At 62.3% G+C, this 57,671-nt stretch carries 48 protein-coding genes and 1 pseudogene (1 of these 49 only partly in view); 19 read left to right on the top strand and 30 right to left on the bottom strand.

Annotated elements, in window-relative coordinates; genetic code table 11:
* Positions 1-177, top strand: the end of a protein-coding gene (gene ubiV, locus ASE71_RS26140) for a ubiquinone anaerobic biosynthesis protein UbiV (protein WP_034790621.1). Its footprint begins 750 nt before the window's first position; only the last 177 of its 927 coding nucleotides appear in the window; its start codon lies off the left edge, out of view; the stop codon is at positions 175-177.
* Between the two features lie 68 nt (positions 178-245).
* On the opposite strand, the gene ASE71_RS26135 is transcribed toward ubiV, so the two are convergent.
* Positions 246-1,169 (bottom strand): LysR family transcriptional regulator, encoded by a 924-nt coding sequence (locus tag ASE71_RS26135; RefSeq protein ID WP_060521129.1) that lies wholly within the window; start codon positions 1,167-1,169, stop codon positions 246-248.
* 113 nt (positions 1,170-1,282) lie between these two features.
* On the opposite strand from ASE71_RS26135, the gene ilvD reads away from it, so the two are divergent.
* The gene (gene ilvD / locus ASE71_RS26130) at positions 1,283-2,953 is read left to right on the top strand and encodes a dihydroxy-acid dehydratase (RefSeq protein WP_060521128.1); all 1,671 of its coding nucleotides are present in this window, start codon (positions 1,283-1,285) and stop codon (positions 2,951-2,953) included.
* A gap of 77 nt (positions 2,954-3,030) precedes the next feature.
* Here the strand turns inward: ilvD and ASE71_RS26125 are convergent, their stop codons facing one another.
* The gene (locus tag ASE71_RS26125; RefSeq protein ID WP_060521127.1) at positions 3,031-3,642 is read right to left on the bottom strand and encodes an NUDIX domain-containing protein; all 612 of its coding nucleotides are present in this window, start codon (positions 3,640-3,642) and stop codon (positions 3,031-3,033) included.
* Between the two features lie 190 nt (positions 3,643-3,832).
* Complete coding sequence (locus ASE71_RS26120) at positions 3,833-4,819, bottom strand: cyclase family protein (protein WP_060521126.1); 987 nt, start codon at positions 4,817-4,819, stop codon at positions 3,833-3,835.
* A 116-nt stretch (positions 4,820-4,935) separates the two neighbouring features.
* Here ASE71_RS26120 and ASE71_RS26115 point away from each other — a divergent pair, with 116 nt between their 5' ends.
* From ASE71_RS26115 to ASE71_RS26100, 4 genes are all read left to right on the top strand, one after another.
* On the top strand, positions 4,936-5,832 hold the full coding sequence (locus ASE71_RS26115; RefSeq protein WP_060521125.1) for a LysR family transcriptional regulator: 897 nt from the start codon (positions 4,936-4,938) through the stop codon (positions 5,830-5,832).
* A gap of 296 nt (positions 5,833-6,128) precedes the next feature.
* Entirely contained in the window at positions 6,129-7,331 is a 1,203-nt protein-coding gene (locus tag ASE71_RS26110) for an HlyD family secretion protein (protein WP_060521124.1), read from the top strand.
* A 70-nt stretch (positions 7,332-7,401) separates the two neighbouring features.
* Positions 7,402-8,994: a DHA2 family efflux MFS transporter permease subunit gene (locus ASE71_RS26105; protein WP_113544628.1), complete on the top strand. Its 1,593-nt coding sequence runs from the start codon at positions 7,402-7,404 to the stop codon at positions 8,992-8,994.
* Between the two features lie 30 nt (positions 8,995-9,024).
* Positions 9,025-9,486 (top strand): MaoC family dehydratase, encoded by a 462-nt coding sequence (locus tag ASE71_RS26100; RefSeq protein ID WP_060521122.1) that lies wholly within the window; start codon positions 9,025-9,027, stop codon positions 9,484-9,486.
* Positions 9,487-9,649: 163 nt separating this feature from the next.
* Here the strand turns inward: ASE71_RS26100 and ASE71_RS37140 are convergent, their stop codons facing one another.
* Positions 9,650-9,835: a hypothetical protein gene (locus ASE71_RS37140; protein ID WP_234852771.1), complete on the bottom strand. Its 186-nt coding sequence runs from the start codon at positions 9,833-9,835 to the stop codon at positions 9,650-9,652.
* Between ASE71_RS37140 and ASE71_RS26095 the strand changes: the two genes are divergently transcribed.
* From ASE71_RS26095 to ASE71_RS26085, 3 genes are all read left to right on the top strand, one after another.
* Positions 9,836-11,188 carry a sensor histidine kinase gene (locus ASE71_RS26095; protein ID WP_244496941.1) on the top strand — a complete coding sequence of 451 codons (1,353 nt, stop codon included), beginning with the start codon at positions 9,836-9,838 and terminating at the stop codon, positions 11,186-11,188.
* The gene (locus ASE71_RS26090; protein ID WP_060521120.1) at positions 11,185-11,793 is read left to right on the top strand and encodes a response regulator transcription factor; all 609 of its coding nucleotides are present in this window, start codon (positions 11,185-11,187) and stop codon (positions 11,791-11,793) included. Before ASE71_RS26095 ends, ASE71_RS26090 begins: the two co-directional genes overlap by 4 nt.
* An 88-nt stretch (positions 11,794-11,881) precedes the next feature.
* The gene (locus tag ASE71_RS26085) at positions 11,882-12,364 is read left to right on the top strand and encodes a GlcG/HbpS family heme-binding protein (protein ID WP_060521119.1); all 483 of its coding nucleotides are present in this window, start codon (positions 11,882-11,884) and stop codon (positions 12,362-12,364) included.
* Between the two features lie 196 nt (positions 12,365-12,560).
* Here ASE71_RS26085 and ASE71_RS26080 read toward each other — a convergent pair whose 3' ends face one another.
* The 8 genes from ASE71_RS26080 to cyoA form a co-directional block, all read right to left on the bottom strand.
* Entirely contained in the window at positions 12,561-14,765 is a 2,205-nt protein-coding gene (locus tag ASE71_RS26080; protein WP_060521118.1) for a TonB-dependent siderophore receptor, read from the bottom strand.
* A gap of 173 nt (positions 14,766-14,938) precedes the next feature.
* Complete coding sequence (locus tag ASE71_RS26075; protein WP_034790688.1) at positions 14,939-15,823, bottom strand: helix-turn-helix domain-containing protein; 885 nt, start codon at positions 15,821-15,823, stop codon at positions 14,939-14,941.
* Positions 15,824-16,034: 211 nt separating this feature from the next.
* Complete coding sequence (locus tag ASE71_RS26070; RefSeq protein ID WP_162251904.1) at positions 16,035-21,977, bottom strand: putative Ig domain-containing protein; 5,943 nt, start codon at positions 21,975-21,977, stop codon at positions 16,035-16,037.
* Between the two features lie 388 nt (positions 21,978-22,365).
* Complete coding sequence (locus ASE71_RS26065) at positions 22,366-23,124, bottom strand: SURF1 family protein (protein ID WP_060521116.1); 759 nt, start codon at positions 23,122-23,124, stop codon at positions 22,366-22,368.
* 22 nt (positions 23,125-23,146) lie between these two features.
* Positions 23,147-23,551, bottom strand: a complete 405-nt coding sequence (gene cyoD, locus ASE71_RS26060; protein ID WP_034790693.1) for a cytochrome o ubiquinol oxidase subunit IV — start codon at positions 23,549-23,551, stop codon at positions 23,147-23,149.
* Positions 23,548-24,168: a cytochrome o ubiquinol oxidase subunit III gene (gene cyoC / locus ASE71_RS26055; protein ID WP_034790695.1), complete on the bottom strand. Its 621-nt coding sequence runs from the start codon at positions 24,166-24,168 to the stop codon at positions 23,548-23,550. Before cyoC ends, cyoD begins: the two co-directional genes overlap by 4 nt.
* A 4-nt stretch (positions 24,169-24,172) precedes the next feature.
* Positions 24,173-26,176 carry a cytochrome o ubiquinol oxidase subunit I gene (gene cyoB / locus ASE71_RS26050; protein ID WP_060521115.1) on the bottom strand — a complete coding sequence of 668 codons (2,004 nt, stop codon included), beginning with the start codon at positions 26,174-26,176 and terminating at the stop codon, positions 24,173-24,175.
* An 80-nt stretch (positions 26,177-26,256) separates the two neighbouring features.
* On the bottom strand, positions 26,257-27,375 hold the full coding sequence (gene cyoA / locus ASE71_RS26045; RefSeq protein WP_060521114.1) for a ubiquinol oxidase subunit II: 1,119 nt from the start codon (positions 27,373-27,375) through the stop codon (positions 26,257-26,259).
* 294 nt (positions 27,376-27,669) lie between these two features.
* Here cyoA and ASE71_RS26040 point away from each other — a divergent pair, with 294 nt between their 5' ends.
* Complete coding sequence (locus ASE71_RS26040; RefSeq protein ID WP_060521113.1) at positions 27,670-28,995, top strand: MFS transporter; 1,326 nt, start codon at positions 27,670-27,672, stop codon at positions 28,993-28,995.
* Positions 28,996-29,108: 113 nt separating this feature from the next.
* Here ASE71_RS26040 and ASE71_RS26035 read toward each other — a convergent pair whose 3' ends face one another.
* From ASE71_RS26035 to cmoA, 4 genes are all read right to left on the bottom strand, one after another.
* Positions 29,109-30,425 (bottom strand): sensor histidine kinase, encoded by a 1,317-nt coding sequence (locus ASE71_RS26035; protein ID WP_060521112.1) that lies wholly within the window; start codon positions 30,423-30,425, stop codon positions 29,109-29,111.
* A gap of 4 nt (positions 30,426-30,429) precedes the next feature.
* Entirely contained in the window at positions 30,430-31,083 is a 654-nt protein-coding gene (locus ASE71_RS26030; protein WP_060521322.1) for a response regulator transcription factor, read from the bottom strand.
* Positions 31,084-31,220: 137 nt separating this feature from the next.
* Positions 31,221-31,955 (bottom strand): methyltransferase family protein, encoded by a 735-nt coding sequence (locus ASE71_RS26025; RefSeq protein WP_060521111.1) that lies wholly within the window; start codon positions 31,953-31,955, stop codon positions 31,221-31,223.
* Between the two features lie 12 nt (positions 31,956-31,967).
* The gene (gene cmoA, locus ASE71_RS26020; protein ID WP_060521110.1) at positions 31,968-32,735 is read right to left on the bottom strand and encodes a carboxy-S-adenosyl-L-methionine synthase CmoA; all 768 of its coding nucleotides are present in this window, start codon (positions 32,733-32,735) and stop codon (positions 31,968-31,970) included.
* Positions 32,736-32,971: 236 nt separating this feature from the next.
* Here cmoA and ASE71_RS26015 point away from each other — a divergent pair, with 236 nt between their 5' ends.
* Positions 32,972-34,270 carry a S41 family peptidase gene (locus tag ASE71_RS26015; protein WP_060521109.1) on the top strand — a complete coding sequence of 433 codons (1,299 nt, stop codon included), beginning with the start codon at positions 32,972-32,974 and terminating at the stop codon, positions 34,268-34,270.
* A gap of 26 nt (positions 34,271-34,296) precedes the next feature.
* Here the strand turns inward: ASE71_RS26015 and ASE71_RS26010 are convergent, their stop codons facing one another.
* Together ASE71_RS26010 and ASE71_RS26005 are read right to left on the bottom strand one after the other, a co-directional pair.
* Positions 34,297-35,775 (bottom strand): pyridoxal phosphate-dependent decarboxylase family protein, encoded by a 1,479-nt coding sequence (locus ASE71_RS26010; protein ID WP_060521108.1) that lies wholly within the window; start codon positions 35,773-35,775, stop codon positions 34,297-34,299.
* Positions 35,776-35,806: 31 nt separating this feature from the next.
* A complete protein-coding gene (locus ASE71_RS26005) occupies positions 35,807-36,655 on the bottom strand; it encodes a class I SAM-dependent methyltransferase (RefSeq protein ID WP_060521107.1) in 849 nt (282 codons plus the stop codon).
* A gap of 236 nt (positions 36,656-36,891) precedes the next feature.
* Here ASE71_RS26005 and ASE71_RS26000 point away from each other — a divergent pair, with 236 nt between their 5' ends.
* Positions 36,892-38,700, top strand: coding sequence for an ABC transporter ATP-binding protein/permease (locus ASE71_RS26000; RefSeq protein WP_034797910.1), 1,809 nt, complete (start codon positions 36,892-36,894; stop codon positions 38,698-38,700).
* A 133-nt stretch (positions 38,701-38,833) separates the two neighbouring features.
* On the opposite strand, the gene ASE71_RS25995 is transcribed toward ASE71_RS26000, so the two are convergent.
* Positions 38,834-39,661 carry a bifunctional allantoicase/(S)-ureidoglycine aminohydrolase gene (locus ASE71_RS25995; RefSeq protein ID WP_060521106.1) on the bottom strand — a complete coding sequence of 276 codons (828 nt, stop codon included), beginning with the start codon at positions 39,659-39,661 and terminating at the stop codon, positions 38,834-38,836.
* A gap of 69 nt (positions 39,662-39,730) precedes the next feature.
* A complete protein-coding gene (locus tag ASE71_RS25990; RefSeq protein ID WP_060521105.1) occupies positions 39,731-40,417 on the bottom strand; it encodes a GntR family transcriptional regulator in 687 nt (228 codons plus the stop codon).
* Between the two features lie 192 nt (positions 40,418-40,609).
* On the opposite strand from ASE71_RS25990, the gene ASE71_RS25985 reads away from it, so the two are divergent.
* Together ASE71_RS25985 and ASE71_RS25980 are read left to right on the top strand one after the other, a co-directional pair.
* Positions 40,610-41,254, top strand: coding sequence for a flavin reductase family protein (locus tag ASE71_RS25985; RefSeq protein WP_060521104.1), 645 nt, complete (start codon positions 40,610-40,612; stop codon positions 41,252-41,254).
* Positions 41,255-41,257: 3 nt separating this feature from the next.
* The gene (locus tag ASE71_RS25980) at positions 41,258-41,989 is read left to right on the top strand and encodes an aspartate/glutamate racemase family protein (protein ID WP_060521103.1); all 732 of its coding nucleotides are present in this window, start codon (positions 41,258-41,260) and stop codon (positions 41,987-41,989) included.
* 65 nt (positions 41,990-42,054) lie between these two features.
* Here the strand turns inward: ASE71_RS25980 and ASE71_RS25975 are convergent, their stop codons facing one another.
* From ASE71_RS25975 to ASE71_RS25940, 8 genes are all read right to left on the bottom strand, one after another.
* Positions 42,055-42,702, bottom strand: a complete 648-nt coding sequence (locus ASE71_RS25975; protein WP_060521102.1) for a YceH family protein — start codon at positions 42,700-42,702, stop codon at positions 42,055-42,057.
* Between the two features lie 284 nt (positions 42,703-42,986).
* Positions 42,987-43,967, bottom strand: coding sequence for an ABC transporter ATP-binding protein (locus ASE71_RS25970; protein ID WP_234798773.1), 981 nt, complete (start codon positions 43,965-43,967; stop codon positions 42,987-42,989).
* Positions 43,964-44,950 (bottom strand): ABC transporter ATP-binding protein, encoded by a 987-nt coding sequence (locus ASE71_RS25965; protein WP_034797922.1) that lies wholly within the window; start codon positions 44,948-44,950, stop codon positions 43,964-43,966. Before ASE71_RS25965 ends, ASE71_RS25970 begins: the two co-directional genes overlap by 4 nt.
* Complete coding sequence (locus tag ASE71_RS25960) at positions 44,947-46,431, bottom strand: amidohydrolase family protein (protein WP_060521101.1); 1,485 nt, start codon at positions 46,429-46,431, stop codon at positions 44,947-44,949. Before ASE71_RS25960 ends, ASE71_RS25965 begins: the two co-directional genes overlap by 4 nt.
* Positions 46,428-47,621 (bottom strand): amidohydrolase family protein, encoded by a 1,194-nt coding sequence (locus ASE71_RS25955; RefSeq protein WP_060521321.1) that lies wholly within the window; start codon positions 47,619-47,621, stop codon positions 46,428-46,430. The genes ASE71_RS25960 and ASE71_RS25955 overlap by 4 nt, the downstream gene beginning before the upstream one ends.
* A gap of 3 nt (positions 47,622-47,624) precedes the next feature.
* Positions 47,625-48,575 carry an ABC transporter permease gene (locus ASE71_RS25950; protein WP_043621313.1) on the bottom strand — a complete coding sequence of 317 codons (951 nt, stop codon included), beginning with the start codon at positions 48,573-48,575 and terminating at the stop codon, positions 47,625-47,627.
* 10 nt (positions 48,576-48,585) lie between these two features.
* Entirely contained in the window at positions 48,586-49,557 is a 972-nt protein-coding gene (locus tag ASE71_RS25945) for an ABC transporter permease (protein WP_034797927.1), read from the bottom strand.
* A gap of 58 nt (positions 49,558-49,615) precedes the next feature.
* Entirely contained in the window at positions 49,616-51,178 is a 1,563-nt protein-coding gene (locus ASE71_RS25940; RefSeq protein ID WP_060539346.1) for an ABC transporter substrate-binding protein, read from the bottom strand.
* Between the two features lie 663 nt (positions 51,179-51,841).
* Between ASE71_RS25940 and ASE71_RS25935 the strand changes: the two genes are divergently transcribed.
* Positions 51,842-52,417, top strand: a complete 576-nt coding sequence (locus ASE71_RS25935; RefSeq protein WP_060521100.1) for a nucleoside 2-deoxyribosyltransferase — start codon at positions 51,842-51,844, stop codon at positions 52,415-52,417.
* Between the two features lie 32 nt (positions 52,418-52,449).
* On the opposite strand, the gene ASE71_RS25930 is transcribed toward ASE71_RS25935, so the two are convergent.
* Together ASE71_RS25930 and ASE71_RS25925 are read right to left on the bottom strand one after the other, a co-directional pair.
* Complete coding sequence (locus tag ASE71_RS25930; protein ID WP_034798066.1) at positions 52,450-53,142, bottom strand: pentapeptide repeat-containing protein; 693 nt, start codon at positions 53,140-53,142, stop codon at positions 52,450-52,452.
* A gap of 241 nt (positions 53,143-53,383) precedes the next feature.
* Positions 53,384-54,337, bottom strand: coding sequence for a LysR family transcriptional regulator (locus ASE71_RS25925; protein ID WP_244496940.1), 954 nt, complete (start codon positions 54,335-54,337; stop codon positions 53,384-53,386).
* Between the two features lie 40 nt (positions 54,338-54,377).
* Here ASE71_RS25925 and ASE71_RS25920 point away from each other — a divergent pair, with 40 nt between their 5' ends.
* The 4 genes and pseudogenes from ASE71_RS25920 to ASE71_RS37135 form a co-directional block, all read left to right on the top strand.
* On the top strand, positions 54,378-54,995 hold the full coding sequence (locus ASE71_RS25920; RefSeq protein ID WP_060521098.1) for a LysE family transporter: 618 nt from the start codon (positions 54,378-54,380) through the stop codon (positions 54,993-54,995).
* Between the two features lie 102 nt (positions 54,996-55,097).
* Entirely contained in the window at positions 55,098-56,495 is a 1,398-nt protein-coding gene (locus ASE71_RS25915; RefSeq protein ID WP_060521097.1) for a PLP-dependent aminotransferase family protein, read from the top strand.
* A 177-nt stretch (positions 56,496-56,672) separates the two neighbouring features.
* The gene (locus ASE71_RS25910) at positions 56,673-57,080 is read left to right on the top strand and encodes a DUF983 domain-containing protein (RefSeq protein ID WP_060521096.1); all 408 of its coding nucleotides are present in this window, start codon (positions 56,673-56,675) and stop codon (positions 57,078-57,080) included.
* 504 nt (positions 57,081-57,584) lie between these two features.
* Positions 57,585-57,671 (top strand): annotated as a pseudogene (locus tag ASE71_RS37135) (porin); the annotation flags it as partial.

Genomic DNA, 57,671 nt, shown 5'->3' with positions numbered 1-57,671 from the left:
CCGCAGGATTGCGACATGGCGGCCGTGGCCCGCATCTTCGACGATGTCATCGCCGGGCGATGCTCACCACGTGAAGCACAGGCGGATCTTGGCGGCGTTTACCCAAACAGGCCGTTTTCGAATGGTTTCCACCACGGTCAGACAGGAGCGGCATGGATATCCGCCGAAGCAAGTTAGCGAGGTGAGGAGGCGCATACATCGCCTCGCATTTGCGAATTGCGTCCTTCGCAGGATCCACCTGTCGGTTACAGCGCTTGCGCAGGCTGATGAACCGACGCATTGGCGACAGCGAGAAAGTTTGCGCATGCCGCGTTCCGATCATTGGTGCGCCAAAGCAAGCCAGTTTCAACTGTCGGGACGCGCCCGGAAAGCGGCAGATAGGTCACCCCGTCTCGCTGCAGCCTGGTCATGGACTGCGGAACCAGTGCGACACCCATCCCGGAGCCTACCAGTCCGATGATCGTCTGCATCTGTATAGCCTCCTGGAAGACGGAGAAGGCTGAGCGATGCTCGGCGAAGTAGCCCGAAACAAGGTCGTGAAAGATCGGCGCGGACCGCCGTGGAAAGAGGATCAGTGGCGCGGCGAAGAACGCGGCAGGTTGGAGTATCCCCTCGCAGAAGCCGTCGCGCCCTTCGTCTATCCAGGATGACGGGACCGCGGCAATCAGCGGTTCGCGAAGGATCGGGCGATAGCTCAGGGTTTGGCTCAGCGAACTGGATGGCGGAGCGATGACGATGCCGACATCGACTTCGCTCCTTAGCAGGGCATCGATCTGCACGTCGCTTGTCGCTTCGCGCAGAGAGAGCTCGACGTTTGGATAGGCAGCCCGAAAGCGACCGACGGCTGCTGGCAGCAGGCTATAGTCGACAGTACTGACGAAGGACAGGCGCAGGAGCCCCATTTCGCCGCGTGCAAGCTTTCTCGCGATATCAGGCAGCGCTGTCGCCTCTGCCAGAACGCGTCGGGCATGCACAAACCATTGCTCGCCGACGGGCGTGAGTTTCACCTCGCGTTTGGTGCGATCGAAAAGCCGCAATCCGAGTTCTCTTTCCAGCGCCTGGATCGCTTGACTGAGCGGCGGTTGCGTCATGTTGAGGCGTTCGGCGGCGCGGCCGAAATGAAGTTCCTCGGCAACCGCCACGAACTGGCGAATCTGTCTCAGGTCCATGTTGCTCATTAATATGTTCAGAGACCTAAATTGGCGTCAGAAATATATTTCACAACTCTTTTGCGCGCCAGTAGGTTGGTCTCGATTTCGGGAGGCCAATTCGGGAGGCCAAGATGCACAACCAACGATCCAGACAGATTACAGAAGGCGTCGCCCGTTCGCCGAACCGGGCAATGTATTATGCGCTCGGATACAAGAAGGCCGATTTCGCCAAGCCGATGATTGGTATTGCCAATGGCCACTCGACGATCACGCCCTGCAATGCCGGGCTGCAGCCACTCGCGGACGCGGCCGTAACCGCGATCAAGGCTGCTGGAGCTAACCCACAGATATTCGGGACGCCGACGATTTCGGACGGCATGTCCATGGGAACAGAGGGCATGAAATACTCCCTCGTCTCGCGTGAGGTAATTGCTGACTGCGTCGAGACGACGGTGCAGGGTCAATGGATGGACGGCGTTCTGGTGCTCGGCGGCTGCGACAAGAACATGCCGGGCGGCATGATCGGCATTCTCCGCGCCAATGTCCCGGCCATCTATGTCTATGGCGGCACGATAAAGCCCGGTCTCTGGAAGGGGCAGAGCCTCTCGGTCGTTTCGGCATTCGAGGCCGTCGGCGCCTACATGGCAGGCCAGATGAGCGCGGAGGATTTCGAAGGCATAGAGCGAAATGCCTGTCCGACGACCGGATCCTGCGGCGGCATGTACACGGCCAACACGATGAGTTCCTCGTTTGAAGCCCTGGGCATGTCCCTGCTCTACTCGTCGAACATGGCCAATCCCGACCGGGAGAAGATCGACAGCACCGTCGAATCGGCACGCGTCCTGGTGGATGCCGTGAAGAAGGGCATCAGGCCGCGCGACATCGTCACGCGGCAATCGATTGAAAACGCAGTCACACTCGTCATGGCGACGGGTGGCTCGACGAACGCCGTGCTGCACTACCTGGCGATCGCGCATGCGGCTGAGGTCGACTGGACGTTGGAGGATTTCGAGCGCGTGCGTCGCCAGGTTCCGGTGATCTGCGACCTGAAGCCGTCCGGCCGCTACATGGCCGTCGACCTTCACAAGGCCGGTGGCGTGCCGCAGGTACTGAAACTCTTGTTGAACGCGGGCCTGCTCTACGGTGATTGTCTTACGATAACCGGCAGGACAATCGGAGAGGAACTCTCGCACGTGCCGGATAGGCCCACCGCAGAGCAGGAGGTCATCCGGCCGCTCAGTGCACCGCTTTATCGCGAAGGACATCTCGCGATCCTCAATGGCAATCTCGCCGAAGGCGGGGCGGTTGCGAAGATCAGCGGGCTCAAGCGCCCCGTCATGACCGGTCCGGCGCGGGTCTTTGAGGACGAGCAGTCCGCCATGGATGCCATTCTCTCCGACACAATAAGGCCAGGTGATATCCTCGTCCTTCGTTATCTCGGCCCGAAGGGCGGACCGGGCATGCCGGAAATGCTCGCTCCCACATCGGCGATCATCGGGCGCGGTCTCGGCGAGAGCGTCGGCCTTGTCACCGACGGGCGGTTTTCCGGTGGCACATGGGGCATGGTCGTCGGCCATGTCTCCCCGGAAGCGTTCGAAGGCGGAACGATCGCCCTCGTCGAGGATGGTGACCAGATCACAATCGACGCTGGCAAGCGGCTCCTGCAGCTTAACCTGCCGGTAGACGAGATCGCCCGACGGCGGGCGTTGTGGCGCCAGCCTGCGCCGCGTTATCGGCGCGGCGTGCTGGCAAAGTATGCGGCCCTGGTGCGCCCGGCCAGCGAAGGTGCGGTCACCGGCTGACGTCGCGGAGCATTTTCGACAGCCGTCGGAAAACCGGGTTATCGACGCCGACCCAGAGGCGGTTGGACGCCGCAGCCTCAATCTGCAACGCCGCCGACCGGTACTCGGTTGGAGAACAGGTTCAAGGCGGCGTACTGCAGAAGCATGATCGTCTTGCCATCGCGGATGGCGCCAGAGCGGATCATGGCAAGCGCCTCGTCTATGCCAAGTTCGAGAACTGCGATATCCTCGCCTTCGTCTTCGTTACCGCCGCCTTGGGATGTGCGGTCGCCGGGCTGGTACTCGCCAACGAAGAAATGCAGGCGCTCGGTCACCGAGCCTGGGCTCATGAAGGCGTCGAACACCTGTCGCACGTCGCGCACGCGAAAGCCCGTCTCCTCCTCCGTTTCCGCGCGGATGCGCGCTTCCGGTTCGGCGTTGTCGAGCAGTCCCGCTGGCGCCTCGACGAGCAGGTCATCATGGCCGTTGACGAAGGCTGGGTAGCGAAACTGTCGGGTCAGGATCACGGTGCGGCGGACCAGATCGTAGAGCAGGATCGTCGCGCCGTTGCCGCGATCGTAGGTTTCCCGTGACTGCCGCTGCCAGCTCCCGTCGCCGCGCAGAAAGGAAAAGGTGGTTTTCTTCAGGACGTACCAATCATCCGAGAGAATAGTGACGTCTTCCACTTGAATTCGGTGCGCAATGCTCATGCTGCCCTCCATTGATAATGGTTGTGATGCGGTCCAGTAATTTCGTGCACGTTCGTGCAATGTCAAGATTTTTCGTGTACGGACGTCGCCATGCGGCAGGTATATCGGGCGGCGTTTGTTGCGGAAACGGCGAGTGCCGCGGGCGCAATCCCGCGGCACTCGCGTCAGTCGATGGCCTAACGGCATCCGCCTATCGCAACGGGAAGGCGACCGGCCGGATCGGAGCTGCGTCGGCGCCACGGAACTTCAACGACGCACCAACGAAGGCGAACTCGTAGACCCTGTCCTTGGACAGTTGTTCGAGATTGATGAGCTCGATGATCGGAGCGCCTTGCTGCGCGAGCAGGTAGGTGTGAACGGGAATGTAGTTGTTTTCCGTTTCGGCCGGGAAGGCTTCGAAGCTCAGGTTATCTGCGCCCACCACCATGGCGCCGCCGTCCTCGACGAGGAACTTTGCCGCGTCGATGCTGAGGCCGGGAGGGTTGCTCATATAGGCGGACTTGTCTTCGTAGTTCTGCATGCGACCCGTGCGGATCAAGGCGACATCGCCCTCCGCCAGCGTCACGCCCTGGCTTTTCAGCGCGTCTTCGAGATCCTTGCGCGTGATCCGGTAGTTGTCGGGCAGCATCTGCATGCCTTTGGCTGCCGCGACGTCGATCATCACGCCGCGCGCGACGATCGGCGGCAGTTTTTCGGCGCCGGTGACCGTCCAGCCCTGATCTCCAAGGTGGTCGGCGGCCGCATAGCCATTCCAGATCTTGCCGTTCAGGCCGAAGTGATTGAGCGCGTCAATGTGCGTGCCCATATGCGCATACATCGAAACCGCCGAGCCGGTGTAGCTGACATGGGCGTTCATCTCCTTGCCGACTTTCATCGGATCGGAGACCAGAGTGCCATTCGGCGTGTGCGTCATCCACATCTGGTAGGGCGGGTCCCCGGCTGCCTCCCAGCTGGGCATGCCGATGAAATACTCGACCGCGAGGTCGTAGGACTTGCTCCCCTCGATCCGCGACAAAATGGCGGCGCGGGATTCCGGCGTGATGAGGTTGAGGCGCCCGATCTCGTCCTTCGGCCCCCACGGGCTCTTGCCGACCTCCTGCGCGAAGGCCGTGCCGCCAAAGAGGCTGGCGACAAGAGAAGCGATCAAGACACGCTCCAGGACTGCGGTGTTGAACATGATGAACTCCTTCTTCTGGTCTTCCCGCGATATCAGGAAGCTGGGCTCACCTTATTGCTGGCAATGTAGCGAATAATCAGCGATGAATTGAAAATATAATTTACTCTGGAGAAAATATGGATCTGCTGGCCGCCATGCGTTCGTTCCGCCGCGTCATCGAACTTCAGAGCTTCAACAAGGCGGCGGAGGAGCTCGGACAGTCGAACGCGTCGATCAGCAAGCAGGTCCGGCAACTGGAAGAACGGCTCGGGGCCGTGCTCATCGTGCGCACGACCCGGCGCATGAGCCTGTCGGAAAACGGACGCGCCTATTTTTCCGAATGCTGCCGGCTTCTCGACGAGCTCGATCATCTGGAGCGCACCACCTCCGGCGAGGCAGGCGAGATCAACGGCCGGCTCCGGCTCAATGCGCCTCTCTCCTTCGGATTGACCGTGCTTGCGCCGATGCTCGCGCGCTTCATGACACTTCATCCGCAATTGAAGGTCGACATGACGCTCGACGACCACGTGCTCGACGTCGTTTCGGAAGGCTTTGACGTTTCCATCCGGGTGCGTGCGGCTCTGACGGATTCATCGCTGATCGCCCGGCGGCTCGGCGACATTGGCCAAGTCATCTGCGCCGCCCCGGCCTATCTCGCAGACAATGGCACGCCCGCGACCGTTGCCGATCTCAAGAGCCACCATTGCCTCACCTATCGCCTGGCCGACCAGCCCGGCAGCTGGAGGCTGGAAGGGCCTGACGGCGCCGTCATGATCGACCTGCCGGCGCGTTTCGTCGCCGACAACAGCCTGATGCTCAGCGAAATGATACAGGCGGGCATCGGCATTGGCGTGTTGCCCTCCTTCATCGCCACGCCGTTGCTTGCCGAGGGCAAGCTCTGCCAGGTGCTGCCTGGTCACAAGCTCGCCGAACGCGGCATCTACGCGGTCTATCCTACCAATCGGCTGTTGCTGCCGAAGGTGAAGGCCTTCACCGAGTTTCTGGCAAGCGAGATGCGACAGGCCGGGCTTTAAGGGCTCGGCGTGACAATACCTCAGAACCGAGTCGTGAGGTTCACGCGGAATATGCGTCCCGGTAGCCGCATTCAGATAGCTGTCATGTTCGGCCACCTGAAGATGGCGCGGGCGCCGTCGATCCCGAACGCCTCGTAATCATGTTACCTGGGTGACAGCTCAGATTATGGAACGGCCAAACTTTCCAAATTCGTTTGACAGCAATCGGCGGCGCGAATATTTTGGAAAGCATAAAGTTTCCTTATTTGGCCAACCGTTCATTTCGACGCGCGCCGCACCGGTGAAAGGAACCGGAAATGAGCCAGCAGTCATTCAGCATCGAAAATGCCCAACCTATGAAAACGATGGAGGCCGTGCCCGGCGTGGAGGCACAGCGGACGCTGCCTGTCATCCCGACTGTGATCGCCACGAACGCTATCGGAACCCGCAGGCGCCGGCTTCGCAATGTGCTTTTCGCATCCGTTGCCATCGCCGCCGTCGCCGGCGCGACCGATTTCGGTTGGGCCTACTGGACGACGGGTCGCTTCGAGGTGTCGACCGACGACGCCTATGTGAAGGCCGATAGCACGACCATTGCCCCAAAGGTCTCGGGCCATATCGCTGAGGTGCTGGTCACCGACAACCAGCAGGTCAAGGCCGGACAGGTTCTCGCCCGCATCGACGATCGGGACTTCACAGTCAGCCTCGAACAGACCAGGGCCGGCGTCGAAGCCGCCGAGGCCAATATCGCAAACAAGCAATCGGCTCTCATCGCACAGCAATCCGTGATTGATTCGGCCAAGGCGACGGTCGAGGCCGACAAGGCGGATCAGACATTCGCCGAGCAGGACGACAGGCGCTATTCGGAACTCGCAAGGCAAGGCTTCGGTACCCTGCAGAACGCGCAACAGGCCGCCTCACGCATCGCCGCCGCAAGGGCCGCAGTGACGCGCGACACGGCGGCGCTCGCAAGCGCGGTCAAGCAGCTCGATGTAATCAAGGCCGAGGTCGCGCAGGCAAAGGCCGCGCTCGACAGCGCGAAAGCGGCCGAGCATCAGGCCGAGCTCAATCTCTCCTACACCGCGCTCGCAGCACCGATCGACGGCGTGATCGGCAACCGCACCTTGCGCGTCGGTCAATATGTGCAGGCCGGGACACAGCTGATGGCAGTCGTGCCCACGCACGCGGCCTACATCGTTGCCAACTACAAGGAAACACAGCTTGCCGATGTCGTTCCCGGCCAGACCGTGGCGATAGAGGTGGACACCTTCCCGGGCCAGGTCTTCGAGGGCCACGTCGACAGCATCTCGCCGGCAAGCGGCCAGGAATTTGCGCTGCTGCCGCCCGACAATGCGACGGGAAACTTCACCAAGGTGGTGCAGCGCATCCCCGTCAAGATCGTGATCAATCGCGACAGTCCGCTCGACGTGGTGCTGCGGCCCGGCATGTCCGTCTACCCGACGATCGACACCCGAACCGCAGGAACGGCGGTGGCCGCCGTGTCGGCAAGCATAAACTGAAGGACGCTCAGGCGCCGTTCCCAGCTTTAAGGGCTGGCAGGAGGATGCAATGTCCACCACCACGATGCCCATGGTTTCGCCCGGCGTGCGTGAGCCCGCAGCAACGTCGCCCGACAAGGCAAGTACGACGGCCTGGATTTCCGTTCTTGCCGGCCTGATCGGCGCCTTCATGGCGATCCTCAACATCCAGATTACCAACGCCTCGCTGCTCGATATCGAAGGCGGCATCGGTACCGGCGTCGACAACGGCGCCTGGATATCGACCTCGTATCTCATCGGCGAAATCGTCGTGATCCCGCTCACCGACTATTTGAGCCGCGTCTTCTCGTTCCGGCGCTATATGCTGACGAACGCCATCCTGTTTCCGCTGTTTTCGGCGGCCTGTGCGTTTGCCCATGATCTAGGCTCGATGATTGCGCTGCGCGGTCTGCAGGGTTTTGCCGGCGGCGTGCTCATTCCGATGGCCTTCACCATGGTGTTGACCCGCCTGCCCAAAGCGCAGCAGCCGCTCGGCCTGGCGCTGTTTGCGCTCTCGGTCACCTTCGCCCCGGCGATTGGCCCGACGATCGGCGGCTATCTCACCGAGAATTATGGCTGGCAGTCGATCTTCTTCGTCAACGCCCCGCCGAGCCTGGTGATGGTAATTGCGCTCTACTTCACCCTTGAGAAGAAGCCGCTGCAATTGTCCCTGCTCAAGGAGGGCGATTGGGCCGGCATTATTACCATGGCCATCGGCCTTTCGGCGCTACAGACGGTTTTGGAGGAAGGCAACAAGGACGACTGGTTCCAATCGCCGTTCATCGTCAAGCTCGCTTTGACGGCGGCCGTGTTCCTGATCGCCTTCATCATCATAGAGCTCAAGGTCGAAAAGCCGCTGGTGCAATTACGCCTGCTCAAGCAGCGCAATTTCGGGGTCGGCGTTCTCGTCAACGTGCTTGTCGGCGTCGCCCTGTTCGGCACGGTCTACATCCTGCCGCAGTATCTCGGCCAGGTGCAGCGCTACAATGCCGAGCAGATTGGCCTCGTGCTTGCCTGGACCGGGCTGCCGCAGCTTCTCATCATCCCGCTCGTGCCGGCGCTGATGAAGCGGTTCGACGTGCGCTACATCGGTTTCGTCGGCATAAGCATCTTCGCGGCCAGCTGTTTCATGAACACGACGCTGTCGCTCGACAGTGCCGGCGACCAGTTCTTCATCCCGAATATCGTACGCGCCATCGGTCAGGCGCTGGTGCTGACGCCGATCACGGTGATCACCACCGCCCGTATCGCCCCGAACGACGCGGCAGCCGCCTCGGGCCTGTCGAACATGCTGCGCAATCTCGGCGGCGCCGTCGGCACGGCCACCCTTGCGACGGTGCTGACCAAGCGTGAGCAGTTTCACTCAAACATCATCGGCCAGTCGGTGACTGTCTATCGCGACGAAGTCCGCGACCGGATCGGCGATCTGACGCGGCATTTCATGGCCCATGGCGTCACCGATGCCGCCGTCGCACAGCACAAGGCGATCGCCGTGATCGGTGCTACGGTTCGCCGGCAGGCGCTGATCCTCGGTTTCAGTGATACCTTCGCGGTGATCGGGATCGTGCTGGCGCTTGCAGCCATCGCGCTGCTCTTCACCCGCAAGATCCAACTCGGCGGCGCCGGCGCGGGTGGCGCACACTAATTCGAAGATACGATGGAAGGAGGAAGGCCCATGCATGGTTCCAGACCGGATCGTCTCTATCTGGAGGATCTTCACGTCGGACAACGCTTTACCAGCGCGACGCATACGGTCGACGAGGCGCAGATCAAGACTTTTGCCGCGCAGTTCGACCCGCAGCCGTTTCATCTGGACGAGGCGGCCGCCAGTGACACGCTCTTCAAGGGCCTGGCCGCAAGCGGGTGGCACACGGCGGCGATCACGATGCGGCTGAACGTGGAGACCGGCCTGCCTTTCGCCGGTGGCCTCATCGGCGCGGGCGGAGACATCACTTGGCCGGCCCCGACGCGGCCCGGCGATACCCTGCGTGTCGAAAGCGAGGTGGTCGAGATCATTCCCTCGCGCTCGAAACCGGACCGCGGCATCGCCGTCGTCGTCAGCCAGACGATCAACCAGCGCAACGAGGTCGTGCAGATCCTCAAGGCGAAGCTCGTGATCGCGCGCAAGCCGGGCTGAAACGGCCGGCCGTGCTTGGCGATCCTTCGGGGTAGCGCCGCGCGACGCGCTCTGGATTTTCTGTCGTCGGGACCGTATTTTCCCCGGCAGGCGCCCCGCGCAGCCGGACAGCAGCAATGGAAGGCTGTGCAAGAAAGCCTGCAAATGACAAGAATGATCAATGTTACCGAACAACCGTCCGTTTCTTGAGCGGCCCTTTTTTCTTGCTGCCCTTTGGTGTCTCCTCCTGCTTGTCGGGGCCGTGGCTCTCGGCGCTCGTGAGCGACAGTCCCTCGTTGCCGAACTGGAGCAGGAAAGTACCGTGCTCCATGGGCTGGCCTCCCAGCGCGCCGATCAGCACGATGCCCATTTGACGGCGCTTTCGGCCGTGGCGGTTGCGTCCGAAGGGCGCCGGCACGATCTCTTCCTGGATGTCGCGCGCACGATTACCCGCTTCTATCCGCGCATTGATGAAGTCCAGCTTGTCTCGCTTGATCCGGAGACAGAGACGATCGGGACCGGTCCGCTGGATGCGGCGACGGCCAAGCGCATTCGTGCGGCGGCCAAAGCTTCCGACGGCCGGATTGCGCTTCTGCCGCATCCGCAGCGCCCCGATCATTACATGATGGTCAAGCGCAGCCCCAACACGAACGAGGCGCGCTACGGGTTGATGCTCGCCATCGATGCCGGCAAGCTGATCGGCGATGGCGGGCCTTTCTGGTCCCGATCGAGCACGGCCGTCCGGCTTTCGCTGCCGGACGGGCACAATCTGCTTCAGCCGGCCACGCTGCCCAATGCCATCCGCTTCTCCAGGCCGCTCAGCAGCGCGTCACAACCGCTCTTGCTCGAAACCGGTATGGATATCGGTCTCTCCGATATGTTTCCGCCCCTACAGACTGGCCTGACGTTCGTCGCCCTGACGCTCGCCTATCTCGCAGGCTTGGCGGCCTTGCGCCAACGGGCGCGAACCCGCGCGGCGGAACAGCAGGCACGGCTGAGCGCGCTCGATTCGCGGCTTAGCCATGCCTCACGGGTCAATGCGCTTGGAGAGATGGCAAGCGGCATGGCTCACGAGTTGAACCAACCCTTGACCGCAATCCTCGCGCAGGCTCAAGCCGGGCGTCGCCTCCTCAACCAGGGGAACCACGCTGCCCTCGCCTCCGTGCTCGACGATACCATCAGCCAGGCGCGCCGGGCTTCCGGTATTCTGGAGCGGTTCCGCAACTGGTCGCAGCCGAATGCGGTACCTGTGAGTGCATTCGACCTGCGCCGAGCGCTCGGCAATGTCGAGGCGCTGCTGGAGCAGGACGCCCGGTCCCGCAGCATCCTGCTGGAGTTCCACCTGCCGGAAACGCCGGTGATCGTGACAGGCGACCCGGTCGAAATCGAGCAGGTAGCCTTCAATCTGGTGCGTAATGCGATGGAAGCACTTGACGGTCACGCAGGCGAAGCGCCCGGCGTGGTCGTGACCTTGAGGCAAGAAGACTCCATGGTGGTTTTCGATGTCGTCGACAATGGCCCAGGTATTCCCGAAGCCTTGCGCCCGCGCCTTTTCACCCCGTTCATGACGACGCGGGCGGGCGGCACGGGACTTGGCCTCGCCCTCAGCCAACGCCTGGTGGAACGCGTCGGCGGCGAGATTACATTGGTGGCCGGCGACGAGGGCGCCACCTTCCGGGTGACACTGCCCAAGGCGCGAGCCCGTCTGGAAGAGACACAATGACCGTTCCCGTCTATCTCGTCGACGACGACGATGCGGTCCGCCGCGCGCTCGGCCTGCTGCTCTCGACGGTCGGCGTCAAGGTCATCCCCTTCGCCGATCCGCAGGCTTTTCTCGGGCAATTGTCGCGCCTTGAGCCGGGTTGCCTGATCCTCGACATCCGCATGCCGGCGATCTCCGGGCTGAAGCTGCAGGAAAAGCTCCGCGAAAATGGCGTGGACTGGCCGACGATCGTCATTTCCGGCCATGGCGATATCGAAGCTTGCCGGCGCGCCTTCCGCAACGGCGCCATCGACTTTCTCTCCAAGCCCATAGACGAAGAGGACCTGATCGACGCGATCCACAAGGGGCAGGAAATACTGGCGCGTACGATGCAGGCACGGGCGGAAAAGGCGGAAACTCTTGCTCTGTTGGCAGCGCTCACGCAGCGTGAGCGCGAGGTTCTCGATCGCATCGCTGCAGGTTTCACCACCCGCCAGATCGCCGAGGGGCTCGGGCTCTCGCCGCGAACGGTGGAAAGCCATCGCGCGGCGATCGGCGCCAAGCTCGGCAGCACCTCGCAGGCGGAGATGACCCGCATCTGGCTCGAAGGGACGCAAACTCCGTAGAACTACGGATGGTGATGGAAGAGCTACGAATATCGATGGGCGGCGTTCCGCAATAACCTTTCCATATCAACAGGAAAGGAACCCATTGATGATCCGCAATATCGTGCTTGCAGCAGCTCTTCTCGCTCCCGTTGCCGCCACCGCCCAGGAGCTTCCGACCGCCGCCTACCTGCCGCTCGACATGGCCGTCAAGGCGGCCGACGCAGCGCTGAAGGCATGCGCCGCCGAAGGCCACAATGTCAGCGTCGCGGTCGTTGCACGGGACGGTTCGACCAAGGTGCTGCTGAAGGCCGACAATTCCGGTCCGCACACCGGAAACAGCGCCCAGGGCAAGGCCTTCACCTCGGCGGCCATGGGGCGCGACACGGCTGGCCTCGGCGAATTCATCGCTTCCAAGCCCGCCAATGAAGGTCTCCGCGACATGGACGCACGCATGGTCATCCAGGCCGGCGGCGTGCCGATCAAGTTCGGCAAGGCGCTCGTCGGCGGCATCGGTGTCGGCGGTGCGCCGTCGGGCGACGTTGACGCAAACTGCGCGACCGCAGGCCTTGCTGCAATCGGCGCGAAGTAATTCGCTCCAAGGGAGGCTCTCGCCCTTGAAAAGGCGGCGGGCCTCTCCATTTAAAGGCCACTACCCGTTTCGAGAGCTCTCAGCCGTCGGCGCCTTTGGCGTGCGATAGCGGCACTCCGGGTTAAAAACAGGGCGCTCCCCGGCACGGGTCGAGCGCCCTGTTTGCTTTAGCAGGTCATCGATCAGCCGAACGATCTCACCAGGTCTTGCTGAGCTTCAACGTGACCGTGCGCGCATCGCCATATCCGCAAACAAGCAGGCCATTGCAGCCGCTGACATAGTGCTTGTCGAACAGGTTGGTGACATTGAGGGCAGCGCCCCAGCCGTCCTTCTCGTAGCGCAGGGCTGCGTCGAAGACGGTCGACGCCGGCACCTTCGCGGTATTTTCCTTGTCCGCCCAGCTCTCGCCGCGATAGCGCACGCCGGCGCCGAGGCTGAGGCCTTCCAGCGCGCCCTGCTGCACCGTGTAGTCGAGCCACAGCGAAGCCTGCGTATCGGGGACGAGATAGGGCGACTTGCCGATCAGCGCACGGTTTGCGTCCTCGGTCACCTCGATATCCATGAAATCGAGGCCCGCAATCAGCTTCCAGCTTTCGTCGAGATTGACCTTGCCCTCGAACTCGATGCCGCGGGAACGCACTTCGCCGGTCTGGGTCGAGATGCTGGTCAGCGGATCGGTGACGAGAGCGTTGCGCTTGGTCAGCTGGTAGATGGACGCCGTCAGCACGCCATCAAAAAAGGTCGGTTGGTACTTGATCCCGGCCTCGAACTGCTCGCCCTCTTCCGGCTTGGTATTGCCGGTCGCCGTTACCGCCACGACCGGATTGAAGAAGGTCGCGGCGCTGACGTAAGGGGTGAGGCCGTTGTCGAATTCATAGGCAAGGCCGGCGCGACCGCTAAGCGCGCCTTCGCTGTAGTCGAAACTCGAATTCTGGGTCGGCGCCCAGAAGGTCGGCCCGTTGTCGGTCTTGGTGTCGACATGGTCGTAGCGACCGTTGAGCGTGACGAGCCAGCCGTCACCAAAGCGGATCTGGTCCTGCGCGTAGACGCCGATCTGCTGCTGTGTAATCACCTGGTTGATGTAGATGGCGTTCGCGGGTTGCGGCGCGCCATAGACCGGATCAGTAGCGCTGATCGGCGTTCCCGCCGACGACGCCTGGACGTGGTCCAGCCGGAAGAACTTGTAGTCGAGACCGACGAGCAGCGTATGCTCCAGCGCTCCCGTCTCGAACTCGCCTTCAAGCCGGTTGTCGACGGCGAACGTATCGACCTTCGACGTCGCCTCGAAGCCGAGGCGATAAAGCAGGTTGTCCGGGGTCGCCGGCGTGTTCGAAACCGGAAAAGGAAGGCTCGGATCGTAGTAGCCGTAGGTGTAAGGCCCGTTCTCGTGCTTGTAGAGATGACCGTAGCGAAGGTTCTGACTGAACTGCCAGCCGCTGTCGAACTCGTGCTTGAATTCGTAGCCGAGCATCTGCTGCACATAAGTTCCGGTATCGATGTCCGGCTCGCCAAAGAAGGCCTTGCGGTCGATCTTGCCGAAGGGCGCATCGACGACCGAGCCGATATAGGGCAGGAAGCCGCCACCGGTATGAACCTGGTCGAGGCCCTGCAGCAGGCCGTAGACGGTCAAGCTGGTCGCGTCGTCGGGCTGATAGGTGATCTGCGGCAGGATGAAGCCGCGCAGATCCTCCGAATGGTCCACATAGTTGTCGCCACCTGAGACCTTGCCGGTGACGCGATAGTTGATTGCGTCGTCCAGCTGCCGGTTCACGTCAATCCCGAGGAAGGCATTGCCGTTGTTGTTGATGCCCGTCTCGACATAGGCGGAGTTTTCCCCCGTCGGCCGCTTGCTGATGAGGCTGACGATCCCGCCCGGATTGGCGCCGCCATAAAGCACCGAAGCCGGACCTTTCAGCACCTCGACACGTTCCAGCATGAAGGGATCGATCTGGAACCCGCCAAAGCCGTAGGAAAAGAGGTTGAGGCCGTCGAGGAACACGCCGGTCTGCGTCGCGTCGAAGCCGCGGATGTAGAACCAGTCGGTATCCGGATCGACGCCGAAGGGCTCGGCCATCACGCCCGGCGTGTAGCGCAGCGCTTCGTCGACCTTGTTGACGACGCCGCGGTCGTCAAGCTCCTCGCGTCCGACGACGGAAACGCTCTGCGGGATCTCAGCGATCGGAGTTGCGGATTTCGAGCCGGTCGTCGTTGCCTTGGCGACATAGCCGTCGACCGGACCTGTGGCATCGTTCTCCGTCCTCGCGCCGGTCGCCTCGATCGTTTCCAGCCTTGTCGCCGGCGCATCCTGCGCCATCGCCGCGCCGGTGGCCAGAACCGCAATGGCGGCGACCCCGCTTGCCAACCACTCCGTCAGCCGTACTGCCTTGCCTCTTACCATCATCTGTCTGCCATCTCACCCGAACCACCGCAGTGCCTTACAGGCGGCGCGGCTTACACCCTCTAATAAGGTGAGTGTTTATATCAACTATTGCGGTGGCTCTTGTCGCGATCAGCGGAAATTGAACGTTTCTGGGCTATTTGATGCGAACAACCGCCCTTCAAGATGGAACTTGCTCAGCTCAATCGGCTGCGTTTCCAAGACGCAGGCGTCGCGCCCACGACCTTGCGGAAGACCCGGGTGAAGTGCGCCTGGTCGGAGAAGCCGGTCTCGGCCGCAACCGTCGTCAGCGACGCCTCGTTCTTCAGCAACAGTTGCTTGGCTCTTTCAACCCGCGCATTGGTCTGCCACTGGTGCGGTGCCATGCCGGTCGACGCCTTGAAGGCGTGGCTGAAGTGCGACTGCGACAGTCCGGCAAGGGACGCCAGCTCCTCCAGGCGGATGTTGCGCCCCCAGTTCTCGTCGATGTATTCGACCGCCCGGCGGAGTTGCCAGGTGGCAAGCGCGCTGCGTTTGCGGGCATCGCTGCGATTAAGCTTCATCAGGTCGATGAACAATGCGACCGTCAGGCCATCGCCGTAGAGATCGTGCAAGGGCTGCGGATTGAGGCACTCGGCGGCGATCAGCTGTGCAAGCTGCAGGAAGCGTTCGTCGTAAAACATCAGCCGTGGCGTGTCGCATCGCCCCGCATCGAGCTCCTCCTCCAGCCGTCGGCCGAGAACCTCGAGATTGAAATGCAGGTCGAGGTGGCGGATACGCCTGACATCGACCATGTCCGCCCAGATTTCCATGCCCGCCGGGATATAGGAAAGCGCCTGCTGGCGCTCGTTCTCGACCGCGCCGCGCCCATCGGGCGAAAGTCTGACGTTGCAACGGCTACCGCCTTCAGCGTCGAGCACGATGAACATGCGCGGATCATCCGAGAGATAGTGGCCACCTGCCCTCGCCTCGCATTCGACGTCCCAGACGTCGGCGATGATCCCGTTCCATTCCCGCCGGTGGAGCCCGCCGATCACCTTGAACCCGGAAATCTTGTTCTGCATCCGCGGTTGAAACGACATCTAGGCGTATCCAATGCTCGAGGGACGAGGCGACGCCTCCGGCTAATTCCTTCCTCCATTACTCATCTTTAATGTTTGACGGAAGCCCGTAATCTTTCCAACGCGATTTAAACGGTCAGAACGCACATGGACCAGTGCATATCCGGGAGCGAAAAGGCAGCGGTGGAGCGCCGGTTCGGGCAGCCTGCCTGCCCGAACCGGTTGCGCGCGATCAGAACCGGACGCGGGCGCCGACCTTGGCACCGGCCGACTTCGAACCGTCGCCCTCGATGTTGAAGAGCAGCGAGAAGTCGAGGTCCCAGTTGTCGTTGTTGCTGAGCGCAAGCCCGGCCGACACCCGCCCGAACAGACCCTCGCCGTCAAGCGAGGCAAAGCCGACATCGGCGCCGACTGTCGGCGACAGGATCAGCCCGTTTTCTAGCTCCAGGGTGCGTTCGACGTCGAAGCCGATGCTGAGACGGGCCTGTTCCTCGATGAAGCCCTTGAGATCGATCACCTCGCCGAGCGGGTTCTTGACGGTGTAGTCCTCGGTCTCTTCATTGAAGTAGACGGCTCTCAGCTTCGGCATCAGCACCGTCGCCTCATCCAGTTGCCATTCGCCGGTCAGCTTGACGTCCGCCATCCAGCGGGTGGTGTCGAACGTGCCGGTGAAGATGCCGGTGTCGATGTCGTTGGACGAACCGCCATAGAGCAGGTTGGCGTCGAGGAAGACGCCCTGGCCGATCTCGAACGAGGCATAAGGACCGGCCAGCCAGCCGTTGCCTTTAAGCTCGGCATCCGCGTCGGTCGGATCGGTCGTGTAGTCGTAGTGGAACGACAGGCCGATGAGCGCCCGATCGCTTAAGAGATAATCGGCGCCGAGCGAGAACAATGCGAAATTGCCCCACTTGTCGTTTCTGTCGTCTTCATCCTTGTGGAACAGGAAACTGCCGTTCACCCAGATGTCGAACGGCCGGTCGGTCGCCACGAAGGTTTGACCGGTCGCTGCCGCATCGGCGGCATCGCGCGCCGCCTGGATCTGCGACAGGCTGGAGGAGAAGCCGAGGCGGGCACCCTTTTCCGACGGCGTCACCGCCGTCGTCACCGGATCGGTGCTCATCGCCGCCCGCCGCCGTTCGATCAGGCCGGGCACCTTGACCGTCGACGACAACAGGTTCTGGCGATTGCGCACAAAATCGCGCACCAGCCCGTCGATCTCTTCGCCGGCAGCCACCCGATCGAGCGCGATCTTGTAGGTGACGGAGCCAATATTGGACGAGCCCAGCGCGCTCCTGAGCGTATAACTGACCACCGCCGAGCCGGAATAGGACGGGTTCGGCGTGAACTTCAGATAGAAGCCGACCGGCGTGAAGCTGGTGGCAGCGGCAAGCTCGCCTTCGATGATTTCGGCCGTGCCGGCAAAGGGCGGCGAGACCGAGGCAACCGATGCGTCGGTGAACGGACCGCCGGTGGCGCCACCGTTGAGATAGACATCCTTCGGCGTCGAACCGGCGGGAACCTCGACGACGACATTGGGCACCGTCACCGCACGAGCGTTCAGTTTCAGCGTATAGGCGGCCGAACCGCTGGCGCCGCGGCTGTCAGTCACAGCAATGGTGAAGTGATAGCTGTCAGGCACCGCATCGTCCGCGAGCGGTCCGGTCAATTCGCCAGTGGAGATATTCAGCACCATGCCATTCGGCAGGGCGCCGCTCTTGAGGCTGTAGACCAGCGCGCCGGTGCCACCGGTCGCCGAGACGCGTTGGGAATAGGCTTCGCCGACCATCGCGTCGGGAAGCCCGCCGGCCGACGGGGTAAAGACGAAACTGGCGGAGGCAACGGCGATCTGATAGCTGGCCTGGCCTGTCGCGCCATTGGCATCGGTCGCCGTCACGGTGAAGGCGAAATCGCCATCGGCCGAAGGTCGTCCCGAGATCGTCCCGCTTGAGGCATCGAGCGACAGACCGCCCGGCAGAGCACCCGACGAGACCGCGTAGTTGTAGGGGGCCGTGCCGGCGCTGGCTGAGATGTTCTGGCTGTAGGAAACGCCGGGCACGCCGTTGGCAAGCGCCCCGCCTGCCGGCGACAACAACAGCATCGGCGGCGAGACCGTGACCGAAACGGTTGAAGGCGCTGACGTGCCGGTCGCGTTCGTTGCCGTATAGGTGAAGCTGTCAGCGCCCGAATAGCCGGCATCAGGCGTGTAGAGGATCGTTGTCCCCGTCGCCGTAGCTGTGCCATGCGCGGGCGCGGTGGCGATCGCCACAGATGTTGCCGCCCCGCCCGTCAGACTGAGGCTGATAGCATTTGGGCTGGAGTTCGCAGCAACAGTCGCTGCAACCGGACCGGCCGATGGCGCTTCGACGGCGACCGCGAGACTATAGTTCGCGGTGCCCGTCGCATTGTTCGCGTCGGTCGCCGTCACCGTGAACGTTGCCGCTCCATCGGCGGTCGGCGTTCCGGACAGGCGACCGTCGGCAGCAAGCGTCAAGCCGGCCGGAAGTGCACCACCGGTGACCGCGTAGGTGTAGGGAGCCGTTCCGTTGGCGGCGATGATCGTCAGGTCATAGGCGTCTGCAACGGTCACGCCGGCAAGCGCACCCGCAGCCGGCGTGAAGGCGAATGTCGGCGGAGACACCGTCACCGTGACCGTCGCTGCTGCGGACGTTCCGGTCGTATTCGCCGCCGTGTAGGTGAAGCTGTCGGCGCCGGAGAAGCCGGCCGCCGGCGTATAGCTGAATGTGTTACCCGCGACCGTGGCCGTACCGTGCGATGGGGGCGCTGCGATAGCGACCGAAGCGGCCGTGCCGCCCGTAAGGTTCGGCGTAATCCCGTTGGCCGACGAGTTGGCGGCAACGGTTGCCGTCGTGGCGTTGGCGATCGGCGCCTGGATGCGAACCTCCAGGCTATAGCTGCCGCTGGTTGCGGTCGCGCCATGGGTATCGGTCGCCTGAACCGTAAAGGTGAAGCTGCCGTCCGCCGTTGGCGTGCCGGACAGCGTACCGGCAGCGTCGAGCGAAAGTCCGGCCGGAAACGCGCCGCTGGCCAAGGCGTAGCTGTAGGCCGCCGTGCCGCCATTGGCCGTGAAGCTCTGGCTGTAGGTCGTTTCCACGGTTGCGGTCGGCAAAGCGCCGGCCGCCGGCGTGAAGGCGAATATCGGCGCGGAGACGAGGAAGGACTGGCTCACATTGGACGCGGCCAGGTAAGCGCTATCACCGCCTTGCGAGACTTCGATGGTGCAGGTGCCGCCATTGCGGAATGTGACATCGCCGGTTGACGTGACGACGCAGACGGGCGTCGTCAGAGACTGGAACGTGACCGGCAGAGCGGAACTGGCGCTCGCCGAAAGGGTCACCGGCGTTGCATAGTCCTGCGGGCCGGGATTGGCGAAGGTGATCGTCTGTGGCGCCTTGGGCGTCACCGTATTCGACGCACTGGAGGCCGGTCCCGTGCCGACAGCGTTGGTCGCCGTCACCGTGAACGTGTAGCTGGTGCCGTTGCTGAGACTGCCGACCGTGACCGGGCTCGACGTGCCCGTTCCAACAAAACCACCGGGATTGGACGTGACCGTGTAGCCGGTGATCGATGCGCCGCCGGCGCTTACCGGCGCGGTAAAATTGACGGACACCTCGCCATCGCCAGCGATAGCCGTGCCCACCGTCGGGGCGTCCGGAACAACCGCGTTGACGGTAAAGCTCTGGGTGACCGTCGTCGCAGGCAGATAGGTGCCGTCGCCGCCCTGGTCGGCAGCAATCGCGCAGGTCCCCGCGCTGTGGAAGGTCATGCTACCACCCGGCGTGATAGTGCACACGGCTGCGGTCGAGGATGTGAAGGCAACGGGCAAACTCGCGTCCGACGATGCCGTCAATGTCGGCGTGGTCCCGAACGTCTGCGCGCCCAGATTGGCAAAGGTGATCGTCTGGGTTGCGCGCGGCGTGACGGCGTTCGAGGCCGCCGACGCAGGCCCCGTGCCGGCACTGTTGGTTGCCGTCACCGTAAATGTATAGCTGGACCCATTGCTGAGACCCGTCACCACGACCGGGCTTGACGACCCCGTCCCGGTGAAGCCACCCGGGTTCGACGTCACGGTGTAGCTAGAGATCGACGCTCCACCCGTGCTCGCCGGCGCCGTGAAGGCGACGGACGCCGAAGCGACATCGGCGGTTGCCGTTCCGATCGTCGGTGCGCCGGGCACGACGGCATCGACCGTGAACGTCTGTGAGACCGTCGGTGCAGCCAGATACGTTCCGTTGCCCACCTGATCGGCTGCGATGGTGCAACTGCCGGCCTGATGGAAGGTCAGATCGCCCTCGGGCGTCACAGTGCACACGCCGGCAGTCGACGAGGTAAAGGCAACAGCCAGGCTGGAGCTTGCCGTCGCCGTCAATGTCGGCGACGTGCCGAACGCCTGCGTACCCGGATTGGCGAACGTGATCGTCTGTGCGGATCGCGGCGTAACCGCATTGGAGGCGGCCGACGCGGTGCTTGTCCCGGCGCTGTTGGTGGCGGTCACGGTGAACGTATAGCTCGTGCCGTTGGTCAGGCCAGTCACCCTGATCGGGCTCGTCGTATCCGTGGCCGTCATGCCGCCGGGGTTCGACGTCACGGTATAGCCCGTGATCGTCGCGCCGCCGTTCGACGCCGGGGCGGTGAACGACACGTCTGCATAGGCATCCCCCTCCACGGCCGCACCGATGGTGGGCGCGTCGGGCACGGTCGGCGCAACGTCGACAGTGAAGACTTGGCTGCCGGTCGCGCCATAGGCGTCCGTTGCCGTAACGGTAAAGGTGACGGCGCCACCGATCGATGCAGTGCCCGACAACACCCCGTTGTTCGCCAGCGTCATGCCAGCGGGCAAGGCATTCTGCGTGACGGCGAATGTGTAGGGGCTTGCGCCGCCTGATGCCGCCAGGGTTTGTGAATAGGCGGTGCCAGCGGTCGGATCAGGAAGCGTCGCCGGCGAGAGCGAGATCGTCGGCGCAGCGATGGTGATGGAGAATGCGCGCGAGGCGGACGAGCCTTCGGGATCGGTCGCCGTCACTGTGAAATTGAACGGACCGCTTGCCGTTGGGGTGCCGGAGACGACGCCGCCGCTCGAGATCGCCATGCCGGCGGGCAGTGCACCGGAGGTCGTTGCGTAACTCAAGGTGCCCGATCCCCCGGTGGCACTTAGCGTTTGCGCCGCATAGGCCTGGTTGTAGACCGGGTTCGGCAGCGTTGTAGTCGAAATCGCAATCGGTGCGTAGGCAACCGAATTGTCGGTGCTGGTGGATAGGTCGTTGGTAAAGCCGGCCGCGCTCGTGGCCTTGCCGGCGGGTATGGACGCCACGACCGTGCCTGCCTGCGTCATTCCGCTGACCGAAACGGTGTAATTGGCGCCCGATCCCGAAACACTCGCCGTCGTCGCGCCGGCCGTGCCTGAAATCTGGACGTCTCCAGCGGAAAAGCCGGTGACGGACTTGCTGAACACCACATCGAACGCAACGGATGTCTTGGCGCTGGGATCGGATTGCGAGCCTGCCTGGTTGATCGCGACCGTCGGTTTGGTGTCGACCCAGTGGCTGGCGCCGGTCGCAGTGCCGGTGCTGCAGCCGCTGCCGCCACCGTAGCTGGCGGAAACCGCGTGCTGTCCGAGCGGCAGCGTCGATGTCTGGAAGGTCGCAGACGATGCCGTGCTGACGGGCCCGGTCGGCGTCAACCCAAGGGTCGTCGACTGCGATCCGATCGTGATCGTCACGTTTCCGGGCGGAGACTGTCCGGCGTTACAGCCCATCGACGATACCGTTGCCGTCACCGAAACCTGTTCGCCCGGCAGCGACGGTCTCGGGGAAGATACGACATCAACGACAACCGGTCCCCCTGTGGCCGCCGTGACGACGATGTTGTTGCTGTTGGCGGTGTAGTTGCCGCCCGTGCGCGTGCCCGTGAATGTGACCCAATCGGAAAACTGGCCGGACATCGCATCGAGGGAATCGACCTGATAGGAGCCTGTGCAGGTCACGGAAGACGTCGTGCCGCCGCCCGGGATTGCCGGGCATGAAACGACGACGCCCTTGTTCGCGGTGGTCGCAGGCGCGATGCTGAGAATATTGTAGGATCCGGGGTTCAGCACATAGCTGAAATTGATCGTGTCGCCAGCCGCATTAAAGGTCGCCGGGTTCGCCGAAATCGTCACAACCTGCGCCGAGGCACCAATGGCAGAAGCCAGAAGAATGCCAATCGCTGCGAAAAATGTCCTGAAATACAAACCCTGGAATGCAGACGAAAAAATCTTCCCGCCCGCGACGCTTCCGCACCGCAGCCCCATAAATACCCCCAATATATGCCGGGAAAATTAGCCCCATCTCCCAGTCGAGGCAGCTAATAAAGTGGAAGGTACTGAGTCAATCGCACAACTCACCATTGCCGGAGAAAATGCGGTCGGCCGTTGCCATGTGGCTTATCGATCACACTTTTTGGCGCCGCCGCCGACTGAACTTCAGCTGCGCCGAGTGACGGCCCCAAGGTCAGCAACTTCAGGAGGAGTGCGCGAAAATGGCGGCCAGCCGTCGCGAAGAGAATCGTTATTCCGCGCTTGGCCTCTTCCGGCTTCGAAAGACGAGGTAGGCGCCCCCCACACTCATGGCCGCCAGCGCGAACCAGGTCAGCGCGTAGACAAGATGGCTGTTGCGGAAGCTGACGACTGTGAGACCGCCGATCGGTAGGCCGCCTGGGTTTGGCGTCGCGTCCGCGTCGATGAAATAGGGCGCGACATCCGTCAGCTGTTGTGCTGCCGCGATTGCCGCGACATCGCGGGAAAACCAGCGATCGCTAGCCGGATCGTTGGAGCGAAGAAAGGCGCCGCCGGGTTCGCTGATGCGCAAGAGCCCGGTGATCCCGGTGGTGCCGGGCGTTTCGCCTGCGGCGCGGGCAGTCCGATCGCGCCGGTCGGCGGGCACGAAGCCGCGATTGACGAGAACCGTCGTGCCGTCTTCGCGGCGCATCGGCGTCAACACCCAGAACCCGGCGCCCCGCTCGGTTACCGCCTGCACCAGAACCGACTTGTCGTGGCTAAAGGTACCCGTTGCCGTGACGCGAAGGTATTCGTCGTTCTCTCGGGTGATGCCACCCCAGTCCGGCCGCGACGGGGCCGGGACGGCGTCAGCGTGCACACGCGCATCGACGCGAGCGATCAGATCGAGCTTCCAGAAGAGCCGCTGGATCTGCCAGGTCCCAAGCGCCACGAAGATGGCGCAAAGAAACAGGAGCGCGCCGGTCAGAAGGAACCTGGCGCGAGAGGACGCTTTCGCACCCTCCCCTTTCACGTCGCGGCCGCCGGTCATGTTCGCGTCTGCCCGCCCCTGATCAGGGCATGTTCTTCATCATCTCGTGGGTCATCGGCATCATGTTCGTATTGAGGTGATGCATGACCCAGAGCGAGCCAGCGAGCGCGATGCCGACGATGATGATCGTGAAGATCAGCGCCATCAGCGTCCAGCCACCTTCCGAACGGGCGTTCATGTGCAGGAAGTAGATGACGTGCACGACGATCTGGACGACGCCGATACCCATGACGAGCACGGCGGTCAGCAACTTGCTGTCGAGCGCGCCGCTCATGACCAGCCAGAACGGGATCGCCGTCAGGATGACCGACAGGATGAAGCCCGTCATGTAGCTCTTGAGCGAACCATGCCCGGCAGCGTCGCCCGGATGGCTGTGCGCGTGGTGAGGCTCGAACGCGCTTTCGTGGCCAGGATGCTGCGAACTCATCCGAGTACTCCCAACAGATAGACGAAGGAGAAGACGCCGATCCAGATGACGTCGAGGAAGTGCCAGAACATGGAGAGGCACATCAGGCGGCGGCGGTTTTCCGGGTTCAAGCCATGTTTTTTGACCTGCACCATCAGCGTGATCAGCCAGATGATGCCGAAGGTGACGTGCAGGCCGTGGGTGCCGACCAGCGTGAAGAACGAGGACAGGAACGCCGAACGCGTTGGACCGGCACCCTCGTGGATCAGGTGGTAGAATTCATAGAGCTCGAGCGCGAGGAAGATCGCGCCGAACACGCCGGTGACGCCGAGCCAGAACAGCGTCTCCATCTTGGCGTTGCGCTCCATCTGAAGCATGGCAAAGCCGTAGGTGATCGACGAGAACAGCAGCATCGCCGTGTTGATGGCGATCAGGTTGAGGTCGAACAGGTCGGCTGGTGCGGGACCTGCCGCGTAGTTGCGCCCGACCACACCGTGCGTGGCGAAGAGAACGGCGAAGATCAGGCAGTCGCTCATCAGGTAGAGCCAGAAGCCCAGCATGGTGCTGTGCTCCGGGTGGTGCTCTTCCTTCAGGTAGAACTGCGGCTTTTCTGTTTCTTGGACTTGGGTTTGGCTCATCGTTTCAGATCCGTTCCGCAAGCAGTTTCGAGCGTGCGTCTTCGGTCGCCGCGACGGTTTCCGCGGGAATGAAGAAATCACGGTTGTAGTTGAAGGTATGGCCGATGGAGACCGCAATCAGGGCGATGAAGGATACCGCCGCCAGCCACCAGATGTACCAGATCAACGCGAAGGCGAGAACGACGCTGATGCCGGAGAGAACGATGCCAGTGCCGGTGTTCTTCGGCATGTGGATCGGCTTGAAGCCTTCGAGCGGACGCTCGTAACCCCGGTTCTTCATGTCGTACCAGCTGTCATGGTCGTGAACGACGGGCGTGAAGGCGAAGTTGTAGTCCGGCGGCGGCGACGAGGTCGACCATTCGAGCGTGCGGCCATCCCAGGCATCGCCTGAGGTTTCACGCAGTTGGTCGCGACGCAGGAAGCTGACGACAAGTTGGATGATGAAGGACGCGATGCCGATGGCGATCAGGACCGCACCGAAGGCGGCGATGATGAACCAGATCTGCAGCGAGGGATCCTCGAACTGGCTGACACGCCGGGTGACCCCCATCAGGCCGAGCACGTAGAGCGGCATGAAGGCGAAGAAGAAGCCGATCTGCCAGAACCAGAAGCTCATCTTGCCCCAGAAGGGATCGAGCTTGTAGCCGAAGGCCTTCGGCCACCAGTAGACAAGGCCGGCCATCAGCCCGAACAGCACACCGCCGATGATGACGTTGTGGAAGTGGGCAATCAGGAACAGCGAGTTGTGCAGCACGAAGTCGGCCGGCGGGATCGCCAGCATGACGCCGGTCATGCCGCCGATGACGAAGGTCACCATGAAACCGATCGTCCACAGCATCGGCAGTTCGTAGCGGATACGGCCGCGATACATGGTGAAGAGCCAATTGAACATCTTCGCCCCGGTCGGGATCGAGATGATCATCGTGGTGATGCCGAAGAAGGCGTTCACCGAGGCACCCGAACCCATGGTGAAGAAGTGATGCAGCCACACCAGGTAGGAGAGGATCATGATCACGCAGGTGGCGTAGACCATCGACGTATAACCGAACAGGCGCTTGCCGCAGAAGGTCGCGACGACTTCGGAGAAGATGCCGAAGGCCGGCAGCACGAGAATGTAGACTTCCGGGTGGCCCCAGATCCAGATGAGGTTGATGTACATCATCGGATTGCCACCAAGGTCATTGGTGAAGAAGTTGAAGCCGAGGTAGCGGTCGAGCGACAACAGCGCAAGCGTCGCCGTCAGGATCGGGAAGGTCGCGACGATGAGGATGTTGGTGCACAGCGACGTCCAGGTGAAGACCGGCATCTTCATGAAGGTCATGCCCGGAGCGCGCATCTTCACGATCGTGGCGATCAGGTTGATGCCGGATAAGGTCGTCCCGACGCCCGCCACCTGTAGGCCCCATATGTAATAGTCGACGCCGACGCCGGGACTGTAGTCGGCACCCGAGAGCGGCGGATAGGCGAGCCAGCCGGTGCGCGCGAATTCACCGACGAACAGCGACATCATGATGATGACCGCACCGCCCGTCGTCATCCAGAACGAGAAATTGTTGAGGAAGGGGAACGAGACGTCGCGGGCGCCGATCTGCAGCGGCACGACATAATTCATGAAACCGGTGACGAAGGGCATCGCCACGAAGAAGATCATGATCACGCCGTGGGCAGTGAAGATCTGGTCGTAGTGGTGCGGGTTGAGATAGCCTTCGTTGCCGTTGAAGGCGATCGCCTGCTGTATGCGCATCATGATCGCGTCGGCAAATCCGCGCAAAAGCATCACGATCGCCAGGATGATGTACATGATGCCGATCTTCTTGTGATCGACCGACGTGAACCACTCGTTCCAGAGATAGCCCCAGAGCTTGTACTTCGTGATCAGCGCGAGGATCGCCAGGCCGCCGACGGCCACGGCTGCGAAGGTCACGACAAGGATCGGCTCGTGGTATGGGATCGCTTCCCAGGTAAGCCGCCCGAAGATGAATTGCGTGAGGCTGGTGTCACCAAACATGGGTCTTCCAATATGTCTCGAATTGCGGCCCGAAGGGCCCTGGCGCTCGCTGGATCAAAGCCGGCGAGCGCGCGAAAGTCCTAGTGCGTCTTGTGCATGTCGTGGTTCATGGGCTCAGCCGCGGGCTGCTCTTCCTTGACGCCCTCGGCCGGTTCCTCGCTCTTGGCGGGGTTACCGGTTTCGGGGAAGGTCGCGGCCGGTGCGGCCGCTTCGGTCACTCCGCCCGTATGGCGGTTGTCATGCTCGAGTTTGGCGCGGTTCTCATGGCTTTCGACGCCGGCTCCGCCCATCATGTCGATGTGCATCATATCCTCCATGCACATCTGGCCTTCGCGCACGCACATGTTGAGAACGGCTTCATAGAGGCCGTTTTCGACGGAAGCGTAGTAGCGCACCGGCTCCTTCACGCTCGGCTTTTCGAGCTTCAGGTAGGCGTCGCGATTGAGCATCGTGCCGTTCTGCTTGACGCGGGCAACCCAGGCGTCAAAGCCCGCCTGGTCCACGCCGTGGAACTTGAAGCGCATGTGCGAGAAGCCGTCGCCGCTGTAGTTGGACGAAAGGCCCTCGTATTCGCCTGCCTTGTTGATAACGGCGTGCAGCTTGGTCTGCATGCCGGGCATGGCGTAGATCATGCCGGCGAGCGCCGGAACGTAGAACGAGTTCATCACCGACGAGGCAGTGATCTTGAAGTTGATCGGCACGTCGACCGGCGCCGCCATCTCGTTGATCGTGGCAATACCGTATTCCGGATAGAAGAACAGCCATTTCCAGTCGAGCGCGACGACTTCGACGGTGATCGGCTTCATCTCTTCGGTCACCGGGCGCGCCGCATCGATCCGATCGAGCGGTCGATAGGGGTCGAGCTTGTGGGTGCTGACCCAGGTGATCGCGCCGAGCGCGATGATGATCGCGAGCGGAGCCGACCAGATGATGACTTCGAGGCCGGTGGAATGGTGCCATTCCGGATCATACTTGGCGGCCGTGTTTGACTGGCGATAGCGCCAGGCAAAGAACAGCGTCAGGAAAAGGACGGGAACGATGATCAACAGCATCAGGACCGTCGAAATAACGATCAGATCCCGCTGCTGCGCGGCGATATCACCGGAAGGCGACATGACCACCATGTTGCATCCCGAGAGAACGGAGAGCAACAGGACGGCAATCGTCGATCGTCCGGCTAAACTGTATGGCTTCGGCATTGCGGCCTCAACTTGCGTTTTGTCTAGTCGGCATTACTCGGGCATGATCGGGCATGGAAGTGAGGTCCATCGTCGCAGCGCAACATTTTGCCGCAGTGCAGTGACGACCGTATCGCTCTATGCGCGTTTGTACGGGCGCAAAGGCATATTGTCGGTTCGATGCCGGCTGTTCCAGCGAACGTTAGGCACGAACTCGAATGAGGCATGTGCGCAGGTACGTGCACGGCATTCTTGATATCAGACGCCAATTGGTCAACACTCTAACGACAAGACGTTCGATCGTCGGAGAAATTCATGGTTTCGGTCGCTAACCCAACATCGTCTGGTCTCGAGCGGGATGCACGTCGCATTCACGAGGACGACAAGCCTCTGTCCCCGGGCAGCATCGCCATCGGCGTGGTCATTGGACGAACCTCGGAATTCTTCGACTTCTTCGTCTACGGCCTCGGCTCGATCCTCGTTTTTCCGAAGCTGATTTTCCCGTTCGCGCCCAATGCGGTCACCGCGACGCTCATGTCCTTCGCGCTGTTCCCGCTCGCTTTCCTCGCCCGCCCGGTCGGCTCCTTCGTCTTCATGTGGGTCGACCGCAACTACGGGCGCGGCACGAAGCTGACGATCGCGCTCGTCATTCTCGGTGGCTCGACGGCGTCAATCGCCTTCCTGCCCGGCTATGACACGATCGGGTATTGGGCGGTAGCGCTATTGGCGCTGTTCCGGCTGGGCCAGGGCTTTGCGCTCGGCGGCGCCTGGGACGGCCTCGCATCGCTGCTGAACCTCAATGCGCCGCAAAATCACCGCGGCTGGTACGCGATGATCCCGCAGCTCGGCGCGCCGATCGGCTTTGCGCTTGCGAGCATCCTCTTCGGTTATTTCGTCAGCAACCTTTCGCAGGAAGATTTCCTCGCCTGGGGCTGGCGCTATCCGTTCTTCGTCGCCTTTGCGATCAACGTCGTGGCGCTTTTCGCGCGCCTGCGCATCGTCGCCAGCAAGGAATTCGGCGCCGCCATGGAAGCCAAGGAGCTTGAGGCGCGGCCGATCTTCGAGATGCTGAGCAAGCACAGCATCGACGTCGTGCTCGGCGCCTTCGTGCCGCTCGCAAGCTTCGCAATGTTCCACCTCGTCACCATCTTCCCCTTGAGCTGGGTGACGCTCAATGGCGGCCAGTCGGCGGCTGAATTCCTGTGGGTGCAGGTCGCTGGTGCCGTCGTCGGCGCCATCGGCATCGTGCTTTCGGGCGTAATTGCCGACCGGGTCGGTCGCCGCAACCAGCTGATGATCGGTGCGATCCTGATCGCGATCTTCAGCTTCTCGGCCCCCTTCCTGCTCGATGCCGGCGGCAAGGGCCAGGACGCTTACATCCTGATCGGCTTCGCCATCCTTGGCCTTTCCTTCGGTCAGTCCTCGGGCGCCGTCTCCTCGCGCTTCACCCAGTACTATCGCTACACGGGTGCCGCTCTGACGTCGGACCTCGCCTGGCTTGTCGGCGCCGCTTTCGCGCCGCTCGTGGCACTCGGGCTTGCCAGCAGCTTTGGCATCATCTTCATCGGCGGCTACCTGATTTCGGGTGCGATCTGCACGATCGCGGCGCTGAGCCTCAGCCGCGCGCTCGACCAGCAGTAAGATCCAGAGGCAGGCGGGGCGCAGTTACAGGCGTCCCGCTTGTTCGTCCTTTCCTCGCGTGACCTTGATTGCGAGGAACGGAAACGCGACCGGATTGACCGGTCCTGCAGCCGTCAAAGGCGGACTTCGACCTCAAACCCCTGCGTCTTGCCGCGCGCCGGCGAAGCGATGAGCAATTGGCCCTGCATCTGCGCGACCAGCCGCTCAACGATGGCAAGCCCGAGCCCGGAACCGGAGGCCTCGGTCGGCCCGCGGACGAAGCGCTTGGTCAGGTTGGCGCGGACGTCCTCGGCGACAACAGCGCTTTCGTTCGTGACGCGGATACCCATTGGGTCGACATGGAGATCGACCCGGCTGCCCGGCGGACTGTGGATCAGGGCGTTTTCAAGAAGATTGCGCAAGACGATCGCAAAGGCGTCCACGCGGATCGGCCGTTCAAGTACGGTGCCCTTGGCGACCTGAACGTTCAGGCGGTTGGCGCCGAGCGCGGATCGCTCCAGATCCTGCATCACGACCATCAACACCGGCAGCAGATCGTGCTGCTCGTCCGAAATGGCAATCTCCGCTTCGGCGCGCGACATCTGCAGCAACTTCTCGGCAAGCCGGCTCAGATGCACGAGCGCACGTTCAATCTGGGCGGTTCGCGGTTGGTATGCCGGCGGCACCTCGCGCGCCAGCCGTTGGGTTTGCGCGAGCGCACCGGCAATCGGGGTCCGCAGCTCATGGGCGCTGTTCGAGGTGAATTCCCTCTCCGCCTCTAGGCCCGCCTTCAGCCGCGCCAGAAGCAGGTTCACGGAACGCGCGATCGCCCGCAGTTCGCGCGGCAGCGTCGCCTCGTCGATCGGCGCCAGATTACCGCTGTCCTTGGTCAGGATATCGTCGCGCAGCTGCGACACGGGCGACAGCGTGCTGCGAACGACGAAGACGATCGCAAGGATGCTACCCGGTATCAGCACGAGCAGCGGCAAAAGCAGCGCCGTTCCGCCTTCCATGAGCGCTTCTGTGCGATGTTCGATCGCATCGGCAACTTGCACATAGAGTGATCCGTCAGTCGTTCCGGCCGTGTAGATCCGATGGGTGGGGGTCTGCGAGAAGCCGGTCGCAAGGGGAACCGCAAAGGGCTCCGGCGCGCCGTCTTCAAACAGCACGCGGCCGTCGCGGTCGCGCACCTGGTAGGTAAGGAATTGCGAATTGAGCGCGGGCGCCGTAACCGACGCCTGGGCCAAGCCGCTGGGCGCGTCCCTCGTCGTCTCGTTAGCCACGATCTGCAACAATCGTTCGGCGGTTTCCTGCACGCCGCTGTCGAAGATTTCGGTGAACTCGTCCTGCATCACATAGACGCCAAGCCCGAGCGCAACAAACCAAAAGAGGGCGACGACGCTGGTGAGCGCAATGGCCAGTCTGCGGGTCATGCTCCTCTTGTCGGACATGCGATCACCTGAGGCAGTAGCCGAGGCCGCGCACGGTCTCGATCCGGTCAGGCCCGATCTTCTTGCGCAGGCGGCTGATATAGACCTCGACCGTATTGCTTTCGATCTCGGCACCGAAGGCGTAAAGCGCATCGTGCAACTGCGCTTTCGACACGAGGGCGCCGGGATGCGCGGCCAGCTTGTCCAAAACGGCCCATTCCCGAGCGCTCAGGCTCTGGCTGTCGCCATTAACGGCGATCTTGCGGTGAACCTGGTCGATCTCGATGCCGGGCAGCTTGACGGTCGGCGTCGCGTTGCCCGTATAGCGCCTGGAAACGGCCAGCATGCGGGCCGTCAGTTCATTGAGATCGAAGGGCTTGACCAGATAGTCGTCCGCCCCGCTGTTGAGCCCCTCGATCCGGTCGGATATCTGGTCGTGCGCCGTCAGAATGATTACGGGCGTGCCGTCGCCGCGCGCGCGGAGAGAGCGCAGGAGCGTCAGCCCTTCGCCATCGGGCAATCGCAGATCGAGCAGGATCAGTCCGTAGGTTACCGTATCGGTCGCCGCCACCGCATCGAGGATGCGCTTGAACCAATCGACTGCGTGGCCGGCGGCGGCGACATGGTCGCGCAGCGCCTCCCCCAGAACCTGATCGTCTTCGACTAGTAGGACTCTCAAGATATCACCGGACACTTGTTCGTCCTTGCCTAGGGTCGATCGGGGATGGCCGTCAAGTCCTTGAGCGCCCAAGCGGCGAAATGCGGTGAGGCTGCCCGTCTCGGCCGCCGCATACAGGGCGCAAGAATGGGAGGATTTCAGGAGGCGACGGGATCGCGAAAGGCCCCGCGCCTCTTCTTGTAGCTGATCACCGCCGTCGCGATCCCGACCAGAGCCATCGCGCCGCCAAGAACGGCCAGCACGCCAACATTCCGGCCTGATGGCTCGTAGGTCGCGAGCTTGTACATCTCCGTTGCGAGCACCGCGATCATGGCCGCCGAGACGGTCGAATAGTCCTTGCCGACGACACGTCTGATGTTGAACGCCATGCCTTCCGTGGATTGGCTGAAGTTTGAAAGGCGCAGCGCCCAGCGCGGCACGTCACGGCAATAGACCTGATAGGCTTCGCCGAAGGTGCGAAGAAGAAAAGCCTCCTCGGCATAGACAATGCATTGGTACATGAAGGCAAAGAGCCCGATGCCGATCACGATGAGCAGCGGGTTGCCGTGCAGCAGGAAAACGCCACAGTAGAGCAGCATGTTGCCGACATAGAGCGGGTTCCGGCAAACGCCGAACATGCCCTCGGTTACCAGGTCCTTGGCGTAGACCCTCTTTTTCAGGCCGCCACGCTGGATGTACTTATAGCCGACGACCGTCGCGCGAAGCGCGAGGCCGGCCAGAATGACGAGGATCGCGACCGCATCCTTGGCCAGCGTCAGCAGCGGGTTGTCCAACACCAATGCCGGCGGCGGCATCAGCAGGAACAACACCACGATGATCGCGGGAAAAAGCTGGTTGCGGAAGCGGAAGAGAAAATTGCCGATCGCGATCATGGTCGGTCCGTCCTACTTGATCGCGACTATGCCGCAGAAATTATACCAGCGGAAAAAGACCTCGACGCTGCGGAAACCCACTTCCTTCAGCAGCTGGAAATTTTCCTCCAGGCGGTACGGAATGAGGACGTTTTCAAGCGCCTCGCGCTTCCTGGCGATCTCGATCTCGGAATAGCCGTTGCGGCGCTTGTAGTCGTAGTAGTGCTCGATGAACAAGCGGTTGAACGTCGAGTCCTCGCTGGTCAGCTTCTCGACGAGCAGCAGAGCGCCGCGCTCGTTGAGGCCGTCATAGATCGAGCGCATGACGCGCTCGCGGTAGAGGGGGCGCACGAACTGCAGGGTCAGAAGCATCAGGACGACGCTGGCATTGTGGATTTCGATGCCGTGGTGCAGGTCGCCGCCCCTGAGATCAATCGCCCGGTTGGAATTTGCCTGGACGATCTTTTCCTTCGCCTTCTCGATCATGTCGGGAGCGTTGTCGATGCCGACGAAGCGCACGGCGGGATCAACCATGGCGTCGAGCCCGAGCAGCGTCGTCGCGGTCGAGCAACCGATGTCGAAGAGGTTGGTATCGGCTTCGGCAAAGTCGCTGGCGAGTTCGCAAACCATCCGCTGGATTTCGCCGTAGTAGGGAACCGATCGGCTGACCATGTCGTCGAAGACGGCGGCCACGGTTGCATTGAAGGCGAAGTCGCCGACATTCTGGTCCGGTGCGGCGAAAACCTCGTCCCGGCGGTGGCTGTTGTCGTGCACGTGTAGATGCGGGGCCTTGCCAACCATTCGCACTTTCCTTTCTTTTCCGGAACACGCCAAAGGAGAGGGCAATCGCCTCTGTCCCCGGAGCGATCGATGCACCACACAAGCCACCCTAACCTGACACGAACCTGAAAGGTTTGGCCGCCGTGGGTTCGGCAGATCGGGGTGCCGGGCTGGGATCACGGCGTGATCACGCGATTTTGCCGGCAGGTGCGCGCGCTTTTGTCGATAATCGGCGGCGCGAAACCGGAGCAACGACCATGCGGCCGAGACTAAGGTGTACAGCGTTGATCGCCAGCCTCGTCATGTCGACGGCCGCTATGGCGTGGGCCGCGGAGCTGCCACGCTCCGGCGAGCCGACATTCGACCGGGTGATCGAACTCGTGAACGCGAACTTCTATGACGGCAAGGCGCTCGACCGTTTCAATACCACCGCCCAGGCTGAGATCACGGATCCCGTGGCGGCACTATCCAGGACGAGCGCGTCTTCCCGCGTCGATGCGGCGATCGCGTCCGTCCTTGCAAGTCTCGGGGTTTCCCATACCGGACGTTTCAAAGCCGACACGATCGACTATTTCGAGCTCGCCGACATTTTTCGCTTCGCCATCCGTGACGATATGCGGCGTCTTTTTCCGCCGGATGGCGCCGCGCGCTATCCCGGCATCGGCATGGTGACGACGGTTAAGAATGGGCAGCGGTTCGTCAGCGATGTTTACGACGGATCGGCTGCAAAGAAGGCGGGCCTCCTCGTTGGCGACCAGATCCTTTCGGTCGACGGGCAGGCTTATCATGAGATCGGATCCTTCGAAGGTAAGGTCGGCCGCACGGTCGAACTTCGGCTCCGCCGCCACCGCGATGCGGAGCCATTGTCGCTGCAGGTTCCGGTCGAAAGCTTACGACCACTTCAAATGTTCGAGCGCGCGATCGAAGAAAGTGTCGCGCTCATCGAGACCGGCGGCCGGAAGGTCGGCTATGTGCGGCTCTGGACCCTTTCCACGCGAAACGGGCTCAATCTCGTCGCCGAGGCGCTTTCGAGCGGCCGCTTGAAGGATGCGGAAGGCCTCGTCGTCGACCTGCGCGGCCGCTGGGGCGGCGGGCCGGCAGACGCAGCCGAGTTTCTGGTCGGTGGTACGCCGACGTTCCGGCTGATTCCACGCCGGGGCGAAGCCACGCTTGCCAATTTCCGCTGGCAAAAGCCTGTGGTCGCGCTGATCGACAACGGAACCCGCAGCGGCCTCGAACTCTTTGCCTACACGCTGCGGCAACACGGGATCACGCTCGTCGGCGAGCGGACGGCCGGTGCTCTGCTTGCCGGCCGTGCCTATGTGCTACCGGACGACACCCTCTTGGAAGTGGCGGTTTCGGATGCGGTCATCGGCGACGAGCTAAGGCTTGAGGCGGTGGGCATCGCGCCGGATGTGCAGATGGCCTTTCCGCTTGCCTATGCGGCCGGCAAGGATCCGCAGCGGGAAGCCGCGATCGCTGAGATGGTTCGCGTGCTCCAAGCCACGCCGGCGCCAGAAACCCTGCCGGCGCAAGAACCGGCCGCAACCCGGTGACGCTTGGAGCCTCGCAGAACTATGTGTCAGTCGATGCCGCCGCCTGCGACAATCTCCCGTCCGAGTCTCACAACTTCGCGCACAAACAGGTCCAGGTCCTCCCGTCGCGTCCGGTGATTGTTGACTGCCACGCGCAGGCAATGCTCGCCGTGTACCGTCGTGTCGGAGATGACGGCGGTCCCCTCGTCCTGAAGCCGCAGCATGATTTCCGTGTTCAGCGCCTTCAATCGCTCAGCCGTCATTTCCTCCGGATGGTAACGGAAGCAGACGATGTTGATGTTGGTCGGCGCCACGAGTTCGAGTTGGGGCTCTGCCTCGACGAGGCCGCTCAGATAATGGCCTTGAGCAACATTCTGGTCGACGAGGCGACCAAACTTCTCGATGCCGTGCTCCATCAGCGACATCCAGATTTTCAGGGCACGAAAACCACGCGACGTCTGCAGGCCATAGTCATAGAGCCAGGGCGCCGAAGCGAGACCCCGCACGGTCGACTCCAGATATTCCGGCGTAACGGCGAAGGTGCCGCGGTGTGCGGCCGCATCGCGAACGAGGACGCAGCCTGCCTCGAAGGGCGCATGCAGCCATTTATGCGGGTCCAGCGCGATGGAATCTGCCCTTTCGATGCCTGCGACACGCCAGGCATTCTCGGGCGCGATCCGGAGCAGAGCGCCGATGCAGCCGTCGACGTGGAGCCAGAGGCCAAACTCTGCAGCCAGATCGGCGAGAGCCTGGATGTCATCGATGGCGCCGGTATTCACCGTTCCGGCATTGGCGATGATGCAGATGGGCAGCCGACCGGACGCGCGATCCTGCTCGATCGCACGGCGCAAGGCCGCGATATCGATGCGCAACTCGGCATCCGTCGCAACGCGCCGGAGGGCCCGGTCGCCGAGGCCGAACAGTTCCACCGCCTTGCGATGGCAACTGTGGCTCTGGTCCGAACCGTAGAAGCAGAGCGGCCGATCGCCGATGCCATGCGCACGCACATCGATCCCGGCTTTGACGTTGCGGGCAACCGTCAGGCCGACAATGTTGGCGACCGAGCCGCCGCTGACGAGCGTGCCGCTGGCCGTCGTCGGAAACCCCAGCATTTCCTTGCACCAATTGACGACCTGTTGGTCCATGAGTGCGGCGGCATGGTTGCCGCCGCCGACGTTCGACCCCTGAACGGCCGCAAGAAATTCGCCAAGCGCCCCGGTGAAGTTTCCCGACCCCATGTACCAGGCCCAGAAGCGGGGGTGGATGTTGCCCATGGGATAGCCGAGCACGTTTTCCGCGATCGACGCGTAGATCTCTTCGAGCGGCTTTGGTGTCCTGGGAAGCGGGGCAGAAAAGCTCTCCCGCACCATATCGGGCATGTTGCGCCATGCCGGCCGTTCCCGGACCTGGCTGAGATAGTCGATCGCATCGTCGATGATGCGATGCGACAGAGCCCGCAATTCAGCCCAGTCTTTCGGGTCGAGCGTTTCCTCCACCCTGCTGGACGCTGCCGATCGCTTGTCCATGGAAACCTCCCCTCCCCGTCGTTCCCTTCTGCTATGGTCGCGTGCCGGCGATGATCGTTGCCGTCGCGCGCAGTTCCACGTTGCCCGCCCGGATCGCTTGGCCTGCCAGATCGAGAACCTCGCTGCGGATGCGGTTGCGCGTCTGATCATCCACCTGTGCCAGTCCGGCGACGACGGGTGCGGCGATCTCGGTCATGAAGGCCCAGTAGTCCTCCGGGGTCTCGTGGACCATCGTGGTGGTGACCTCCTCCTCGTGGATGTCGTGCAATCCCGCATCCTCGAAAACGGCCTTCATCAGGCCTGCAGACGCGCAGCGAAACAGGCCGGGCGCGCCGGCCGGAGGCTTCGGCATGTCGACGTGCCGGGCGATCGTCGCCATGATCGTCGTTGCCCAGGCGTTCTTTTCCGGTGCACCCCACACCGCAGCGCAAACACGCGACTGGGGCTTTGCGACCCTCGTCAACTGTTGGGCTGCCGCTGCAACGTCGGGAAAAAACATGAAACCGAACCGGCAGAGGACGGCGTCGAATGTTGCTTCCGGAAACGGCAAGGCGCCAGCGTCGCAGGCTCTCGTTTCGAAATTCGTAAGACCGCGATGCCTGGCGTTCTCCGTCGCCACCTGCAACATGCGCTCTGAAAGGTCGGTGACAGTCACTCGGCCCTTCGGTATCGACGCCGCCACCGTCAGGCCTGGTTCTCCAGTTCCCGCAGCGACGTCAAGCACCCGGTCGCCGTCCTTGATGGCCGCCTGCCGGATCATTGCCTCGCCGAAGGGGGCGAGCCATCCGAGCACCAGTGCGTCCCACTTCTTCCAGCCGGCGGAGAAGCGGTCCCAGGTCTCTCTTTGCTGATCGCGGATTTGATCGAGATGCGCCGACATGCAGGCTCCTCCCTCGGTTCCGTGTTCCGACCTCGCTCACGAAACTATGAACCCTCTGCGGAGGGTTGCAATTCAACTTTCCCGCCGCAATTCGGGTAGTGTGCCGCATTGTCACGGTTTTTACGATCCGCGCTGTGACCGCGGTTACATGTGGGCGCAGACAATCCGCGCTAGGGAGAGAGGGTAAGGCAGGCTATATTCTACTCGAGGAGACCGGGAAGGAGAGATTCGCACCGATGTCGAACCGGACGAACGGCAAAAATAGCGGCCGGATAGAACCCAGCGACGAACAATCCCTCGGTGATCAATTGCGGATGATGCATCGGGCCTTCATGGCCTCGCCACTGCGCAACAAGATCATCTGGCTGAGCATAAGCATCATCGTTGTCATCGTTGTGACAGCCTTTGGTCAGATTATCCTCAACCGATGGTACAAGCCGTTCTACGACACGCTCGAGCGACGCGACCTTCCGGCCTTTCTCCATCAGCTCGTCGTCTTCGCCCAGATCGCCGGCGTGCTCCTCGTTCTCAATGTTTTGCAAACCTGGCTCGGCCAGGTCATCAAGCTGCGCTTGCGCGAAGGCCTGACCCAGGACCTGATCACCGAATGGATGCGCCCGACGCGCGCGTTCCGGCTGGCGAATGCCGGCGCCATCGGCATCAACCCGGACCAGCGCATCCATGAGGACGCGCGCCACCTGACCGATCTCTCGGCCGGACTTTCGATCGGCCTCTTCCAATCCGGCATTCTGCTGGTGAGCTTTATCGGCGTGCTGTGGTCACTGTCCGACGGTTTCGTCTTCCATGTCGCGAGCTATTCCTTCGACATTCCCGGCTACATGGTCTGGGCCGCGATCCTCTATGCGGGCACCGCCTCCTGGCTGAGCTGGCTCGTCGGCCGGCCTCTGGTGGCGCTCAATGGCGAACACTATGCCCGGGAGGCGGCGCTGCGTTTCTCGCTGATGCGCGTCAACGAACACATCGAGGCCGTTTCGCTTTCATCAGGCGAGGCCAATGAGAAAAAGCGGCTGCAGCGCGACCTCGCCTCGGTGCTCGAGATCAGCTACGGCCTGCTGCGTGCGGTTACGCGGCTCACCTGGGTGACCGGCGGCTATGGCTGGATCACCGTCGTCGCACCGATCGTCATTGCTGCACCGGTCTATTTCGCCGGCGACCTGAGCTTCGGTGGGTTGATGATGGCCGTCGGCGCTTTCAATCAGGTGCATGCGTCGCTGCGGTGGTTCGTCGACAATATCGGCGCGATCGCCGACTGGCGCGCTACATTGCTGCGCGTCGCCGCCTTCCGCTCGGCGCTCTTGATGACCGACGAACGGCATGAGGGCGACAAGCGCATCGACTTCAGGACCTCCGATACGCCGCAGATGAGCTTCGACAACATCGAAATCGTCTCGCCGACCGGCTGCATCCAGCTTCGCGAGCCGAGCGTCACCATTGATCCGGGCGAACGCGTGCTCGTCACCGGCGCGCCGGAGGTCGAAAAGGCGCCGTTCTTCCGCGCGATCGCCGGGCTCTGGCCCTGGGGGCACGGCCGCATCGCACTGCCGGTGGACGACGGCCTCGCCTTCGTGCCGAAGTCTCCCTATTTCCCGCCGGGCACGCTTGGAGAAGTCCTCGCCTATCCGAGCCCGCCCGATACCTACAGTAAGGGCGAACTCGCCGCCGTTCTCTCCAAGGTCGGCCTTGGCCGCCTGAGCGGCCGGCTCGACCAGGATGCGCGAAAGCAGATGAACCTCAGCGAGGCCGAGCAGCGCCTCCTCGCCATCGCTAGGCTCAGCCTGCACAAGCCGCGCTGGCTGATCATTGACGAAGCGCTCGACACCCTTGAGGACGACGCTTACCAGCGCGTGCTGAAGTTCATGGACGACGAGCTTCAAGGTGTTGCGATCGTCAACATCGGACGCACCGAACGCGGCAGCGACTTCTTTACCCGCGTGCTCCACCTCGACAAGAACCCGACCGGCAACACGCTCAGGCGTCTCCAGCCGCGCAGCCTGCAGCCGGCCGATCCGCAACTGGTGGACTGATAGTCCGGTCCACGGTTGGCAAACGGCGAAGCGTTGAGAGCCAGGATCTGGAAACGGCTTTATCTGGCGGAAAAAAAAGAAAAACCGCGCAATCCCTGGAATGCGCGGTTTTTCTTGGCCTAAGGTGAACTACTCAGCGTGATTTCAGCTTCATGTGGCGGTTCACGTCCTTGTATAGCAGGTAGCGGAACTTGCCCGGACCGCCAGCATAGCAGGCCTGCGGGCAGAAAGCGCGCAGCCACATGTAATCGCCGGCCTCGACCTCGACCCAGTCCTGATTGAGCCGGTAGACGGCCTTGCCTTCGAGCACATAAAGGCCGTGTTCCATCACGTGCGTCTCGGCAAAGGGAATGATCGCGCCGGGCTCGAAGGTGACGATCGTCATGTGCATGTCGTGGCGCAGGTCCGTCGGGTCGACGAAGCGGGTCGTTGCCCACTTGCCTTCCGTGCCCGGCATCGGCGACGGGGTGATTTCTGCCTCGTTGGTGAAGAAGGCCTCCGGCGCGGGCAGGCCATCGACGTACTCGTAAGCCTTGCGCACCCAGTGGAAGCGAACGATCGCTTCACTTCCGTTGCGAACGGTCCAGTTGCTCGCCGGCGGAATGAAGGCGAAGCCGCCCGGCTGCATCTTATGCGCCTTACCGTCGAGCGTGATGGTCAATTCGCCCTCGACGACGAAGATCGCGCCCTCGGCGCCTTCGTCGAGTTCCGGCCGGTCGCTGCCGCCGCCCGGAGCGATTTCCATGATATATTGTGAAAATGTTTCAGCAAAACCGGAGAGCGGCCGGGACAGTATCCACAGCCGGGTCTTGTCCCAGAACGGCAAATAGCTGGTGACGATGTCCATCATCGTCCCCTTCGGAATCACCGCATAGGCTTCGGTGAAGACCGCGCGATCCGAAAGGAGTTGGGTTTGGGGCGGGTTGCCGCCATGCGGCGCATAGTAACTACGGTTGGTCATATCTTCCTTCAGTCTGCTTGCAGGCACCGCCTCCTCTAAAGTGCGGTGCAATGGGTCGCGCGCGCCGCATCAAAGCAATGCGGTGCGAAGATCGCGGGGCTGGTCTTTCTCCTCATCCAGGTCCAGCTCCGCTTCGACGTGGTTCAGGTGCTCGGCCATTTCCTTGATCGCGCTCGCGACGTCGCGTGACGCGATGTACTCGACCACGGCCAGATGTTCGTCCGGTCCGCAATTGTGCAGGTGGTTCGACCGGTACATTGCGGTGATCAGGGATGTCCGGGACACGAGGTCGCGCAGGATACCGAAGAGGAAGGCAGACCCCGAAAGCTCCGCGAGCAACAGGTGGAAACCACCGGAAAGCCGAACGATATCAGAGAGATTGCCGGATCGGCCGGCAATGCGCTCCTCTTCGATATGGGCGCGCAACCGGACGATATCCTTGGGATTGGCGCGCTCGCAAAGCCGCTCGACGACCCGCTGTTCGATCGCCCTGCGGGCAACGAAGACATCGCGTGCCTCGTCTACCGAAGGCTCGGAGACGAAGGCGCCCCGGTTCGGCATGATCGTCACCAGGCCATCGCGCTCGAGCGCGGTCAGTGCCTGGCGGATGCGAGCCCTGCTGACGGAGAATATTTCGGCAAGTTGTTCTTCTTTCAATCGCGTTCCCGGCCGTAGCCGACGCTCTGCAATCGCAAGCCAGATCTTCTCGCAAATGATCGCCGTCGGAGCACCGGCGACTTCGTCCGCGTTATACATGAAATCTCCCTTAGCCGTTCGCTTACTCTCGCCGTGCGGCGCTCAAAGTCAATTCCATCCGCTGCAGTTAGATATTGACTACAAAATTGTAGACAATATTGTGTACCGCAACTTGATGTGCAATGGCAACCGCTTAAACACGACCGTGCGACCGGCAAATAGACCGGGCCGCGGCGCCAATTGAGAGCTCCGATGGACTTCGATTTCACAGAACTGCCGGCCCAGGACCGTTACCGCCTGCTGACGAACTTCATCGGTCCGCGACCGATCGCGCTGGTCTCGACGCTCTCGCCGAGCGGACAGGACAATGCCGCGCCGATGAGCTTTTTCAATGTCTTCTCGCACGACCCGCCGATCGTCATTCTCGGTATCCAGACCCGCCCGAACGGGGAAGAGAAGGACACGGTCGCCAATATCCGGCGCACCAACGAGTTCGTCGTCAACATGGTGGACATGGCGATCGCCGACCAGATGCTGGTCTGCGGCCTGTCCTTCGAGCCGGATGTCGACGAAGTGGCAATCGCCGGACTGACGGCGGCTGACGGCCTCAAGGTCAGCGCCCGACGTATCGTCGAGTCACCCTGCTCGATGGAATGCCGCGTTGAGCGGCTGATCGAATATGACCGCCGCGTCATCGTTCTCGGCGAGGTCGTGCATATGCACGTGCGTAAGGACTGCCTCGACGAGGAAGGCCGCTACGTCGACCCGTCCCAATACCAGCCGATCGCACGGCTGCACGCCAACAACTACATCACATCGGATCGTCAGTTCGTCATGCCGACGCCCGACATTACCGCCTATGCCCCCCCTGCAAACGCCATGCGGAAGACGAGCTGATCCATGCGTATCCTGCTGATCAATCCGAACTCCACCCGCTCGATGACCGAACAGGCGCATCGCAGCGCCGAGCGCGTCGCTGCAGCCGACACCCAGCTCGAATCGATCAACCCGACATCGAGCCCAGCCAGCATCGAAGGCCATGCCGACGAAGCGATGGCTGTGCCAGCGATGCTTGCGGAAATCCGCAAAGGCGAAGCGCGCGGCATCGATGCCTATGTAATCGCCTGCTTCGACGATCCCGGACTTGGCGCTGCACGCGAGATCGCTCGCGGTCCTGTCATCGGCATCTGTCAGGCGGCCGTGCAGGTGGCGATGAACATTGCGACCCGCTTTACGATCATCACCACCCTGCCCCGCTCCGTGCCGATCATCGAGGACCTCGCCGAGGCCTACGGTGCCGGCCATCGCTGCCGAAAGGTGCGATCGGTCGACATGCCCGTGCTGGCGCTGGAGGAGGATCTGGCCCACACCGAGGAGATGCTGGTTCAGGAGATCCTGAAAGCACGTCAGGAGGATGGCGCCGAAGCGATCATCCTCGGCTGTGCCGGTATGTCTGAGCTCTGCGACCGCCTGAAGGCGCGTACCGGCATGCCTGTGATCGACGGCGTGACGGCAGCCGTGAAGCTTGCCGAGGCGCTCGTCGGGGGCGGTTATGCCACCTCGAAGGTCGGTGCGTACGACTATCCGCGCGCCAAGGAAGCGCCGGCCTGCCGGCTGGTCGACGCCAGCTGAGCGCATCCGAATATGTCATCGGGCGCACATGGCGCCCGGGACATTTTGTTTTCGGCGCCGTGCTGTCAGCGCGTCAGGGCGTCAAGCTGCTCCTCGAGCGTCGCCACCTTCCGCTCAAGCGCTTCCAGTCGTTCTTCGAGAGCCGATAGGGCCGAACCGCTCGGCGCCGACGACACGGCCGCCCTTTCGGCAGGCTGCTCGACTTCACCACACAAGAGATGCGCGAAGCGGTCTTCGCGCTGGCCGGCACCCCGATTCAGTTGAACGATGAGCGGCGGCCGGCGGCCCATCATCAGATCCAGATTGTCCTTCAGCTCCTCGATCGACGAGAACCGCGCCATGCGCTCGCTGCGCGCCCAAAGCTCGTAGGCCGTCTGCGGGCCGCGCAGAAGAAGCAGGCCGAGCACGACGATCTGCGGCGACGTCAGCGAGAAGCGGTTGGCTGCGAGGTGCTCGTAGCGCTCGACCCGCGAGGCAAATGCTTGCCGGACCAACCCCTTCTGCCCCAGAGACGAGAGAGCGCGGTGGATCTCGACCTGCTCGAGCGCCATGACGGGATCGCGCGCCGTTTTCTGGTTGGCAGCCGAATACGCCGAATTGAGCGTCAGCGGATAGACGTCGGGCGTCGTTTCCTTCTTCTCGATCAGGCATCCGAGAACGCGGGCTTCAACGGCATTGAGGACGGGGAAATCGGTGTCGGAGGTCGTGTTCATAAGCCAACTCTTCAAATCAACGCATTTCGATCCCGGCCGGATGTCCCGAGCGGGAAGCGGTCCGACCATTGGCCCCTACCCTAACGTGAGTGTTGGAGCCCGGGAATGGTCATCGGTCTATTTCGTTGAATTCCGGTTAGCAGCCTAGCACTTGCCCCACGACAGCGATGCGAAAGGGGCATGCGAACTGCTTGGCGCAAATACTGAAAATCGCCGGCGGCAAAAAAAGAGGCTCCGCGACTGGTACGACACGGAGCCCTAGTCTTCAGGGAAAGAGGTGGGCGTTACGCTGCGTTGATCGCCTTCACAGTTTCTTCGATTCGGTGGCAGGCGGCACGCGAGCCGTCAGCGAAGCTGCGCATCTCCGGCCGCTCGCTCTTGCAGCGCTGGTCTGCAAACGGGCAACGCGGATGGAAGGTACAGCCGGACGGCGGGTTCAGCGGGCTCGGCACTTCGCTCGCCGCAATGCTGCGCCCGCGCTTTGGATGGGTAATATCCGGGATCGTCTCCAGCAGCAGCTGGGTATAGGGATGCCTCGGATTGGCAAAGAGCGTCTCGGTGTCGGCCTCCTCGACGATGCGTCCGAGATACATCACGGCGATCCGGTCCGACATGTGGCGAACCACGCTCATGTCGTGGCTGATGAACAGATAGGTCAGCCCCATCTCGTCCTGCAGCTTGCGCATGAGGTTGAGGATCTGCGCCTGGACCGACACGTCGAGCGCCGAGGTCGGCTCGTCGCAGACGAGGAACTCCGGCTCGCCGGCAAGCGCGCGGGCAATCGAGATACGCTGGCGCTGGCCTCCCGAAAACTCGTGCGGGAACTTGGCACCGTCCGAGGGCGCAAGGCCGACGATCGTCAGCAGTTCGCCGACCCGGTCCATGATCTCGGCTTCGGAGTTGCGCAGCTTCAACTCGCGCAGCGGTTCGGCGATGATGTTGCGCACCCGCCAGCGCGGATTGAGGCTTGCATAGGGATCCTGGAAGATCATTTGGGCCGAGAGCGGCTCGCCGTTCTTGCTCGGTGCAAACCGCACCTCGCCTTCGCTGGCGCGATAAAGACCTGTGACCAGCCGCGCCACCGTCGACTTGCCGCAGCCAGATTCGCCGACGAGGCTCAGACAGCCGCCCATGGGCACGCTGAAGCTGATGTCGTCCACGGCGCGCACGAACTGCCGCGGTTTGCGCTCGATGACGCGGTTCAGCCAGGGTGCCGAAACGTCGAAATTGCAGGTCAGGTCGTTGACCGTCAGGGCATCACTCATAGCACTCCTCCTGCATTGAGCCAGCATGCGGCGACGCCGGTCCCGACTGGCGCCGGTTCGGGCCGATCCTTGCGGCAACGCGGCCCGGCATCCGGGCAGCGCGGGTTGAAGGCGCAGCCGGCGGGGATCGCGTTCAGCCGCGGCATGGAACCGTCGATCTGGTTCAGCCGCTCGACGCGGCGGCCAAGCGCCGGGATCGAGCCCATCAGGCCCCGCGTATAGGGATGACGGGCGTTTTTCAGCACCTCGGCGACCGGGCCGATTTCGACGAGCCGCCCGGCATACATGACCGCGACGCGATCGGCCGTCTCGGCAATCACGCCCATGTCGTGGGTGACGAGCATGACCGCCGTTCCGTGATCATCGCAAAGACGGCGAAGCAGCGAGGTGATCTGCGCTTGGATCGAGACGTCGAGCGCCGTCGTCGGTTCGTCGGCGATGATCAGCTTCGGTTCCGCGGCAAGTGCCAGGGCAATGACGACGCGCTGGCGCATGCCACCCGAGAACTGATGCGGATAGTGGTCATAGCGTGCCTCGGGCGCCGGAATGCCAACTTCCTTCAGGAGCTGGATGGCCCGCGCCTTGGCATCGGCCTTGGAAAGCTTCAGGTGAAGGCGGATGGTCTCAACAAGCTGCGCCCCGACGGTGAAGAGCGGGTTCAGCGAGGTCAACGGATCCTGGAAGATCGCACCGATCTGACGGCCGCGCACCTGCTGCATCTGCTTGTCGTCGAGCTGGTCGATGCGGCGGCCGCCGACCCAGACCTCGCCGCCGGAAATGCGGCCAGGCGGCTCCAGAAGACCCTGGACGGCAAGACCGGTCATCGACTTCCCGGCGCCGGATTCACCAACGACGCCAAGAATTTCGCCGGGGCGAATGCTGAGCGAAACGTCGGATAGCGCCTGCACCGTTCCATGGCGGCCAGGGAATTCGACGCAGAGACCGCGCACGTCGAGCACGGCCGATGAGGTATGTTCAGTCATCGCTGCACCTCCAATGGGTAGCTCGGCGGGAAGATCTCGCTGACAGGCGGGTGACCGAAGCTCCGCTCCGGATACTTGGCAATCAGGCCATCGAACTGGACCTGTGCCTGCGCGCGTGCCGCGTTCATGTCGAAGCCTGCCACCTCGCCATCTCGCATCGACAGACGGCCATCGACGAAGACCGCCTTGGTGACGCGTCCGGAACCACCGACGACGAGCGTCGTGATCGGATCGATCGCCGGCGCCATGTGATGGTCCATGAGATCGAACACGGCAATATCGGCACGGGCGCCCGCTTCCAGGCGACCGAGATCCGAGCGACCGAGGGCCTTGGCGCCGCCAAGTGTCGCAGCGTCAAAGAGATCGGCGCAACTGACGGCTGACGGGTCGCCTTCGACGACGCGGGCAGCGATCAGGCCGACGAGTAGGTTCATCAGCATGTCCGGCGGCGTCGTATCGGTGCCCATGGCAATATTGACGCCGCGGGCCTTGACCGAGCGGAACGAGTTGAGCGTGCTGCCGCCGCGGGCCGAAACCAGCGGGCAGTGCACGATACTCACGCCGTTTTCGGCATAGAGACGCAGATCGTTGTCGGTCGCCTGGGTCGCATGCGGCGCAATCAGCCGGTCGCTCAAGAAACCGAAGCTCGCCAGCCATTCCGGCGCCGTCTTGCCATGCAGGCGGCGGACGGTGTCGACCTCCATCGTGCCCTGCGCAGCATGAAGCCGGATCGGGCAATTGAGGTCGCGCGCCGCATCGGCGGTGCGCACCAGCAGTTTCTCGGTGCAGGTTTCCACCCGGTCGGGAGCCAGCAGGCCCTTCACCAGGCCACCATGGCGACCTTCATGGTCACGGATGAAGCCAATCGCGTCGTCAAGGCCCTTCAGACCCCTTGCCTCGTCGAAGATCGCTTCGAGCTGACCCGGCGCCGTCACCATCATGCCGCCGGCGCGATAGGCCGGGCTCAGATAAACGCGAAGACCCAGGTCACCTGCGGCGTCGGATGCGGCGGCGAATTCAGCAACGGTCTCGCCCCATTCGCGATAGAAAAGCGAGGCGATCGGCGCTGCGGTGGTGATGCCATTCAAGAGAAGCTGCGCGAAGGCGAAGCGCTTCTGGAACGCCAGCTCCTCCTGCGTGTACATCTCATAGGGGCCGCGCTCGATGTAGCTCAGCGGCCAGACGCGACCCTTGGCCCAACCGGGCTGATGATCGATCGCAAGGATCGTCGTGTCGAGATCAGACAGCGCATCGAGGTCGATGAGCCCGGGGTTGATCATGGCTGCGCCTAGATCGATGCGGCGTGCCACCTCTCCTTCGAAACGTGGGCCGACATAGAGCAGCGTGCCGCCCTCGATGACGACTTCGCCGTTCGGGATCAGCCGGTGCGAACCGTCGCGGTGCCCGAGCACCCATTGCGCTGTCAGAAGCGTGCGTCCTTCGGCGCGCTCACCGAGCGTCAAATCCTTGATGTTGGTCATGGGATCGCCACCTCCGCAACGCCGTTGCGGGCGACGACGCGGCCACGCTTGACGACCAGCGGCCGCGGCGCGACGTCGACGACGGCATGCGCCAGGGTCTCGCCGGTGAGCAGGGTGAAATCGGCATCGCAGCCAACATCGAGGCCATATCCCTTGATATCCATGACGTCGGCGCCGCCCTTGGAGCAGACGTAAAGCGCATGTTCGAGATCGACGTCGCGGCGCAGGCCGTTCTTCATGCCGAGGATGCGGGCGCGATCCATCATGTCGGGTTGGCCCCACGGACCCCAGGTGTCGCGGATACCGTCGCAGCCGGCAGCAACCTTCACTCCGGCATCCTTCAGACGCAGGATCGAAGGCACGGTCGAAGACGGAGAGCCTGTCGTGACGATACGGATATCGAGTTCGGCGATCTGTTCGATGAGACCGCCGACGCGCAGATAATCCGGTGCGCCGAGCGCAAAGGCGTGGCTGATTGCGACTTTGCCCTGCATGCCGAGCGCGCGGATGCGCTCGAACATCATCTCCATGCTGAAGGCGCCGAGTTCGCCCTGCTCATGCAGGTGAATGTCGATCGGCTTTCCATGTTTTTCGGCAAGGCCGAAGATCGCGTCGAGATGGCCCTTCGGGTCGCGGTCGATGCCACAGGGGTCAATGCCGCCAAGGACTTCCGCGCCATTGCTCAGAGCCTTGTCGAGCAACTCGACAGTGCCGGGCCGCGTGACGAGGCCCGACTGCGGGAATGCGACGACCTCGATATCGATGACATCTTTCAGCACCTGGCGGGTCTCGATGATGCCTTCCATCAGCCGAAGGCCATGGGTGGTGTCGATGTCGACATGGCTGCGGATGTGGCTTGCGCCATTGGCAGCGAGCATGATCGCCTGGCGCATGGACTGACGGTGCGGGTCGATGTCGATTTCCAGCCGCTTTTCGCGTTCGAAATCGATGCGTTCGCGCAGCGTTGCGGTCTTGGCGTTGACGTGCCAGGGCATGCCCCAGACCGACTTGTCGAGATGGGTATGCGCCTCGATCAGACCGGAGATCACGATATGACCGTTGCCGTCTTCCACGGCCACGCCATCGGCGGCGAGGCCCTTGCCGAAGGCGGCGATCTTGCCGTCGCGCACCAGGATGTCAGTCGCTTCGCCGGCGTTGGGCCTGACGTTACGGATCAGGAGATTGGACATCATTCACCTCAATTTCGGATTGAGCGCATCGCGCAGCCAGTCACCGAGAAGGTTGACCGAAACCACGAGAAGGCAAAGCTGGACGACGGGGAAGAGCACCACCCACCATACGCCCGAAAACAGGAACTGGTTGCCGAGACGGATCAGCGTTCCAAGGCTCGGCTGGCTCGGCGGCATGCCGATACCCAGGAACGAAAGCGTCGCTTCCGTCAGGATCGCCATGCCGAAGTTGAGGGTCGCAGCGACCATGATCGGCGTCAGCGTGTTCGGCAGGATGTGCTTCAGCATGATGCGCCGCGCTGGAGTTTTCAGAAGACGCGCCGCCTGAACATATTCCTTGCCGCGCTCGACGATCGTCTGGGCGCGCACGGTACGGGCATATTGCACCCAGGCGCTGAGCGTGATCGCCAGCACCAGAACGGCGGCAGAGCCGACGTCCCGCAGTTCCGGCGGCAGCATCTGGCGCGCGACGGCACTGACGAGAATGGCGATCAGGATCGTCGGGATCGACAGAAGCACGTCGCCGATGCGCATCAGGAAGTTGTCGATGAAGCGGCCGAAATAGCCGGCAACGAGGCCGAGGCTAAGGCCGACGGCGAGCGAAAGCACGACCGAGGCGACGCCGATCAGGATCGAGATGCGCGAGCCATAGAGAATGGCCGAGAGCATGTCGCGCCCTTGTGTGTCGGTGCCGAGCACGTAAGGCCATTGGCCGTCGGCCTCCCAGATCGGCGGCAGCTCGGAGTTCCAGAGCTCGAGCTGGGCCGGATCGAAGGGGTTCTGCGGCGCAATCAAAGGTGCTGCAAAGGCGGTCACGATCAGGAACGTAAGGATGATCGCGCCGATGATTGCCGAAGGCTTGTGGGTGAAGGACCACCAGAGATCGCTCTGGCGCCAGCGGGCAAGCCGCGAAGGCTTGCGCGCAGGTGTGGTTTGCTGGACGTGATCTGTCATGGCAACGACCTCAGCGGGTTGCATCGCGCAACCGCGGATCGATGACCGCATAGGCGATATCGACGAGCGTATTGAGCGTGACGAAGATGAAGGAGACGATGCAGAGATAGCCCGCCATGACCGGCATATCGAGGAAGGTGACCGCCTGGATGAAGAGCATGCCCATGCCCGGCCACTGGAACACGGTTTCGGTGATCAGCGCGAAGGCGATCAGCGAGCCGAAGTTCATCGCCGTCATGGTGACAACCGGCATCAGACAGTTCCTGAGCGCATGTCGGAAATAGATCCGCCACCGCGGCACGCCACGGGCGCGTGCGAACTTGATGAAGTCCGAGCGCAGCACTTCCATCATTTCTGCGCGCACCAGACGCATGACCAGAGTGATCTGGTAGAGTGCGAGTGCGAGCGACGGCAGAAGCAGCGATGCGCGGCCCGACGACGTCAACAGGCCGGTGCTCCACCAGCCGAGCTGCACCACATCGCCGCGCCCGAAAGCAGGTACGAGGCCGAGCGTTACGGCGAAGACGAGGATCAGAAGGATACCGACGACGAAGCTCGGCAAGGAGACGCCGATGATACTGACGAACTGCAACCCCTCGGAATACCATCGCCCTCGGTGGATAGCGGTCAGGACACCAAGTGGAAGACCGATCAGGAGCGACAGGACGGTTGCGACCAGCGCCAGTTCCATCGTTGCCGGGAAGCGCTCGGCAATGAGCTTCATCACGTCCTGGCCGTTGCGGTAGCTGATGCCGAAATCGCCCTGGGCGGCATTGCCGACGAAGCGGCCGAACTGGGTGAGGAACGAATCGTTGAGCCCGAGCTTTTCGCGCAGCTCGATACGGTCGGCCTGCGACATCTGCTCGTTGGCCATCAACTCGACCGGATCGCCGGCGAAGCGGAAGATCAGGAAGGCGAGCAGCGCGACGGCGAGCATGACCAGCACGGCATTGGCCAGCCGCTTGATGAGAAAGACAATCATTGGGTTTCTCGCTGAATGAGGAGCCCCGGCAAAGCACGCTCTGCCGGGGCAAGAAAACTCAATCGCCGATACGGGTCAGCCAGTGACGCGGCTTGTTGTCGGCCCGAATGGTCACATCCGTGACGTTCTTCGACATTGCCCAGGCCATCGGCTGCTGATGCAACGGGATCATGATGACCTCATCCTTGGCGAACTTCAGCGCCTCGGTTTCGATCGCCAGACGCTTGTCGTGATCCATCTCGAGCGCGGCCTTCTTCACCATCGCGTCGAGTTCCGGATAGGACCAGCCGCCATAGTTGGCGACGCCGGCCGCGCCTTCACGGGTCGAGAGAACCTGAACCAGGATCGAATAGGCATCGAGCGTCGGCTCGTTGGCCCAGCCGATCATGTAGGCGTCGGACTTGCCGCCGGCGCGCTTCGGCGCCTGCACGGCGCGCGGACCGATGTCGAGGGTTGGCTTCAGGCCGACGCGCGACAGCATAGAGACCAGTGCGCTGCAGACGTCTTCCTCGTTGACGCTTTCGTCGTTCATGCAGACGAGCGTGAACTCCTTGCCGACGGCGCCTGCCTCTTCGAGCAGCTTCTTGGAGAGTTCCGGATCATAGGCGGTCGGCACATCGAGTTCGGCGCTGTAGCCCGGGATTTCCGGAGCAACCATGGTGCCGGCGACATGCGACTTGCCGCGCATCACGCGCTTGAAGATCAGTTGGCGGTCGATGGCATGGTCAATCGCCTGGCGCACCTTGATGTTGTTGAAGAAGTTTTCACGACCGTCGGCGAAGGTCTCGTGGCGGTTGAAGACCATGTGCACGGTGCGCAGGTCCGTGCGCTCGATGACCTTGATGTCCGGCGAGCTCTTTAGGCGCTCAAGATCCTGCACCGGCGCACCATCGGTCAGATCGATTTCGCCCGAAAGCAGCGCTGCAACGCGGGTTGCGGCCGAGGTAATCGGCATGAATTCGATGCGGTCGAGATTGTGCTTCGGCGTATCCCACCAGCCGTCGTTCTTGATGAGAACGGTCTTGCTGTCGGGCACGCGCGATTCGACCTTGAACGGGCCGGTGCCGTTGGTGTTGTAGGTGGCGTAGCCTTCGACCTTGGCGCCGACATCGGTCGGCAGCTCGGACTTGTTGTCGACCAGCCAGTCCTTGTCGAACATGAAGATGTTGGTCATGTCGTTGAGGAACAGCGGGTTCGGCGAATTGACTTCGATGTCGACCGTGTAATCGTCGACCTTGGTGGTCGAGACATAGGCCGGAATGTTGCCGCGAAGCGGCGAGGTCGGATGGCTGACGCGGGCCATGGAGGCGACGACGTCGTCAGCGTTGAACTCGGCGCCGTTTTGGAACTTTACGCCCTTGCGCAGATGGAAGCGCCAGACCTTGTCCTTGACCATCTCCCAGCTCGTGGCGAGGGCCGGCTCGACCTTGAACTCCGGCGTATAGCGGGTCAGGCCTTCGTACACGTGGTTGAGGAAGGCCAGGTTCGAGGTGCTGCCATAGGAATAGGGGTCGAGCGAGAAGATATCCCGCGGGCTACCCCAACGCAGCGTTTCGGCGGAGGCCGAGGATGCGAGAAAGGCAAATGCCAACCCCGCGAGGAGATGCTTTCTCAGTTTCATGTCGTTCCCTCTGTTTTCTCATCAGTCGCCATATGCAGGCGCCCTCACCCACTCGTGAGCAAGTTGCCCTAGATTTGAAGCTGTCGGCGACAATGTCAACTATTTTGTCGACAATTTTGTATGCATGATTGTTTAAAGTCGCATACGGCGGTGAAAACGGCGGCCCACCTGCGGACCAGGGCATGGGAAAAATAAGGGGGAAGCGGCAACCATGGAGCGAATCGAAACCGGAGAAGCGCCCTTGCAAACCGGCGGCGGGCATTCTGGCATGCCTGCGTGCAAACAGGATTCGTTAGGAAACACCCGTATTTAGGAGTGTTTCCGCATGTGAACGTGGCGGAGACCGAGCCACCAACGACCTGCGAGCCTTCCCGTGGGATGGTGCGCGCGCCGGTGGCGGCGGTTGCGATCGCAGCCCCCGCTGACATCGGCTGCAGATTTTGACACGTCCGCATGACCAGCTCGCCCGCGTGGCATGCGCAAATCTCCGGAATTGACCGAAGGTGGCACATGGCGAGCCACGGGCGTCTCCACCGGTGCGGCAATGCGCTCAGCCAGCATACCTGCTTCCCACGCTCCAAAAAACCGTGGGCAAGCTGAAGTCCATGGCTAGGCTCGGCGCTGCAGCTCTCCTAGATTGGCCGCTCGAAAATGTGAGGAGAAATGCGCGTGAAAGTCTATCTCGCTGGCCCGGAAGTGTTTCTGCCCAATGCGGCGGAGATTCAGAAATTGAAGGCAGAGTTGGCGCGTGCAGCCGGGTTCACACCGCTCGTGCCCGGCGATCTCGAGATTCCGCCGGCTCCGACCAAGCATCAGCGCGGCCTTGCGATCTACGCCGTCGACGAAGGCATGATGCTTGCCGCCGACATGATCATCGCCAACCTGACACCGTTTCGCGGCATCAGCGCCGATGTCGGCACGGTCTTCGAACTCGGCTTCATGTGCGGTCACAGCAAGCACGTCTATGCCTATACGAACACCTCCCGCAGCTACTACGAGCGCATCTTGCACGACCACTACGGCGGCAAGGCCGGCTTGCGCCTCGACGGCCGCATGGCCGGTCCGGACGGGCTCAGCATCGAAGACTTCGATATGGCCGACAACCTGATGCTCGATGGCGGCGTTCTGCGAAGGGAAGGCAGGCTCGTCCAGCGCGAAGTGCCTGAGGCCGATCGCCTGACCGACCTGCAAGCCTTCAAGGAATGCCTTGCGATTGCCGCAAAGCGGCATTTGGCATAACGACCGATTGGGCCGCGGCTTTGTGACGGCTATCAGTCGCTGGCGCAGGGCCAGCCCGCCGGCGTGCTCATGCCGGCGGGAAGCTTGGTCGAGCTGTCACCGCAAGTCATGTCGACCTGCTCCTGTTCAAGTCCGGTTGCCTCGGACAGGTCGACGCCCTCGATACGTGTCAGGAACATGAACGCCCCCTGGAAATCGATCGGGCCGGAAAAACTCGTGCTGGTCAGGTCCGCGCGCGAAAGGTTGGCATGGGTAAACCGGGTTCCGGTGAGCTCCGCCTTGTCGAAATTCGCCCGGCCGAGTTCGGCCTTCTCAAAGCTTGCCCCCGTCAGGCGGGCACCGCTGAAATTGGCCCGCTGCAGCTCGGAATTGACGAACGATGCCTTCTCGGCGGAGACGCCTGCGAAATTGCACCGATAGGCTTCGATTTTGGAGAAGTTCGCGCCATTCGCGGTAGCCCCCGCAATCGAGGATCGAACCAGAGTTGCCTTTTCCAGATTGGCTTCTGTCAGGTTCGCACCGCGCAGATCCGTCAAGGTGAAGTCGGTGTTGACGAGATTGGCCCCCTGAAGGTCGCTGCCGCCGAGCATAAGCGCTTTCTTGTTGCAGTCGGTCCAATCGGCTCCAGGCGATGCGGAATCCTTGCAACTGGCGGCATGCGCCATCGACGGCGCTGCGAACGCCACTAGGCCTATAGCCGCCGCCGGAACGACCAGTGCCTTCATGACGTCGGCCACGATCCTCGATGCCTTTGCGCTAGCCGGGCGCAGCGTACCGCGCTCCTGGCCGAGATTGATTTTGAGGATGTTCATGGCGCCGCTCCAGGACCCGAGGGTCGAATCGATTGCATATCAGGTGCTTCGCGCGCCTTTCCGCCGACTGGCATCGCCGGTCATGCGCGCGTGTTCGTTAAACGTATGACGTTGCTCGCCTTTATGCAAATGACAGAAATGAAAACGGTCCGTTTCAGATCGATACGGCCAGCAGCCAGTCACGCAACGCCGCGCTTGGTCCATGGTCGCCGATCGCTGACGGCGACAGCAGATGATAGGCCGTACCGTCTTCGATAAATCCGCATGGCGCGGCCAGGATGCCATTGTCGATATCGTCGCGGACGAGTTGCCAAGGCCCGATCGCCACGCCGATCCCGGCGATGGCCGCCTGAAGGCTGATATAGAAATGCTCGAAGACTTGGCCGCGCTGTTCGGGTGCGGCGCGGTCTGCCGTCGTCCCCCAGGTCTCCCACGCATTTGGCCGCGTTCGCGTATGCAAGGGGACCGCGTCGTTGCGCAATTGAGGCGAAGAGCCGCCCTCAGCCTCGTTAAAAAACACGGCGATTTTGTCCGTTCGGCAGACCGGACCTATTCGCTCCGGAAAGAGCGGCACGGCATGAGTGCCGCCCGCTCGAGGAAAATCATCGCGTCGGATCGCCAGATCGATGCCACGGCCCAAGGACACCGGCCCACCTCCGGCAACGAGGTGGATAGACACCTCCGGATGCCGCGCCTGGAAGTCAGGAAGGCGCGGTATCAGCCAGCGCATCAAAAGGGTCGGCTCGCAGGACACCACCAGCGCCGGCGTTCGCGCCACGTCCCTGATCTCCCGGACGGCACTCTCCACCAGACCGAAACCTGCGCGCACGGCCGCCGCCAGCTTTCTCCCGGCTTCTGTCAGGAAGACACGCCGGCTGCGGCGCTCGAACAGCGCCACGCCGAGTTCGTCTTCGATAAGCCGGACCGCGCGACTGATCGCGCCGTGCGTCAGATGGAGCGCGTCCGCGGCGCGACTGAAGCTCTCGAGTCTGGCCGCCGCCTCGAAACAGCGCAGCGCCGCCAGCGGCGGAAGCCGCGTCGCCGACATCTGTGAGTGTAGCTCACCAAAATGGTCAGAACTCATCGTTAGTCGCTTCTCATCGATCAAGCTATTTAGACATTAATGAAAGAGACGAACGGGAAAGACAATGACTGAACTGTTAGCTGTAGTAACCATTACAATCTTTGCCGTCATCAGTCCGGGACCGGATTTCGCGATGGTGACACGCAACAGCCTGCTTTTGTCGCGGCGGGCCGGCGTCCTGACGGCGCTCGGTATCGCCGCCGGCGTCTGGGTCCATGTCGCCTACACTCTGCTCGGCGTCGGCCTCTTGATTCGCCAGTCGCTATTTCTCTTCACAGTTCTGAAGTTCGTCGGCGCCGCCTATCTGATCTGGCTTGGCATCAGGATGCTACGCACCAAGCCAGCCGAAACGACGGGCTTGGCCGCACATCCCGCCCTCTCCGACATCGGTGCGCAGCGTGTGGGGTTTCGCACCAACGCGCTCAACCCCAAAACGACGATCTTTGTCGTCAGCCTGTTCATGCAAGTCGTCGGGCCGACCACGGCTCTGCCCGTCCAGATGGGTTACGGCGCGTTTATCTCTGCCGCACATCTGATCTGGTTCGCAATCGTTGCCCTGTTCTTTTCCTCCGGCACGGTACGGCTTCGTCTTATCGCGCTTCGCCGTTGGATCGATCGCACCTTCGGCGCCCTGCTCGTCGGCTTCGGCGCGTTGCTGGCAACGGCAAGCGTGACACGCTAGGCGACGCTTGGTCGCGGGCGCGCCGCTGCATTCCCACTGTTAACACTTGCCCTCAATCGGATAACCATGCAATATCCATACAATTAGCATGAGGTAATCGCGATGACGGACGTGCGCTTGGGAATTTCGTGGCAACCGGTAATCCGTAAATCGGATGGACCGCTTTATCTCGCGATCGCCGACGCCATCGCTGCCGATATCAGCGAAGGGCGCCTTTCCGAGGGGATGCGTCTGCCGCCGCAGCGCACGCTTGCCGAGGCGCTGGGGATCGACTTCACCACCGTCAGTCGCGCCTATAACGAAGCCCGGCATCGCGGCCTCGTCGAGGGCCGGGTCGGCCAGGGCACCTACGTGAAAACGCGACGCATCCGAACCGGCCGTACGCCGGCAGGCGGCCTCATCGACATGAGCATGAACCTGCCGCCGTTGTTCGACGACCCGATGCTCGCCGCTCGGCTCTGGGACGACATGGCGGCGCTGCAGGCCGAGCATGGGCTCGAACTCCTGATGCGATACCAGCCGCCGGGCGGCACCCTGCACAACCGTGCTGCAGGCGCCGCATGGCTGAAACCCAGGCTGGGCGAGGTTCCGGCTGAGCGCGTTCTGATTGCCGCTGGCGCGCAAGGGGCTCTGCTTGCCACGCTTGGCAGCCTGACCAAGGCCGGTGACATGATTTGCGCCGAGGCAATCACCTACCCCGGCCTCCGCGCGCTCGCAGCACATCTCGGCATCAGACTGCACGGCCTCGCCATGGATCGAGAGGGCCTCCTGCCCGAAGCATTCGAAGAACTCTGCGCGAAGGAAACGCCGAAAGCGCTCTATTGTAATCCGACGCTTCACAATCCCACGACAACGACACTTTCGCTCGAACGGCGCCAGGCGATCGTCACAATTGCCCGGCGGCACGACGTAGCGATCATCGAAGACGATGCCTATGGCGCCCTTCCCGTTTCGACGCCGCGCCCGTTGGCGGCGCTGGCGCCTGACCTCGTCTACTATGTCGGCGGCCTTGCGAAATGCCTGTCGCCGGCCTTGCGCATCGCCTATCTTGTCGTGCCGGACAGCCGAAGCTCGGTCCGCGTCGAAGGCGCGATCCGCGCCACTGTCGGCATGGCGTCCCCTCTTGCGGCCGCTATCGCCACGCGCTGGATCGAGGACGGGACGGCTGACGCCGTGCTCGCAGCCATACGCAGCGAGACGGCGGCGCGACAGCGCATTGTCTCCGAGCTTCTTCCAGCCGGCGTCGCACAAACGCATCCGCACGCCTTTCACGCCTGGCTGCACCTGCCGCCTCCCTGGACACGCGGCGAACTGAGCGCGCGATTGCAGGCGGCCGGCATCAGCGTCGTTGCAAGCGACGCCTTTGCGCTCGGCGCGCCACCGGAAGCCGTCCGCCTCGGCCTCGGCGCCGCTGCCGGCCACGCGGAGCTGCGACGCAGTCTTCTTGTCATCAACGACCTCATCGGCCAGCCCCCCGCCGCCTCAAGCTTCGTGGTGTAAATGGTCGGCGGGCGAAATTGTCGCAGACATGTATGCATACAATAAATTGACAATGTATGTTTTTCGGCGCCTAATCTTGGCGAGCCTGATGCGGCCCAAGAAGAAGAAGCGGCCGCATATCCAGGCAATCTCGGCGCAAAACTCCAGCGCCAACCGGAACGCCTGAAAGGAACAAACATGTCTTCCGATAGTGATTGGCCGCCGATCCCGCCCATGCAGACTGGCTTGCGCGGCCGCTGCCCGCGCTGCGGGCAAGGGCACCTGTTCAACGGCTTCCTGAAGATGCGCAAGGAATGCGAAGTCTGTGGCCTGGATTATTCCTTTGCCGATCCGGCCGATGGCCCCGCTTTCTTCGTCATCTGCTTTGCCTGCGTACCGAGTGTTTTCCTAGGCGTCTGGCTGGAAGTTCAATACAGCGCACCGCTCTGGATACACCTACTGGTGACCGGGCCCTTCATGCTGCTGACCTGCATTCCGCCGCTTCGCCCCCTGAAGGGCTGGCTCGTCTCAAGTCAGTTTTTCTACAAGGCTGAGGAAGGCAAGGTCGTAAGGCGAAACGCCGAGCCGCCGGTGGCGACGCAGTAGATCTTCGAAGGCTCACTTCTGAGCGAAAGAGAAGCCCAAAGCCTCCGTGTATACCCCTAAAAAATAATTGCGCCGCCAACTGTTGATAGTTGACGGCGCTTTCACCGGAAGCCTCTCTTCTCAAAGGCCGGCTCTACGTAAAATAACAAAATCAAGACGTCAACGTGCAAACTGTGAAGTTTTTATGAGAGCATTTTGTCATATAAAGGCTTCGCTTTTAATATAATTCGGATTCATTACTATCATTTGTAAGATAAACTTATTTTAGAAATATATGATAGTTGCCGAAGTGCAACAGTTTATAGTAATAGCTGTTCACAAACGCTCGAAACGCGTTTGTTGCGTAACTGTCTTGTTTTTTGTGATAGCGGTGTCGCCGCTGCCCGCTGCGAGTCATCGCAGTGGTTCATTTCGTAGCAGCGCGAGCGAGGTAACCGATAAATCTCTGGGGGACACCAGGGGCGGGCCTTGTTGACCTTGATAACCATTAGAGAGATCGATCGAATGACTATCAAAAGCCTTCTTCTCGGCTCCGCTGCTGCTCTCGCAGCAGTTTCCGGCGCTCAGGCTGCCGACGCCATCGTTGCAGCC

The sequence above is a fragment of the Ensifer sp. Root954 genome (genome assembly GCF_001429005.1).
In the GTDB taxonomy this organism is placed as follows: Bacteria; Pseudomonadota; Alphaproteobacteria; order Rhizobiales; family Rhizobiaceae; genus Ensifer; species Ensifer adhaerens.
Note: the sequence above shows the minus strand (reverse complement) of the source record. Positions and strands in the feature narration are given on the sequence as shown.

Excerpts from the sequence above, each read along its gene's own strand:
- ASE71_RS26065 (WP_060521116.1), bottom strand. The coding sequence starts at position 23,124 with ATGACCGGCGGCCGCGACGTGAAAGGGGAGGGTGCGAAAGCGTCCTCT.
- ASE71_RS25945 (WP_034797927.1), bottom strand. The coding sequence starts at position 49,557 with ATGATTGTCTTTCTCATCAAGCGGCTGGCCAATGCCGTGCTGGTCATG.
- cyoC (WP_034790695.1), bottom strand. The coding sequence starts at position 24,168 with ATGAGCCAAACCCAAGTCCAAGAAACAGAAAAGCCGCAGTTCTACCTG.
- ASE71_RS25965 (WP_034797922.1), bottom strand. The coding sequence starts at position 44,950 with ATGACTGAACATACCTCATCGGCCGTGCTCGACGTGCGCGGTCTCTGC.
- ASE71_RS26035 (WP_060521112.1), bottom strand. The coding sequence starts at position 30,425 with ATGTCCGACAAGAGGAGCATGACCCGCAGACTGGCCATTGCGCTCACC.
- ASE71_RS26015 (WP_060521109.1), top strand. The coding sequence starts at position 32,972 with ATGCGGCCGAGACTAAGGTGTACAGCGTTGATCGCCAGCCTCGTCATG.
- ASE71_RS25980 (WP_060521103.1), top strand. The coding sequence starts at position 41,258 with ATGCGTATCCTGCTGATCAATCCGAACTCCACCCGCTCGATGACCGAA.
- cyoD (WP_034790693.1), bottom strand. The coding sequence starts at position 23,551 with ATGAGTTCGCAGCATCCTGGCCACGAAAGCGCGTTCGAGCCTCACCAC.
- ASE71_RS25930 (WP_034798066.1), bottom strand. The coding sequence starts at position 53,142 with ATGAAGGCACTGGTCGTTCCGGCGGCGGCTATAGGCCTAGTGGCGTTC.
- ASE71_RS25995 (WP_060521106.1), bottom strand. The coding sequence starts at position 39,661 with ATGACCAACCGTAGTTACTATGCGCCGCATGGCGGCAACCCGCCCCAA.
- ASE71_RS25990 (WP_060521105.1), bottom strand. The coding sequence starts at position 40,417 with ATGTATAACGCGGACGAAGTCGCCGGTGCTCCGACGGCGATCATTTGC.
- ASE71_RS25975 (WP_060521102.1), bottom strand. The coding sequence starts at position 42,702 with ATGAACACGACCTCCGACACCGATTTCCCCGTCCTCAATGCCGTTGAA.
- ASE71_RS26080 (WP_060521118.1), bottom strand. The coding sequence starts at position 14,765 with ATGATGGTAAGAGGCAAGGCAGTACGGCTGACGGAGTGGTTGGCAAGC.
- cyoA (WP_060521114.1), bottom strand. The coding sequence starts at position 27,375 with ATGCCGAAGCCATACAGTTTAGCCGGACGATCGACGATTGCCGTCCTG.
- ASE71_RS26120 (WP_060521126.1), bottom strand. The coding sequence starts at position 4,819 with ATGTTCAACACCGCAGTCCTGGAGCGTGTCTTGATCGCTTCTCTTGTC.
- ASE71_RS25955 (WP_060521321.1), bottom strand. The coding sequence starts at position 47,621 with ATGTCCAATCTCCTGATCCGTAACGTCAGGCCCAACGCCGGCGAAGCG.
- ASE71_RS26135 (WP_060521129.1), bottom strand. The coding sequence starts at position 1,169 with ATGGACCTGAGACAGATTCGCCAGTTCGTGGCGGTTGCCGAGGAACTT.
- ASE71_RS26005 (WP_060521107.1), bottom strand. The coding sequence starts at position 36,655 with ATGTCGGCGCATCTCGATCAAATCCGCGATCAGCAAAGAGAGACCTGG.
- ASE71_RS25950 (WP_043621313.1), bottom strand. The coding sequence starts at position 48,575 with ATGACAGATCACGTCCAGCAAACCACACCTGCGCGCAAGCCTTCGCGG.
- ASE71_RS26010 (WP_060521108.1), bottom strand. The coding sequence starts at position 35,775 with ATGGACAAGCGATCGGCAGCGTCCAGCAGGGTGGAGGAAACGCTCGAC.
- ASE71_RS26025 (WP_060521111.1), bottom strand. The coding sequence starts at position 31,955 with ATGATCGCGATCGGCAATTTTCTCTTCCGCTTCCGCAACCAGCTTTTT.
- ASE71_RS25985 (WP_060521104.1), top strand. The coding sequence starts at position 40,610 with ATGGACTTCGATTTCACAGAACTGCCGGCCCAGGACCGTTACCGCCTG.
- cyoB (WP_060521115.1), bottom strand. The coding sequence starts at position 26,176 with ATGTTTGGTGACACCAGCCTCACGCAATTCATCTTCGGGCGGCTTACC.
- ASE71_RS25960 (WP_060521101.1), bottom strand. The coding sequence starts at position 46,431 with ATGACCAACATCAAGGATTTGACGCTCGGTGAGCGCGCCGAAGGACGC.
- ASE71_RS25940 (WP_060539346.1), bottom strand. The coding sequence starts at position 51,178 with ATGAAACTGAGAAAGCATCTCCTCGCGGGGTTGGCATTTGCCTTTCTC.
- ASE71_RS26110 (WP_060521124.1), top strand. The coding sequence starts at position 6,129 with ATGAGCCAGCAGTCATTCAGCATCGAAAATGCCCAACCTATGAAAACG.
- ilvD (WP_060521128.1), top strand. The coding sequence starts at position 1,283 with ATGCACAACCAACGATCCAGACAGATTACAGAAGGCGTCGCCCGTTCG.
- ASE71_RS25915 (WP_060521097.1), top strand. The coding sequence starts at position 55,098 with ATGACGGACGTGCGCTTGGGAATTTCGTGGCAACCGGTAATCCGTAAA.
- ASE71_RS26000 (WP_034797910.1), top strand. The coding sequence starts at position 36,892 with ATGTCGAACCGGACGAACGGCAAAAATAGCGGCCGGATAGAACCCAGC.
- ASE71_RS25970 (WP_234798773.1), bottom strand. The coding sequence starts at position 43,967 with ATGAGTGATGCCCTGACGGTCAACGACCTGACCTGCAATTTCGACGTT.
- ASE71_RS37140 (WP_234852771.1), bottom strand. The coding sequence starts at position 9,835 with ATGGGCATCGTGCTGATCGGCGCGCTGGGAGGCCAGCCCATGGAGCAC.
- ASE71_RS25935 (WP_060521100.1), top strand. The coding sequence starts at position 51,842 with ATGCGCGTGAAAGTCTATCTCGCTGGCCCGGAAGTGTTTCTGCCCAAT.
- ASE71_RS26105 (WP_113544628.1), top strand. The coding sequence starts at position 7,402 with ATGGTTTCGCCCGGCGTGCGTGAGCCCGCAGCAACGTCGCCCGACAAG.
- cmoA (WP_060521110.1), bottom strand. The coding sequence starts at position 32,735 with ATGGTTGGCAAGGCCCCGCATCTACACGTGCACGACAACAGCCACCGC.
- ASE71_RS26075 (WP_034790688.1), bottom strand. The coding sequence starts at position 15,823 with ATGTCGTTTCAACCGCGGATGCAGAACAAGATTTCCGGGTTCAAGGTG.
- ASE71_RS26125 (WP_060521127.1), bottom strand. The coding sequence starts at position 3,642 with ATGAGCATTGCGCACCGAATTCAAGTGGAAGACGTCACTATTCTCTCG.
- ASE71_RS26085 (WP_060521119.1), top strand. The coding sequence starts at position 11,882 with ATGATCCGCAATATCGTGCTTGCAGCAGCTCTTCTCGCTCCCGTTGCC.
- ASE71_RS26115 (WP_060521125.1), top strand. The coding sequence starts at position 4,936 with ATGGATCTGCTGGCCGCCATGCGTTCGTTCCGCCGCGTCATCGAACTT.
- ASE71_RS25920 (WP_060521098.1), top strand. The coding sequence starts at position 54,378 with ATGACTGAACTGTTAGCTGTAGTAACCATTACAATCTTTGCCGTCATC.
- ASE71_RS25910 (WP_060521096.1), top strand. The coding sequence starts at position 56,673 with ATGTCTTCCGATAGTGATTGGCCGCCGATCCCGCCCATGCAGACTGGC.
- ASE71_RS26090 (WP_060521120.1), top strand. The coding sequence starts at position 11,185 with ATGACCGTTCCCGTCTATCTCGTCGACGACGACGATGCGGTCCGCCGC.
- ASE71_RS26100 (WP_060521122.1), top strand. The coding sequence starts at position 9,025 with ATGCATGGTTCCAGACCGGATCGTCTCTATCTGGAGGATCTTCACGTC.
- ASE71_RS26040 (WP_060521113.1), top strand. The coding sequence starts at position 27,670 with ATGGTTTCGGTCGCTAACCCAACATCGTCTGGTCTCGAGCGGGATGCA.